Origin of the sequence: Myxococcus faecalis (genome assembly GCF_050039385.1) — a bacterium.
GTDB lineage: Bacteria > Myxococcota > Myxococcia > Myxococcales > Myxococcaceae > Myxococcus > Myxococcus fulvus.
On the sequence record NZ_CP144336.1, the window covers coordinates 6,807,889 to 6,864,553 of the forward strand.

Genomic DNA, 56,665 nt, shown 5'->3' on the forward strand with positions numbered 1-56,665 from the left:
GCCCACCGCGGTGGGGACGGCGAAGTCGTTGAGCGGCTGGACGACCCAGGTGGGGACCTTCAGCCGGGTGATCTGCTCGCGGTAGTCCGACTCGAAGATGATGCGAATCACGCCGACGGCGATGTCGGGGCGCAACGCCAGCAGGGACGAGCTGAAGTCCTTGACCATCTCCGGCGTGGCGGAGGGACCCATGGCCGCCTGCGCGAAGCCGCTGGCCCAGGCCTCGAAGTGCTGCTCGATGGTCCTGTACAGCTCGTCGATGTCCTTGCGCTCGAAGCCGCCCTTGAAGTCGGGGGAGTTGAGGTAGCGGGGCGAAGCGCCGATGAAGAGCATGCCCCGGAAGAACTCGGGTCGGACCAGCCCCGCGAGCATGCCAATCATGCCGCTCATCGAGTGGCCCACGTAGAACACGTTGCGCGCCTTGACCATTTCGAGCACCTCGAGCAGGTCCAGCGAGTAGCTCTCCAGGGCCGCGTAGCGGTGCGGGCTGTAGTCCTCCAGGTCCGTGCCGTGCGTGCCCACGTGGTCGAACAGGACGATGCGGTGCGTGTCCTCGAAGGCGCGCACCTGGTGGTGCCACGCGCTCTGGTTGGTGCCGAACCCGTGGGCGAAGACAATCACGTCGTCGCCTCGGCCAATGACCTGCACATTGTTTCGAGTGGTGACTGACTTGGACATGGCGCGAGTCTAGATGATGCGGGGTTCCCGGGACGATGCAGCCCGCATGCTCGCAAGTCGTCCACCCGACGGAACGTGGCGCCGCGCGCAGGGGCGCTCACGTTGCCGCACAAGGCGGCAGTGTACCGAGGGCCAGTTGACCCGTGGGAACCCCATAGTCGCGCGGGGCATGGCGGACAGTCGCCGCGTCGGCCCTGGCACATCGCGCGCGGAGTCTGTCCGGGGGCGCCCACTCGCGGGCCCGGAGGGTTGAGGCGCGCGAGGCGTGCGGGGACAACGGCGCGTGGGGAGGAGCGCGCATGGGACTGTCGGTGTTCCTGACGATGTGGGTGGGGCTGATGTCCGTCGCTCCAGCGGGCGGCGAGGCACGGCTGCCTGGCAGCACGGAGTGGGCACTCAGCCAGCCGGCGACGGGCGCGCAGCTGGAGGGCTACGCCAGCGCGACGAGCGTGCAGCGGGGCCAGTCCATCGACATCCACGTGCGGACCGACAGCGCGCGCGCGGTGCGCTGGGAGCTGTACCGCATGGGCCACTACGGCGGCGCGGGCTCGCGGCGCATGGCGTCCGGAGGTCCCGTCACCGTCGGCCCGCAGCCCACGCCGGTGGCGGACAGCACGACGGGGCTCGTCGAGTGTCGCTGGCCGGTGAGCTTCACCGTGGCGACGCAAGCCTCGTGGCCCAGCGGCGTGTACCTGCTCAAGCTCGTGCGCGACGACGGGCCGCAGTCCTACGTCATCTTCGTGGTGCGCGCCGACGAGCGGAAGAACACGGGCGTGGTCCTGATTCCGTTCACCACGTTCCAGGCCTACAACGCCTGGGGCGGAGAGAGCCTCTACGCCACCTCGCTGGGACTGTCCGGAGGTCACGCGAAGGTCGCGTCGTTCGACCGGCCGTACCTGGATGGCAATGGCGCGGGCGAGTACTTCTACGCCTCGCACAACTTCGTGCTGTGGGCCGAGTCCAAGGGCTACGAGCTCAACTACGTCACCAACGTGGACCTGGACCGGGACCCCTCGCTGCTCCTGGGACAGAAGCTTTTCATCTCGGTGGGGCATGACGAGTACTGGTCGCGTCCACTCAAGGATGCGGTGGACGCGGCGCTGGCGTCGGGGGTGAACCTGGCGTTCCTGGGCAGCGACACCAGCTGCTGGCTCATCCGCCTGGAGGCCGGGCCCACGGGGACGTCCAGGCGCAGGCAGGTCTGTTACAAGGACGAGGCACCCCAGGAGGACCCGAAGGCGGGGACGAACCTCATGACGGTGCGCTGGCGCAACGCGCGTCTGGGCGAGCCGGAGAACGGCCTGGTGGGCGTGATGTCCGACGCGTGGGGCATCATCCCGCAGCCCTACGTGGTGCGCACGCCGGGCGCCTGGCCCTTCGCCGGCACGGGGCTGGCGCAGGGCGACTCCATCCTCTCCGTGGTGGGCTACGAAATCGACCGCGCATGGAGCAACGGAGCCTCGCCGCCGGGGCTCGTCGCGCTCGCCGACTCGCCGGCCATCAGCAGCAGGGGCGAGCCCAACCGGCACACCTCCACCCTCTACACCGTGCCCTCCGGCGCGTTCGTCTTCGCCAGCGGCGGCATCTCCTGGTCCCACGGCCTGTCGCATCCGCACTTCGCGGACCTGCGCGTGCAGCGCATCACCGACAACGTGCTGCGCAAGGCGGGCCTCGTGCCTCCGCTGGAGGGAGACACCTTCGGCGCGGACGACCCCAAGCCCGTGGACCGCACGGGACAGTCCGCGGGCGTGTCCACCTTCGCGGGGGCCGCGTTCCAGGAGGGCTTCGTCAACGGCCCCGCGACGCAGGCGCGCTTGCGCCGGCCCGTGGGCGTGGCGGTGGACGCGCAGGGCAACGTGTTCGTCGCGGACACCGGCAACCACGCGGTGCGGCGCATCGCCAACGACGCGGCGCGCACCGTCACCACCATCGCGGGCACGGGCACGCCGGGGGTGGGCGAGGGGGCCGGCGCGACGACGGCGCTGCGCTCGCCGCAGTCCATCGCCATCGCCACCGACGGCACGCTCTACGTGGCGGACACGGGCAACCACCGCGTCGTCCGCATCGCCCGGGACGAGCGCTGGACGGTGAGCACCTTCGCGGGCTCGAGGGACGGACGACAGGGCAAGGTGGACGGCGTGGGCACCGCCGCGCGCTTCCAGACACCCTCCAGCGTGACGTTCGCCGGGACGGACCTGTATGTGGCGGACACCTTCAACCACCGGCTCGCGCGCATCTCCCCGGACGGGCGGGTGAGCACGCTGATTGGCGCGCGCGGCTCGGGCAGCACCAACGGGCCCGCCAGCCAGGCGAAGCTCCACCGGCCCACGGGCGTGGCCTTCGGCGGCGGCGCGCTGTGGGTGGTGGACACGGGCAACCGCCTCATCCGCCGCGTGGCGCTGGACGCTTCCTTCACCACCTCCACCGCCGCGGGCGCCGTCACCGGTGGCTTCTCGGACGGGGCGGGCAGCGCGGCGCTGTTCCTGCCGATGCTCGGCGCGGCCTACGTCCAGGACCGGCTGCTGGTGACGGACACGGGCAACGAGCGCATCCGCGCCGTCGCCTCCGGCCGGGCGAGGACGTACGCGGGCACGGGCGCGCATGGCGCTCGGGATGGCGCGGCGGAGCAGGCCACCTTCAGCCTGCCCGCGGGCATCGCGGGCCTGCCCAACGGGGACGTGCTGGTGGTGGACCAGGGCGCGTCCACGGTGCGCAAGCTGCTCGCGCCCGCCTCGGGGGGAGGCTCGCGACCCGTGCCGCGCATCACCGGTGGACCCTTCTCCGGGACGAGCGCGCCCTTGAACGTGTTCCTCGACGCGACGACGAGCACCGCGACGGGCGCGGGCCGCTGGATTCAGCGCTTCCGGTGGGAGCTGGGTGACGGCACCACGTCCGACGCGGCGTACCTGGAGCACCGCTACACGGGCGTGGGCCGCTACACCGTCACGCTCACCGCCACGGACGACCTGGGGGCGAGCGCCTTCGCCACGCAGGTCATCCAGGTGGGCCCGCCCTGACGACGGGCCCGTTCAGGCTCAGGACTTCAGGAAGGCGAGCAGGTCCGCGTGGAACTGCTCGCGGTGCGTCACCGTCAGGCCGTGCGGAGCGCCGGCGTAGACCTTGAGCGTGGAGCCCTTCACCAGCCGGGCCGCCGCGCGCGCCGCGCCCTCGATGGGGACGATCTGGTCGTCATCGCCGTGGATGATGAGCGTGGGGACGTCGAACTTCTTCAGGTCCTCGGTCTGGTCCGTCTCCGAGAACGCCTTGACGCAGTCGTAGGCGGGCTTGAGGCCGCACTGCATGCCGGCCAGCCAGAACGCGTCGCGCGCGCCCTGGGAGACCTTGGCGCCGGGGCGGTTGGCGCCGAAGAAGGGCGTGGTGAGGTCCTGGAAGAACTGGGAGCGGTCGGCGAGGACGCCCGCGCGGATGTTGTCGAACACCTCGATGGGCAGGCCGCCCGGGTTGCTGGCCGTCTTCGCCATGAGCGGAGGCACCGCGCCCACGAGCACCGCCTTGGCCACGCGCCGGGTGCCATGCCGGGCGATGTAGCGCGCCACCTCGCCGCCGCCGGTGGAGAAGCCCACGAGCACCGCGTTCTTGACGTCGAGCGCGTCGAGCACCGCGGCCAGGTCGTCGGCGTAGGTGTCCATGTCGTGACCGGACCACGTCTGGGTGGAGCGGCCATGGCCCCGGCGGTCGTGCGCGATGGCGCGGTAGCCGTTCGAGGCGACGAACTGGAGCTGCTCGTCCCAGCTGTCCGAGTTCAGCGGCCAGCCATGGCTGAAGACGACGGGCTGACCCGTGCCCCAGTCCTTGTAGAAGATGCGCGCTCCATCCTTCGTCGTGACGATGCTCATCGTGCCGGCTCCTTCGGGAAGTGACTTCCGCGAGAGCCACCGTAGCCAGGTGCACGGTCGCGCCCCACCCCAAGCCGAGGCGCGCCCGACTCCCCCGGATGGGGGAGGGTGTCTCAGAGCGGCGTGGGCTCCGGCCTCGCGACGAAGTGCGACAGCCCCGGCACGGGCGAGTCCTGGACCAGCTTCAGGCCGTGGCGGATGGAGGCGCGGCGCTGATGCACGGCGGCCACGCACTTCGCCACGTAGGCCATGTGGTGGTTCGTGTAGGCCCGCCTCGGGATGGCGAGCCGGAACAGCTCCAGGCGCGGGAGCTTCTTCCTGCCGGTGACCGGGTCGGTGTCCTCGAACGCCAGCGCGCCGAGCCCCACGCCACGGATGGCGCCCTCGCGATACAGCTCCACGCTGAGCACGTCCGCCGGGTAGCACCGCTGGGGGATGTGCGGCAGGAACGCGCCGGCGTCGATGAAGACCGCGTGTCCGCCCACCGGGCGCAGGATGGGCACCCCCGCCTCGGTGAGCAGGTCCCCCAGGTAGCGCACCTGGGAGACGCGGTGGGCCAGGTACTCCTCGTCGACCATCTCGCGCAGCCCTCTCGCCAGGGCCTCCAGGTCCCTCCCCGCGAGCCCGCCATAGCTGAGGTAGCCCTCGTGCAGGATGGTCCGGGGCGCCAGCTGGTAGTAGAGGGCCTCGGTTCGCATGGCCACCAGGCCGCCGATGTTCACCAGCGGGTCCTTCTTGCAGCTCACGGTGATGGCGTCCGCGCAGTCCATCATCCGGCGGAGGATTTGCGCGCACGTGAGGTTCCGACAGGACGCCTCGCGCTGCTGGATGAAGTACGCGTTCTCCGCCATGCGCGCGGCGTCCAGGAACAGGGGGATGCCGCGTGCGCGGGTCAGCCGCGCGCAGGCCCGCAGGTTCTCCAGGCTGACGGGCTGGCCACCGCCGGAGTTGTTGGTGACCGTCACCATGACGAGCGGAATGCGCCGCGAGTGCGGATGCTGCGCGAGGGCCGCCTCCAGCTTGCTCAGGTCGACGTTGCCCTTGAAGGGGGCGTCCACCTCCGGCTGGTAGGCCTCTTCCACCACGCAGCTGAGCGGCTGGGCCCGGGCCTGGAAGATGTGGGCCCGCGTGGTGTCGAACGGCATGTTCATGGGGATGAGGTCCCCTTCGCGGGCCAGCGAGCTGAAGACCACGTGCTCCGCGGCGCGCCCCTGGTGCATGGGCAGGAAGTGGTCGAAGCCGAGCAGCTCCTGGAGGGTCTTCTTCAACGTGTAGAAGCTGTCCGCGCCCGCGTAGGACTCGTCGCCGTTCATCAGCGCGGCCCACTGCGCCTTGCTCATGGCGCCGGTGCCGGAGTCCGTCAGCAGGTCCAGATACACGTCCCGGCTCTTGAGCTGGAACATGTTGTAGTGGCTGGCGCGCAGGGCCGTCTCGCGGGTGTCGCGCGAGGGCAGGGCGAGCGGCTCGACCATCTTGATGCGGAAGGGCTCGGGCAGGACCTGGGGCTTCGTCATCGGCGACGCTCCTCATCGAGGGGGCTGGGGACGACGAACTTGCGGCGCCGAGGTTCCGTTGCCCATTGAACCGACGGACAGTCCTCGAGGGCGATGCCCCGCAGGGCGAGCTGCTTGCGGGCCCCGGACAGAGCGCCTCCGCGCATGTCTGGAATCGACAGGCCCCGAGCGCGTCCCTGGAGCCTCCGGGCTTCGTCGGTTATGCGCCACTGCGTCCACCAAGCGTCCGATGACGAACGTGACGAGGGACTCCGTCCGCCGCGTGCGGGGTGGCTGGCCTAGGGTCCGACGCGTGGACCACGTGGATACTGGAGACGCGCGCGCGAGCGCGGAGGAGGGCCGGAGTCGGACGCCTCGGCTGGACGTGGGGGCCTGGAAGAGCGCGGTGGCGCGCGTGGTCTTCCTGGCGCTGACGTGGTGGGCGCTGTGTGACGGCGACCCGAGCAGCCTGACGTTCGGCCTGGTGGTGGTGGGCGTCGTGTCCGGGGTGAGCTTCGTGTTGAGTCCGCCGCGTCGCCACGCGTGGACGCTCCTGGGCGTGGCGGGCTTCGCGCTCTTCTTCCTGAAGGGCTCGGTGCACGGCGGCTTCGACGTGGCGAAGCGAGCCCTCTCGCCCAGCCTGCCCATCTCCCCCGTCTTCGTCCGCTACCCGATGCGCCTGCCCGAGGGCGCGCCCCAGACGCTGTTCCGCATCACCCTCAGCCTGATGCCCGGCACGCTGAACGCGGACGTGGAGGGCGAGGAGCTGGTGGTGCACGCGCTCGTGGACCGGGGGCAGGGCATCCATGAGGAGCTGGAGGACCTGGAGCGCCGCGTGCGCCGCCTGTTCGGCCTGGACGCGTCCGCTCCGCCGCGGGAGGGCGCCCATGCATGAGTTGCGCACGGGCCTGGCCCTCTTCCTGCTCCTGAACATCCTGGCCGGCATGGTGCGCGTCGTTCGTGGGCCCACGCTGACGGACCGCTTCATCGTGGCGCAGCTTTTCGGCACCACGGGCGTGGGCGTGCTGGTGCTGCTCGCCGGGAACGAGGGGAGCGCTCCCCTGCGGGACGTGGCCCTCATCTTCGCGTTGCTCGCGCCCGTCACGGTGGTGGCCTTCGTGCGCTTCGCGGTGGGCAGCGACGCGGAGGACGCGCGCGCTCGCGGCGAGGAGCCGCGCCGATGACCCTCCTCGACGGTGTCTCTTCGGCGTTCATGCTCGCGGGCGCGGGCTTCTGTCTGGCGGGCACGGTGGGCGTGCTGCGCTTCCCGGACGTGTACTGCCGGCTGCACGCGCTCACCAAGGTGGACAACCTGGGGCTGGGCCTGGTGGTGGTGGGCCTGGCGCTCCAGTCGGGCTCGTGGGCCACGGCGCTCAAGCTGTTCCTGGTCTGGCTGTTCGTCCTCGTCGCCAGCGCCTTCACGTGTCAGCTCATCGCCCGCGCGGCGCTGCGGCGGGGCACGCCCGCCTGGACTGGACGGCGGGAGTCATGATGGACGGGCTGCTCGACGCGAGCCTCGCCATCTGTCTGCCCCTCCTGGCCTGGCTGGTGCTGAGGACGGAGGCGCTGTCGCAGGCGGTGGTGCTCTTCGTGGCCTTCGGCCTGTTCTCCGCGCTGGGCTGGGCGCGGCTGGACGCTCCGGACATCGCGCTGGTGGAGGCCGCGGTGGGCACGGGCCTGACGGGCGCGCTGCTGATGCACACGCTGAGCTGGACGGAGGAGGACTCCTCGGACGTGCGCGCCCGCGCGCGGCGCAGGCCCTGGGCGCTGTTGTGCACGGTGGCGCTGGCGGCGCCGCTGGGCTGGGCGGTGCTCGCGCTGCCCGCCGACAGCCGGGGCCTGGGGCCGCTCATCGCCGCGCGCCAGGGGGACAGCGGCGTGGAGCACCCCGTCACCGCGGTGCTCTTGAACTTCCGGGGCTACGACACGCTGCTGGAAATCGCGGTGCTGCTGGTGGCCGCGCTGGGCGCGCGCGCGGTGAACCCGCGCAGCGAGCGGCCGGACAAGGAGGCGATGGAGGACCCGCTGACGGGGGAGCTGTTCCGGATGATGACGCCCGCGCTGCTGCTGGTGGCGGGCTACCTGGTCTGGGTGGGCGACCACGGTCCGGGCGGAGCCTTCCAGGCGGGCGCCATCCTCGCGGGCGGCGGGGTGGTGGCCATCCTCACCGCGCGCATGGGCACGCCGCGCATGTCGTCCCCCCGGGTGCGCTGGGCGCTGCTCACCGGGCCGTTGATGTTCATCCTGGTGGCGGTGGCGCCGCTCGTCTCCGGAGGGCGGCTGCTCGAGTACCCCCAGAAGTACGCGGGCACGCTCATCTTCGTCGTGGAGGCGGCGCTGACGGTCTCCATCGCCATGGTGCTGTTGATGTTCTTCCCCGGGACGCGGCCGCCCCGGGCGCTGCCGGAGGAGACGCCGTGAGCCCGTGGGTCGTCTATGCGCTTTCGGGCGTGGCGATGTTCAGCGTGGGGTTGGTGGGGCTCTTCTCCCATCAGCACGTGGTGAAGCGCATCCTCGCGGCGAACATCGCGGGCTCCGGCGTGCTGCTGGTGCTGGTGGCGCTCGCGCGGCGGGTGCCCACGGGCGTGCCGGACCCGGTGCCGCACGCGCTGGTGCTCACGGGCATCGTGGTGTCGGTGAGCGCCACGGCGCTCGCGGTGGCGCTGGCGCGGCGCATGGCGCGGCTGCAGGCCGAGCAGTCCCACACCCCGGAGCGGGAGCCCGTCTCCGATGGGGAGCTCTCATGACGGGAGCCTCGGCCTTGATGGCGTGGCCCGTCGTCATCCCTCTGCTGGGCGCGGTGCTGGCGCTGCTGGTGGGACGGCCCGCGGTGCGCCTCATCTCGGGCGTGACGTCGGTGGCCACGCTCAGCGCGTCCGCCGTGCTGGCGTGGGAGGTGGCGCACCGGGGTGTGCTGCGCCAGAGCATCGGCGGCTGGGGCGTGCCGCTGGGCATCGAGTGGCGGGCGGACGGGCTCGCCGTGCTGATGATGCTCACCATCGCCCTGGTGGGCTCGCTCACCAGCGTCCACGCGCTGGACCACCTGCCGGACCGGGAGGACCGGGAGTTCCTGCCGCTGTGGCTGCTGGTCTGGTGCGCGCTCAACGCGCTGGTGCTGTCGGCGGACGCCTTCAACCTCTACGTCACGCTGGAGCTGACCACGCTGGGCGCCGTGGCGCTCATCGCGGTGCGGCGGGATTCGCCGGGGCTGGACGGAGGGCTGCGCTACCTGCTCTTCGCGCTGCCGGGCTCGCTCTGCTACCTGCTGGGCATCGCGCTGCTGTATGGGGCCTATGCGGCGCTGGACGTGGGGCTGCTCGCCGAGCGCGTCCAGCCCGGGCCGGTGACGTGGGTGGCGGCGGCGCTGGTCACGGTGGGGCTGTGCCTCAAGACGCCGCTGTTCCCGCTGCACGTGTGGCTGCCGCCGACGTACGCGGGCGCGCCCACGCCGGTGACGGCGCTGTTGTCCGCGCTCATCTCCAAGGGCTCCTACTACGTGCTGTTCCGGCTGTGGATGGAGGTCTTCGCGCCGGTGATGGACGCCCAGGTGGCGCAGTTGCTCGGGGCCCTGGGCGCGGCCGCCGTCATCTGGGGCTCGTTGCTGGCGCTGCTCCAGTCGCAGCTCAAGCGCGTGGTCGCGTACTCGAGCGTCGCGCAGATCGGCTACCTGTTCCTCGTCTTCCCCATGGCGACGGAGGACGCGAGGGCGGGGGCCATCTACCTGGTCGTCTCGCACGCGGCGGCCAAGGCCTCCATGTTCGTGGCGGTGGGCAACATCCACCAGGCGGTGGGCATCACCACGCTGGGCGGAGTGCAGGGGCTGGCGGGGCGGATGCCGTTCACCTTCCTGGCGCTCGGCCTGGGAGGCATCAGCCTGATTGGCATTCCCCCGAGCGGGGGCTTCATCGCGAAGTGGCTGCTGCTCAACGCGTCCATCTCCACGGGCCAGTGGTGGTGGGGCGTGGTGCTGCTGGTGGGCAGCCTCCAGGCGGCGGCGTACGTCTTCCGCATCCTCCGGGGCTCGTTCCTGCCGCTGCCCGAGGGCGTCACGGTGCGCGCCATCCCGCTGGGCAACGAGCTGGCGCCGTTCGCGCTGGCGCTCATCGCGCTGGTGCTGGGGCTGGTGCCCTGGTTCCCGTTGGGGCTGCTGGCGGTGGGGGCGGCGCGATGAACACCTGGCTGCCCATGTGCGTGCTCTTGAGCTCGCTGTTGCCGGGGCTCATCATCTTCCTGCTCTCCGAGGAGGCGCGGCGCACGCGCACGGTGCTCAACCTGACGGCCGCGGCGACGAAGCTGCTGCTCACGGCGGCCATGGCCTGGGGCGTGTTCCAGGGGCGTCAGTACGAGTCGCGCGTGACCTTCTTCCCCAACGCGGACCTGGTGCTCAGGGCGGACTCGTTCAGCCTGCTCTTCATCACGCTGTCCGCGGTGCTGTGGTTCGTGACCACCATCTACGCGGTGGGCTACCTGGAGGGCACCGGGCACCGCAGCCGCTTCTTCGGCTTCTTCTCGCTGTGCGTCGCCTCGACCATGGGCATCGCCCTGGCGGGCAACCTCCTGACGTTCTTCCTCTTCTACGAGATGCTCACGCTGTCCACGTACCCGCTGGTCATCCACCGCGGGACGAAGGAGGCGCTGCGCGCGGGCAACGTGTACCTGCGCTACACGCTCAGCGGCGCCACGCTGCTCCTGGCGGGCGTGGTGCTGCTCTATACGCTGGCGGGCTCGGTGGAGTTCACCGAGCGGGGGGCGCTGTCGGCCGTGGCGGGCCACCGCGCGGAGTTGACGGTGGCCTTCGCGCTGCTCATCGGCGGGCTCGCGGTGAAGGCGGCGCTGGTGCCGTTCCATGGCTGGCTGCCGGTGGCGATGGTGGCGCCCGCCCCGGTGAGCGCGCTGCTCCACGCTGTCGCGGTGGTGAAGGCGGGGGCGTTCGGCATCACCCGCGTCATCTACGACGTGTATGGCGTCTACCTGGTGCACGACCTGGGGGTGACCCGTCCGTTGGCCGTCGTCGCGGCCATCACCATCCTCTACGGTTCGCTGAAGGCGCTCCAGCAGGGGGACTTGAAGAAGCGGCTGGCCTACTCGACGGTGAGCCAGGTGGCGTACATCGTGGCGGGCATCTCCATCTTCGGCACGGTGTCGACGATTGGAGGGCTGGTGCACCTGGTGCATCAGGGGGTGATGAAAATCACCCTGTTCTTCTGCGCGGGGAACTACGCGGAGGAGCTGCACCTGCACCGGGTGAAGGAGCTGCGTGGGGTGGGGCGGCGGATGCCGCTGACGACGGCGGCCTTCACCATCGCCGCGCTGGGGATGATTGGGATTCCGCCCGTCGCGGGCTTCATCACCAAGTGGTACCTGGGCATCGGCGCGCTGGAGGCGGACGAGTCGTGGCTGGTGGTGGTGCTGCTCTTGAGCAGCCTGCTCAACGCGGGCTACTTCCTGCCCATCGTCTACTCGGCGTGGTTCCAGGCGCCGCGTGAGGACTGGACGCCGAGCACGCGTCCCCACGGGTGGGAGATTGGCTGGGCGCTGCTGTTCCCGACGGTGGTGACGGCGGCGCTGTCGGTGGCCGCCGGGCTGTTCGCGGGCGCGGAGCTCAGTCCCCTGGGCTGGACGCGGCTCATCACGGACCGGGAGTTCCGGCCATGAGCTGCTGGGAGGAGGTACCCACGCTGCTGGTCATGGCGACGTTGGGCGTGCCGCTCTTGCTCACGGTGGCGGTGATGCTGCCGGCGACGCGCAAGGGGGGCGCCCTGCTGGCGCCGTGGGCGGCGCTGCCGACGGTGGTGCTGGGCTTGAGCGCCGGGGCGACGGTGTATTGGCCGCACGTGCTGTTGGGCATGCGGCTGTACGCGCCGGACGAGGTGACACGGACGTACCTGCTCTTCACCGGCGTGTTGTGGCTGTTCTCCGGGCTCTTCGCGCGAGGGTATCTGCGCGAGGACGGGCGGAAGGCCTCGTTCTGGGGCTTCTACCTGGCGACGCTGGTGGGGAACGTGGGCGCGGTGCTCGCGCGGGACATGGCGAGCTTCTACCTGTTCTTCGCGATGATGACCTTCTGCGCGTATGGGCTCGTGGTCCATTCGCGGGACGAGCGCGCGGCGCGGGCGGGGCGCGTGTACATCATCATGGCGTTGGTGGGCGAGGTGCTGCTGCTCGCGGCCTTCTTCCTCATCGCGGGCACGCGCATCAACCTGACGTTCGACGAGGTGCCGCGCGTGGTGGCGCAGTCGCCCGAGCGCGCGCTCATCTGCGTCCTGATTCTCGCGGGCTTCGGCGTGAAGGTGGGCGTGCTGCTCTTGCACATGTGGCTGCCCCTGGCGCATCCGGTGGCGCCCGCGCCGGGCAGCGCGGTGCTCAGCGGCACCATCATCAAGGTGGGCGTGCTGGGCTGGCTGCGCTTCCTGCCGCTGGGCGAGGCGAGCGTGCCCCAGGTGGGGCAGGTGCTCGTGGTCCTGGGCCTGGCGGCGAGCTTCTACGGCGTGCTGGTGGGGCTGACGCAGAGGGAGGCGAAGACGGTGCTCGCCTATTCGAGCATCAGCCAGATGGGGTTCTTGACGCTCGCGGTGGGGCTCGCGTTGGGCGCACCGGAGGCGGCGCCGGTGTTGGTGGGCGCGGTGCTCGTGTATGCGACGCACCACTCCCTGGCGAAGGGGTTGTTGTTCCTGGGCGCGGGGCTGGTGCACGAGACGGGGCGCCGGGGCTGGCGCGCGGTGGTGGTGTGGGTGGGGCTGGTGTGGGCCGGGCTGGAGATCGCCGGAGCGCCGCTGACGAGCGGGGCGTTGGCGAAGTTGTCGTTGAAGTCGGCGGAGGCGGTGGCGCACGCGCCGGAGGTGGTGCCGACGCTGTTGTCGCTGGCGGCGGTGGGCAGCACGCTCATCATGGCGCGCTTCCTGGTGACGGTGCTCCCCGATGCGCCCGAGCAGGGGACTCGCGCCACCGGAGGGATGTGGTTGTCATGGGTGCTGCTGCTCGTCGTGGACACGGTGCTGCTGGTAGGGCCGCCGGTGGGCTCGGAGTTCCTGCCCAAGCTCCTGGAGCCGAAGAATCTGCTGTCCGCGGCCTGGCCCGTGGCGCTGGGTGTGGCCGTGAGCGTCGTGGCGTGGCGCATGGGCCGGAGCGTGCCGGAGATACCGGCGGGGGACGTGCTGTGGCCCTTGTCGCGGCGGGTGCTCCCCGGGTGGCGACTCTTGACGCGAGGGGCGGAGCGCGAGGACTCGAAGCCGAGTGAGTTGACGGTGCGCACGCTGCGCGGGTTCGAGCGGATGCGGGACCTCTTCCTCCGCGCGGTGGGTCGCGGGGAGGAGGGGCTGAGCCGGCTGAGCCACGTGGGCTTCCTGCTGCTGGTGTTCCTGGGCGTCTTCCTGTTCCTGCTGGTGCGTTGAGGCTGCGCGGGCTCGCGAGGGCGTCGCCGGTTCACAAGGGCTTCGCGCCGGTGTCGGCCTTGCTCTCGCGCCGCGATGTGGGGCCGGCGGAGCCATGCGCGCTTCGCGCGGATGTTGCTCCTGCCCTCGCGCCAGGGCCGGGTGTCGCTGAACCCGCGAGCTTCGTGAGGGTGGGCCCGGGGCGTGCCTGGCGCCCGCGCGCTCGCGCGAAATAGCGCACCCCGGGGCGCGGCCCGCGTGTCGAGCACGCGGGCCGGTGAGGCTCAGCCGCGCTGGACGCGCAGGCGGGCCGGCAGGCCGTTGAGGCTGACCTCCTCCTCCTGCCCGGTGAAGCCCTCGGGCCCCACGTGGATGGCGGAGGCGAGCGTCTCCCGCGCAATCAACGCGCGGCCCTCGTCCGTCACGCGCTTCACGCGCGCATCACCGTCCACCCAGAGCTGGATGGTGTCCGTGTAGCCCAGCTCCAAATCCTTGCGAGCCCCCTGCACCCGCGCGAGCAGCTCGCGCACGAGCCCCTCGTCGACGAGCGCCTCGGTGAGCTGCGTGTGGAGCACCACCACGCCCGCGCCGGTGCCCGCCGCCGCGAAGCCGGGGTTGGCCTCCACGAGCGTCTCCAGCTCCTCGCCGGTGAACACCAGCTTCTCGCCGCCCAGCTCCAGCGCCACCTGCCCCGTCTGGAGCAGCTCGCGGTGCAGCGCGCGCCCGTCGCCCGTGTCGAACGCCTTGCGCACCGGCGCCAGCTTGGGCCCGAGCCGCCCGCCCACCGCGCGCAGGTTCGGCCGCACCCGGAAGCGCACCACGTCCGCGTCCGGGCTGCCCGGCTCCACGAAGCGCACCTCGTGCACGTTCAGCTCGTCCGCGAGCAAGTCCTTGTACGCGGCCAGCCGCTCCGTCAGCTCCTTGCGCGCGAGGATGATGTCCGCGCGCGCCAGCGGCTGGCGCACCTTGAGCTTGTTGTCCGTGCGCACCTTGAGGCCCGGCGACACCAGCTCGCGCACCGCCGCCATGTCCGCGGCCAGCTCCGCGTCGATGAGGCTCGCGTCCGCCTTGGGGAAGTCCGCCAGGTGCACGCTCTCCGGCTGCGTCGCGGGCCAGGGCTTGCGCACCAGGTTGCCCCACATCTCGTCGGCGAAGAACGGGATGAACGGCGCGGAGATGGCGGCGATGGTGGTCAGCGCCTCGTACAGCGTGAAGTAAGCGTCCTGCTTGTCCTGCTCCAGGCCGGCCGTCCAGTACCGGTCCCGGCTGCGGCGCAGGAACCAGTTGGACAGGCCGTCCACCAGCGCCACCAGCCGCTGGGCCGCGTCGTACACCTGATAGGTGTCCAGCGCCTTCTCCACGTCGCGCAGCGCCAGCTGCACCTCGGAGAGGATCCACCGGTCCAGGAGCGGGCGCTGCTTCACCTCGCGCCAGCCCTGGCTCTGCTTCACCGCCTCCCACGGCGCCGCCTTGGCGTCCGGGTTGCCCTTCGCCGGGTTGAAGCCGTCGATGTTCGAGTAGATGGTGAAGAACGAGTAGACGTTGCGCAGCTTGATTTGAAAGTCCTTCTGCAACAGCCGCACGTTCGCCAGCGAGTGGCGCGTGTTGGACCACGTGGGGCTCGCCGCGTAGAAGAACCAGCGGAACGCGTCCGCGCCGGGGGCCTTGGCGTTGGGGTCCTTCACGGTGACGCGCTCGGAGGCCGCGAGCCTGGGCACCTCCACCGGCATCACGCCCGCGCCCTTGGCGGACGGCGCCACGCCCAGCTTCTCGTGCTCCGCGGGCCCGAGCAGCACCACGCGGCGCTTGAGCTTCTTGTGCGCCTTCACCGTCACGGTGACAAAGACGTCCGGCCGGTCCGGGCGGAACACCTGCACCTTGGCGCCCTCCACCAGGTCCAGGCCCTCCAGGTCCTCGCGCGCGATGAGCGCCACGCCCGGCTCACCCGGCATGCCCGCCTCGGCGGCGGTGAGCACCGCGAAGTCCATGCGCACTTCGTCGAGGATGATTTCGGGCGGCGTGTAGTTGCCCTTGGACTTGGACTCCTTGCGGCCCTCCTTGTCGGAGACGTGCCCCAGCACGATGCAGCTCTTGTACGGGTGCGGCCACTCCCGCTGGGGCACGAGGCCCAGGCGCGCCTGCGTCTCCTCGTCGAAGACCAGCGTGCTCACCATGAGCAGGGAGTAGAACCACCCGCGCGTCTGGTCGATGGCCTCGGAGATGAAGTCCGCCGGGAAGGCGCGGTTGAAGAGGGCGTGCGAGCCCTCCGCATGCGGGAAGCCCCACTGCGCGAAGGGCATGCAGCCCGAGTCGAACCACACGTCCACCACCTCGGGCACGCGCACGAAGCGGCCCGGGGTGCCCGGCTTCTCGTACGTCACCTTGTCAATCCAGGGCTTGTGGACGATGAGGTGGCGCGCGTTGGCCTCGTGCGGCTTGCCCTTGAGGAACGCGGCGAGCTCCGACTCCACGGCGCCCAGGTTGCTGCCGGGCTTCTGGCGCAGCGCCTCGAGCGAGGGCACCGCCTCCACCTCGCCCGTCTCCGAGTGGACCCACAAAGGCAGCGGCGTGCCCCAGTAGCGCTCGCGCGACAGGGCCCAGTCGACGTTGTTGGCCAGGAAGTCGCCGAAGCGGCCTTCCTTGATGTGCTCGGGCACCCAGTTGACGGCGCGGTTGTTGGCGATGGCGCGGTCCTTCACCGCCGTGGTGCGGATGTACCAGGCGGGGCGGGCGAACTGGATGAGCGGGTCGTCGTCCGCGCGCCAGCAGAACGGGTACTCGTGCTTGTACTGCTCGGTGACGAGCAACAGGCCCCGCTCCTTGAGGTTGCGCTGGATGTCCTTGTCCGCGTCCTTCACGAACTTGCCGGTGACGAGCGGCACGTCCTCGGAGAACGTGCCGTCCGGCTTCACCGCGCAGAACAGCTCCATCGCGTGCGGCTGGGCGAAGCGCTCGCGGTCCTTGCGGAAGGCGTCGTAGTCGTCCTCGCCGAAGGCCGGGGCGATGTGGACGATGCCCGTGCCGCTCGACAGCGTGACGAAGTCGGCGGCCAGCACGCGCCAGGCGCGCACGTCGTCGCCGCCGTCTCGCAGCGCCAGCCGCGTGTCCCCCTCCTTGGAGAAGTACACGTCGAAGGGCGGCAGGTAGCGCTGGCCCACCAGCGCGCGGCCCGGCTGCGTGTCGAGGACAGGCAGGTCCTTCTTGAGCTTCTTGGCCAGCTCCTCGCGCAGCGCGGCGGCGACGATGAGCTTGCGGTCGCCCGCGTCCACGGTGACGTAGTCGACGCCCGCGTTGACGGCCGCGTACATGTTGGACGGCAGCGTCCAGGGCGTGGTCGTCCAGACGAGCAGCGAGGTGTCCGGCGCGTCGCGCAGCGGGAAGGCGACGTAGACGCTCGGGTCGTCCACCGTCTTGTAGCCCAGGCCCACCTCGGCCGAGCTCAGCGCGGTGCCACCCTGCGGCCACCACCAGACCACCTTGTGGCCCTGGTACAACAGGCCCTTCTGGTGCAGCTCCGCCAGCGCCCACCAGACGCTCTCCACGAAGGGGCGGTGGTAGGTGACATAGGCCTGGTTCAGGTCCACCCAGAAGCCGATGCGCTCGGTGAGCCGCTCCCACTCGGAGGTGTAGCGGAAGACGGACTCGATGCAGCGCTCGGTGAAGGGCTCCACGCCATAGCGCTCGATTTCCGCCTTGCCGTGGATGCGCAGCTCCTTCTCCACCTCCACCTCCACGGGCAGGCCGTGGGTGTCCCAGCCCGCCTTGCGAGGCACGTAGTGGCCGCGCATCGTCTGGTAGCGGGGGAACAGGTCCTTGATGACGCGGGTGAGGACGTGGCCGTTGTGGGGCAGGCCGTTGGCGGTGGGCGGGCCCTCGTAGAAGACGAAGCTCTTGGCCCCTTCGCGCGCCTCGAGCGAGCGCTCGAAGATGCGACGGTCCTTCCAGAAGGCGAGGATGCGGCGTTCCTCGGCCGGGAAGTCCATCTCCGCGGGTACGGCGTCGAACAGGGCGGGGGGCGCTGACTCAGGCATGGTGGGTGCTTGATAGCACCCGGAGCGAGGGAGGGAAGGGGGCCCGAGGAGGGATGCGCTCCTAGTTCCAGGGATAGGACGGCTCGTAGGTGCTCGTGCCGCCCAGGAGGAAGGGGAGCTTGCCTGTCAGGACGAGTCCCACCTCGCGGCCCTGTCGGACGCGGCCGGGGACGCCGTCCGGGCCGAGCGCGCCGCCCTTGTCGCTCAGGGGCAGGCTGATGCGCACGCCCAGCGAGCCGTAGATGCCCGTGAGGAAGGGGGTGAGCTGCAGGCCCGTGGTGGGCAGGTGGTCCTCGGTTCCGGTGAGGTGGTAGGCGCCCAGCTCCAGGCCCGCGAAGAGCAGGGTGCCCTGGATGCCGCCGGCGAGGCGGGCCTCCCCCTGGGTCATCCACTGGGCCTGGGCGAAGGCGCCCAGGCTCTGGACTTCATGGACCCAGTTGAGGGTGGACTCCAGCCCCAGCCCGTAGCGGGGCTTGCCCGTGAGGTCGTCGATGCTGACGAGGGGGCCGACGGTGAGCCAGGTCTCGTTCTTGGGGAAGGAGACCTGGGCCTGCGACGCGAAGGGGAGGAGGACGAGGAGGGCGCAGAGGAGGCGTGGGTTCATGGCGTGCTGGAGTTGCAACGCACGGACCTGGAGGAAGTTGCAGCGGAGGCAGGGGGTGGGACGTGTGCAGGGGACTGCACGGTGCGCAGCGGCTGGCGCACGCTCATGAAGTCGAGCGCGGGGCGCGGACGAAGAGCCGGCGCGCGGTGCGCAGCAGCAGGTCCTTGTAGCGAGGCTGGGAGTAGCCGCGCTCCAGGGTGAGGTGTTCCCAGTTGCGCACGGACAGGAGCGTCCAGAGCAGGTCGGTGGCCTCGCGCGGTGTGTAGTCGGGGGAGAGGGTGTGGTCGGTGCGCAGGGCTTCGATGGCGGCGGCGCAGCCTTCGCGCATGTCCTCCATGCGCTTCTTCCAGGCCTCGGCGGCCTCTTCGTCGGTGTCGGCCATGGCCATCAGCGCCTTGGCCACGCCGCGAATCTCGGGGATGTAGTCGGCCCAGGCGCCGACGTATGCGTCCAGGCGCTCCGCGCCGCTCTTCGCGGTGCGGCTGGGGACCAGGCGCGTGCGCACGTCCTTGAGCTCGTCCAGGTAGAGCGTGGTGGCGATGAGCAGGGCGGCCCGGGTGTTGAAGTGCAGATAGACGGCCTGACGGCTGACGCCGGCCTTCTTCGCGATGTCGCTCATCCGGACGGCCTGCCCCTGGCGTGTCTCCAACAGGTGCAGCGCGGCCGCGAGGATGCGGGTCCGGGTCTCCGGCGGTTCACTTGACATGATGTAAAGTCACGAATATCTCTCGCGGAGTCAATTGACACGGTGTCAAGCGAGGGGCGGCGATGCGAAACCGGATGACGAAGGGGGTGTTGCTGGTCGTGGGCGCAATCGGAGGGGCGATTGGCGCGGCGTTGTTGTTCACACCGCAGGCGTTCCACGGGTGGAGTGGAATCGACCATGGGGGGCAGGTGAGTCTGTTGAGCGAGGTGCGCGCGCCAGGAGGGGCATTGCTGGCGTGTGGGCTGCTCATCATGGCCGGCGGAATCTGGAGCCGGCTGACGTTCACGTCGCTGGCGGTGTCGACGACGATGTACCTGTCCTATGGCGTGTCACGGCTGTTGAGCCTGGCCGTGGATGGCACGCCCGCGCCGGAGTTGGTCGCGGCGATGGTGGCGGAGTTGGTGATTGGCGCGCTCTGCGCGGTGTTGTGGTCGAAGAGCGCGCAGATGCTGGGGCGTGCGGAGGCGCTCCCGGGGAGCTGACCGTGCGGAGACGTCGCGGCGAGTGACGGCATGCGAAGGCACGCACTTGTTCACGGCGAGGACGAACACGGCATGGCGTGCTGGTGACTCGACAGGAAGGAAGCGACACTCCTAGAGATGCCAGGGCGATACTTCAGGTGGACGGATGACGCCGAGGTGCCAGGGCGATGGCACCTCCGCAGTCCCGTGAACCTTCAAGGCCAGGAGGTGAACCCCTGGAGCTTCACGGCGGGGACACGTATCGCCGCCCCTGAGCCGTTGAGAGTCCCTGTCGCTCGCGCAGGTCGAGCGCTCGAATTCTCACTGACGGGCCTCGCGGTGCCAATCGTCCACGTCCGAGTGGCGACGCTGCTCACGGAACTGGCGCCCGAGGATGTGCAGGTCATCCCGGTGGAGATTCCGGGGTACCCCGAGCAGTACAGCATCCTCGTGGCGACGAAACTCATCGAGTGCATCGACGACGCGGCGTCCCGGGAGGTGGAGCGGTGGACCGCCGAGGACGGCCGGCCCGAGAAGGTGGGCCAGTACCGGGACGTGGACGGGCTGAGAATCGACCCCTCGAAGGTGAGTGAGGCAAAGCTCTTCCGGACGTGGGGCTGGTCCGTGGCGCTCATCATCTCCGAGGACCTCAAGCTCGCGCTGGAAGCGCTCGGTGTCACGGGGATGCGCTTCACTGAGGTCTGAGGTCCACCGTATGGTGGCGCATGGGAACGAAGGAACAGGACGCCCGGGAGCGCATCCTCCGGGCGACCATCATCTGCATCGAGCGCGACGGGCTGGATGCCACCGGCATCCGCGAGATTGCCCGCGAGGCGCAGGTGAACAGCGCCGCCATCAGCTACTACTTCCGCAGCAAGGAGAAGCTCATCACCCAGGCCCTGGACTCCACCCTGGACCAGGCCTTCACCCACGTCCTCCTCGACTTCGACAGGCTCCTCGATGAGGGGCTCTCCGTCCGTGATGCCTTCGAGACCCTGCTCGAGGACGTCGTCGGCAACGTCGGCCGCTACCCCCGCATCGCCCACGCCCACCTGCACGACGCGCTCGTGCACCAACGCTACGACGGCGCCGCCGTCCAACGCCTCAACACCTTCCTCGAAGCGCTGTCCCGAAAGCTCGCCCCCGCCACACCCCACCTGAAGGAAGCACGCCGCCGACTCGCGCTCACCCAGGTCTGGTCCTCCATCCTCCTCGTGTCCATGCTCCCCCGCGTCTTCGACCAGGTCCTCCTGCTCGACTTCCGCACCCTCGACACCCGCCGCGCCTGGGTGAAGCAATACACACGGCTGCTCTTCCCAGCCTGAGCCCCACCCCGGCGCGAAGCGTCAACTCCAGTGCAACGGCTGCTTTCCCGCCGTCTTGAACGCGTGAGACTCGAAGTCTCTGTGAGTGTTCACTCGTGGGCTGTCCAGCTCCGCGTCCCCAGAGGGGTTTCCGCAAGTCCGACAGTTCCTGAAAGTAGCGATTTTCACGCCCCGCAGATGCGGGCTCGACTGGACGCGTGCTCCCAGGGGGGAGTGTCTGTCTTTCGCGTTTCGCGGGAGGACCGCATGCGTCAATCGTCGAAGTGGGTCGCCTGTCTCGTGCTGTGTTGCAGCGCGCTGGCGTGGGCACTCCAGCCCTCACAACCGAGCCCGTTGGCGAGCCAGGCGTTCTTCAAGCCGGAGCTGTACCTGCCCGTCTCCAACGTGTCCCTGGATGAAGCCCGCTCGAAGCTGAAGGGCGCGGCGCCCGGCGCGTGGGACGACTTCTTTGCCCGCAACGGGCGCGACTTCCACGTGTACCTGGACCCGCTGACGGGCATGCCCTCCGCCGTCCAGGGCGCCATCCCCCTCATCCCCGGCAAGGGCGTGGGCAACACCGTGACGCTCGGCTCGCTCCAGCAGCAGCTGGGCCGCTCCACCGGCGAGGTCGACGAGGCCGTCGTCGCCGATGCACTCTTCAAGTTCCTGAGCGACAACGAGGCCGCGCTCGGCGTGGACCTGCGCCAGCTGGGCCAGCCCCGCGTGAAGCAAGTCACCGACGTGCTGTGGCACGTGCTCATCCCGCAGGAGGTCGACGGCATCCCCGTGCGCCACGGCAAGCTGGTCGCCACGCTCAGCCACGGCAACATGGTGCTCCTGGGGACGGAGGCGTGGAGCAACGTCACCGCGGCCACGAAGCCCACGCTGAGCCCCGAGCAGGCCCTGACGCTCGGCGGTGAGCGCTTTGGCCTCCTGGAGACGCCGAGCACGCTGTGGCAGGAGCCCACGCTGGAGCTCGCCCCCCTGGCCCGCGCCGACGCGGCCTTCGGCGAGGGCTACCGTCACCAGCTCGTCTGGACGTATGGCTTCCAGAACCCCGGTGAGGTGGAGCGCTGGAAGGTGACGGTGGACGCGCACTCTGGCGAGGTGCTCGCGCTCAAGGACGACAACCACTACCTGGACGCCACCATCAAGGGCGGCATCTATCCGTTGAGCAGCACCGGCATCTGCCCCGACAACACCACCTGCGGCACCATGCAGCTGGACACGCCCATGCCCTGGGCGAACACGGGCCTGGCCTCGCCCAACAACTTCACCGACGGCGCCGGCGTCTTCAACTACTCCTCCGGCAACGTCACCACCACGCTGGCCGGCCGCTACGTGCGAGTGAGCGACACGTGCGGCTCGCCCAGCACCAGCTCGGCCACCGGCAACCTCAACCTGGGCGGCGCCAACAACCAGCACGACTGCACCACGGGCGGCGGTGGCGCGGGCAACACGCCGGCCTCCCGCTCCGCCTTCTACGAGCTCAACCGCATCGCCGAGCTGGGCCGCGGCTGGCTGCCCAACAACACGTGGCTGCAGAACCAGCTCACCGCCAACGTGAACATCAACAGCACGTGCAACGCCTTCTGGAACGGCTCCACCGTCAACTTCTACCGCAGCGGCGGTGGTTGCCGGAACACGGGCGAAATCGCGGCCGTGTTCGACCACGAGTGGGGCCACGGCATGGATGACTTCGACTCCGGCGGCGCGCTGAGCAACTCCAGCGAGGCGTACGCGGACATCGCGTCCATCTACCGGTTGCAGGCCTCGTGCGTGGGCTATGGCTTCTTCGCCACGACGAACCTGGGCTGCGGCATGACGCCGGACGGCACGGGCTACAACCAGAACGAGGCGCAGGCGGGCGGGACGTGGTGCAACACCCGCTGCTCCGGCGTGCGCGACGCGGACTACCTGGCGCACGCGAACCAGACGCCGGCCACGCCGCAGAACTTCGTGTGCTCGCGCTGCTCCTCCGGCACCGGACCCTGCGGCCGTCAGGTGCACTGCGCCGCGGCGCCCGTGCGTCAGGCCGCGTGGGACCTGGTCGCTCGTGACTTGCAGGCCGCGCCGTTCAACTACGACTCCAACACGGCGTTCATCATCGGCAACAAGGTCTTCTACCAGGGCAGCGGCAACGTGGGCTCGTGGCACGCCTGCAACTGCTCGGCGGGCACGTCCGATGGCTGCGGCGCGAGCCACGGCTACATGCAGTGGCTGGCCGCGGACGACGACAACGGCAACCTCAACGACGGCACGCCGCACATGACGGCCATCCACGCGGCGTTCAACCGCCACGGCATCGCCTGCTCCACGCCCGCGCCCGCCAACTCCGGCTGCGCCACGGGCCCGAAGACGGCGCCCACCGCCACCGCCACGCCGAGCGACGGCCAGGTGGCGCTCGGCTGGAACAGCGTGCCCGGCGCCAGCGAGTACTGGGTGATGAAGACGGAGGGCTACGCGGGCTGTGACTTCGGCAAGGTGCGCGTCGCCACCGTCACCGGCACCACGTACACGGATGGTGAGGTCGCCAATGGCCGGCAGTACTGCTACTCCGTCGTGCCGGCCAGCTCCAGCGCCTGCTACGGCCCCGCCGCCGCGTGCACCTGCGCGACGGCCGGCGGTCCGTGCACGCCCCCGGGTGTCGCCACCCTCTCCACCCCGGCGGATGGGGCGGCCAACGTGGCGCTGTCGCCCGTGCTCGACTGGGCGGACGTGGCGGGCGCGACGTCGTACGAGGTGCAGGTGGCCACCGACGCGGCCTTTGGCACCGTGGTGCGCTCGGCGACGGCGCCCTCCAACAGCACCTGGAGCGTGACGCCCGCGCTGACGGCCAATACGCAGTACTTCTGGCGCGTGCGAGCGGTGAGCGGCTGCGGCGCCGGCAACTACAGCGCGGCCTTCCGCTTCACCACCGCGGACACCACCTGTCAGCCCGCGGCGGCCCCGGTGCTCGCCACGCCGTCCAATGGCGCGACGGGCGTCGCGCTGTCCCCCGTGCTCGACTGGGGGGATGTGACGGGCGCGACGTCCTACGAGGTGCAGGTGGCCACCGACGCGGGCTTCTCCAGCGTGGTGCGCTCGGCCTCGACGCTCCCCACCAGCACCTGGAGCGTGACGCCCGCGCTGACGGCCGGCACGCAGTACTTCTGGCGGGCGCGCGCGGTGGATGCGTGCGGCGCGGGCAACTACAGCGCGGGCTTCAGCTTCACCACCCAGACGGGCGGAGGCGGGACGTGCACGACGCCGCCCGTGGCCACGTATGACGCCACGCTCGGCACGCCGGTCTGCGGCAACGGCTGCGGCTGCGACACCGGAACGCTGGTCAACAGCCGTGGCAGCCAGTTCCTCGCGGCGGAGCCGAACGAGCCCAACACGCTGGATGGCTGCCCGGATGGTCCGTTCGGCTTCTACCACCTGGACGAGAGCATCGACCGTGTCGTGCTGCGCAGCGTGGACGGCGGGCCGATTACCCCGGGCAAGCAGGTCAAGGTGGACGTGACGGTGTGGTGCTACGACGCCACGGACAAGCTCAACCTCTACTACGCCCCCGTGTCCGGCTTCCCGCTCTGGTCCTCGCTCGTCACCGGCCTGCAGTGCACGGGCAGCGGCGCTAAGACCTTCAGCCACACCTTCACCGTGGGCAGCAGCGTGGGCCAGCACGTCCTGCGGGCCCAGTTCGTGGAGGCGTCCAGCCCGCAGCTGAGCTGCACCTTCGGCTTCTACGATGACAACGACGACGTCGTGTTCGGAGTCTCCGCCGCCGTCGCGTCCAGCCCCACCCGGCCCCAGGCCGTGCAGGGCCGCGCGAAGGTGACTCGCTGAGCTTGCTCCGGTGCCGCCAGCCCGCTCGTGTCAGGGGCTGGCGGTGCGCCAGGCGCGCCTCTTGGTGGAGTATCGCGAGACTCAGTCCACGCGGCGGCCGGTGAAGCTCACCACGTAGTTGCACGTGGGCGTGTCGAAGTTGGCATCCATGAGCTGGGTCCTGAGGTCGATGAATCCCTCGACGCGGTCTGCCTCGAGCGAATCGCTTTCGATGACGAAGCGCTGCACCACCGTCCCACTGCCGGTGTCGTCCTCGATGAAGGTCTCGAGGCCCACGAACTGGAACGGGCCTCGTTCGACCGAGGTTCCGTTGACGATGAAGGGCGTCTCATCCAGGGGGACCTTGTGGAGCTGGGTCCGGAAGTAGCCAGGGACCTCGATGCGCGTGTCGCCATGCTCTCCCGCGGTGATGGTCCATCGCTGCTTCGTAGAGACCTCCCAGGCAGCCGAGAAGCCCTTCCGGCCGTTGTCGCAGACGTAGGGCACGGCGCTCAGCTCGGCCTCGTTCAGCTCGATGTCGTAAACGCTCTTCTCGAAGCCGCACCCCGTCGACAGCATCACCACGGTGCCGATGGCTCCCAATCTCGCGAACGTCGCCTTCCGCATCCGATGCCTCCTCCGTTGGGGCCGTGAATCACCACCGCGTGCCCTGATGCAATGAGACCTCCTCCGAGGAGACAGGTTCAAGGAGGTGTCTGGATGCCACTCATCCGGCAACCATCTGCCTCCCACGGGGCGTCTCGCGTCTTCAGCACGCTCCGTGCGGCGCTGGGGCGACGGTGAAGTCGAAGCCCTCGGTGGGAAGGGTGTCCGGGAGCCGTTCCACCGGATGGAATCGCAGCCGGGCGCACGCACGGAGCCTCGTGTCAGTGAGGCACGGGCAGGGCTTCATGCTCCCGACACAACAACTGGCTGTCCTCGCGAGACAGCGGCTCGCGCGTCAGTCCGCAGCGGAAGCGCCCCGAGCCTTCGCGCTGGAAGTGCTTGCAGGTGGCGCAGGCGCCGAAGCTGCGCTGGGCGTTCGCCGCCTGCAGCGCGCTCAAGAGTCCGGTGAGCGCCTCCTCGAGTCCCTCGCCATCGCCGGGCAGCCGCGCCAGGGCCCGTTTGAAGAGCTCCGGTGGCAGGGCCGCCCTCAGCACGGCGCGGCCCTCGTCCGTCAGCAGCAGGTGGACGACGCGCCGGTCCTCCGTGTCCGCCTCCTTTCGGAGCAGCCCCTTCTCCTCCAGCAGCAGCAGCGTCTGGGACACGGTGCCCTTGGTGAGCCCCAGGTACTCCGTCAGCGCCGCGGGGGTGTTGCTGTAGCGATTGCACGCCTGCAGGTAGCGCAGCGCCTGCAGGTGCACCGGCTGCAACCCATGGGGCAGCCCCGCCGCCCGCTCCTCCGTTCGGAGCAGGTTCCCGAGTCGCTCGAGCAGCGCGTAGAGGCGGTCGCCGGCCATGGGTCAAAAGGTATCGTGTCGATACTGAGTTGACAAGCGAAGTGGACGGGCGCATTTAGTGTCGAGTCGATACCAATCGACCCGCTGAACCACCCGCAGTCCCTGGGAGCACCCCATGACGACGCCCCTGATTGCCCCTGTTGGCCCCTCGAACACGCCCGCGGCCTCCGAGCCCACGCTCGCCGCCCTGAAGACGAAGTTCGGGGGTGTGCCGAAGATGTTCTCCACCTTTGCGCACTCGCCCGCGGCGCTGGAGGCCGTGGCGGGCTACTTCAACGCCATGGGCGGCGCGAAGCTGTCCGCGCGCACGCAGGAAGCCATCGCCATCGCGGTGGCGGAGCTGAACCGCTGCACCTACTGCCTCTCCGCGCACACGGCGCTGGCGAAGGGGCAGGGGGTGAAGGCGGATGAGCTCACGGGGTTCCGCTCGGGTCGCTCGGCGGACCCGCGCGAGCAGGCCATCCTGGACCTGGCCGTGGCCATCGCCCGGACGCGGGCGGCGGACGTGGGCCCGCAGCTGGCGCAGGCGCGCAAGGTGGGGCTGAGCGACGCGGAGCTGGTGGAGGTGGTGGCCGCCGTCGCGCAGAACGTGCTCACCAACTACCTCAACGTCGTGGCGGGCACCGAGGTGGACTTCCCCCGCGTCGCCTGAGTCCTCGTGGAGGTCCCTGGCGTGTTCGCACCGTGTGAGGCCGAGCGGGAGGTCCCCGCCCGGCCCCGCGCGATAGTCGTCATCGCGCGTGCGGCGGCGCCGCGCACGGTGGACGTCGGCTCTCGGGATACCCATCCACGAGGTCGTCGCACTCGCAGCCGCGACGGCCGTCCGGGCCCAGGCTCCACATCTCCACGGCGTCTGCCTCGACCGAGTAGCCATAGGGGCGCTCCCAGGGGTCGAGCGGCACGGCCCCGATGATGAGCCCGTTCGTCACCAGGGCCTGGAACCCTTCTTCTCGCGTCGGGTATCGCCCTGTCTTCATCCGGTAGCCGACCAGCATGCGCCGGAGGTTCTTCAGGTCGTACTGGGCCCGGTCCAGCTGCGCCGCCTTGTAATTGGGGAGGATGACCGCGAACACATTGAAGCCACAGCAGGACAGCAGGCTGAGCGCCACCACCCAGGGCCACACCTTTCGTGGGCGCGGGCGGGAGTCCGGGAGGGGCGGTGGGGCGTCGGTGTCATTCATGGGCGCGGTGGCATTTCAAACCCCATGCCCGCATGGCCTCCTCGTGCGCCAAGGTCTGCTCCTGACTCCAGGCGCGTCATCCCGTCAGGGTGCTGCCCCGGGAGCGCGCCGTATTGGCAGGCAGGTGCTCGCCGATGGAGGCACCACGCGGCCCCGAGTCCCTCGCGGCGTCTGTGATTGGGTGAGACGGCCCGGAGCATTCTCCTCCGGGCCGCCCGTTGCCGCGAGGAGGACTACGGGCTCAGGGAGATGCTCCCCGCCCAGGAGCCGTAGGAGGACGAGGTGACGCCGTAGCGGCTGGTGCTCGTGTAGCTGCTCTGGCCCGGCTGGATGGTGACCGTGACATCTCCACCGGAGGCGGGAATCGCGCCCGCGTGCACGGCGGCCGCGCAGACATCCGAGTCATCGGTGTACAGGTCCGTGCCCCAGATCGACGCGCCCAGGCTCACCGTCGGGCAGCCGCAGCGGATGGCCCTCCCGGTCTGCCCGCGATAGGACGTCAAGTTGTAGGTCGAGCAGAGCGGCGTCGTCTGGGGCTGTGGAATCTGCGCCCCGATGAAGCGGTAGCTCCCGCCCCAGTAGCCGTAGGAGGACGAGGTGACGCCGTTGCGGGTGGTTCCGATGAACGTGCTCTGGGCCGGCTGCACCTCGACGGTCACCTTCCCCCCGCTGGGGGGCATCACCCCCGCGTGCACCGCGGCGCGACAGATGTCCGAGTCATCGGTGTAGTTGTTCGTCCCCCAGACCGAGCCCGAGCCCCCCGAGGAGCAGGCGCAGCGAAGCTGCTTCCCTGTCTGTCCGCGATACTCCGCGACGTTGACGCTCCCGCAGGGCTTTCCATAGAGCGCGAACAGCGCGTCGGCGTCCGAGCTGGTGAACTCGCCGCTGCTGTTGACGTGAGGGCAGGTGTTCATGACGGAGCCGTCCCACGTGGCGGCCTCCGGCGTCCCCGAGATGGGGATGGCGCCCACGCCCATGTCGCCCTCGTTGTGGCCGTAGTACTGCAGGCAGCTGATGTAGATGTTGTAGTAGTCCGAGTGGCGCAGGCCGAGCGCGTGGCCAATCTCGTGGGTGATGGTGTGCTCGGTGACGTCGAGGGAGAACTCGCCCAGCTGGGTCGTCATCGTGATGTTCGCGTAGGGCAGCCCGAGATCAGGGAAGCCCGCCCTGCTCACGTTCTCGGAGGTGGGCGCGATGGTGATGTTCGCGGTGCAGCCGTCGGTCGGACCGCGCGCGAGGGTGAAGCGCAGCCCCAGCGCGTTGTAGTTCTCGATGGCCAGGTCGAGCCCCTGGCGCAGGAAGATGTAGTCGTCGTACCCAGGCGCGGGGTTGATGCAGATCTTCGTCACGTGGGCGCCGACGAGGTTGGTCGTGCGGAACTGCTCCTGGCTCCCCTCGGTCGCCTGAAGCATCTCGCGGGACGCCTGGAGCGTCACGTGCGCGTCGCCGCCCACGAACACCGCCTCGTCGATGACCTGGATGTCCCGGGCCGGGTAGCCCGCCTCGATGAGGTTGGCGATGATCTCCTCCTGCTCCATCTGAGGCTCGACACCGCCACAACCGGCCAGCCATGCGACACCGGTCGCGGCGAGGACTGCTGCCTGCTTGAACATGGATGCTCGTCTATCTGACAACGGGGAATGCGCCGCCCGGCGTGGGCTTCGCGCCAGGTCTCATAGCGTGCCCCCACCCCAAGTCCTCAGTGACATGTCTGGATGATAAATCCCTCTCGAACCCCGAGATTCGAGACAGCTGAGCGCTGTCAGAGCTTGCTGCTGAAATGGTCTCGCACGCTGGCGAAGACCTGGTCCGCGCGCGGCGCCGGTGGCGCTGGCCGCATGGGACGTCAGGACGACCTTCCCACAGGCCGCGAGGGTGGGAGGGACGTCCGGCGCGTGCTCGAAGACACCCTGGCTGGCGTCGGCGATGCGCCCTCCTGGAGCGCGCGGATGAGCGCCGCCTCGTCGACGATGGACCCTCGCGCGATGTGGCTCAAGAACCCCCGGGGTTCTCATGCATCCAGCGCCTGTGCTGCCATCAGGCCACGAGTGCCCGCGCCCTCCTGGCAATACCAGCGCCGTCCCGCGCGGGGCGCTCCGGGAGCCACCTTGGCGAAGGGGCCTGCGGGACGCATGAAAGGGCGCCCCGGGCCGGGCACCTCGGCGCCCCCGGTGTTGGAATGGCCCCTCCCCGCGGGGCTGGCGACAACCCCTTAGTCAACGCTCCGTGACGGAGTGCGCCATGTCAGTCATTGTCATGGGATACAGCATCTGTGTTCATTTGAAGGCAGGGCGGTATGCGGGAGTGTCTGGGTCGTTCCCGGGTCCAGGTAGAATTTCAGCTTGCAGGCAATTGAAGGCCTGCCGACCAGGAGCGCACATGCAACGACTTCCCGCCCCAGCGTTCATCTTCAACCTCACCACGTCGTATCTGGCCCCGCGGTGTCTGTATGCGGTTGCACAGCTCGGCGTGGCGGACGTGCTGGGGACGACGCCGATGAGCACGGAGGAACTGGCGAAGGCGACGGGGGCGCACGCGGACTCGCTGCACCGGATGCTGCGCCTGCTGTCGGCGCAGGGGGTGTTCGAGCGGCGCGCGCAGGGCTGGGCGCACACGGACTACTCCGAGCACCTCAAGGCCAACCACCCGCACTCGCTCAAGGCGCTGGTCATGATGTTCAACGACGACATCAACTGGCGCAGCGCCCAGGCGCTGACGGTGTCCGCGCGCACGGGGCAGACGGCGTGCGACACGGTGACGCCCGGCGGCCTGTGGCCGTATCTCCAGTCCCACCCGGAGGACGCGCGCATCTTCGACGCGGCGATGACGGGCAAGTCGCACATGGCCATCGCGGCCATGCTCCAGGCGATGGAGTTCCACCGCTACGAGCACATCGCGGACATCGCGGGTGGCCGCGGCCACGTGCTGTCGGCGGTGCTCGACGCGACGCCCCGCTCGCGCGGCACGCTGTTCGACCTGCCCCACGTCGTGGAGCACGCGCAGGCGCATGCCCGCATGCAGAAGCAGGGCGGTGACTTCTTCGTCGGGCCGCTGCCGCGCGCGGACGCGTACATCGTCAGCAACATCCTCCACGACTGGGCGGACCCGCAGGCCATCTCCATCCTGCGCAACATCCGCCAGGCGGCGCCGGCCCACGCGGAACTGCTCGTGCTGGAGATGATGCTGCCGGAGGGGCCGGAGCTGCACCCCGCGCTGGTGATGGACATCGTCATGCTGTCGCTGGCGGGCGGACGCGAGCGCACCCAGGTCCAGTACGACGTGCTCTTCGCCGAGGGCGGCTTCAAGCTGGACCGCGTCGTCCCCACCCAGGGCCCGTACTCCATCATCGTGGGCAAGGTGGCGTGAGCCGTCCGCCCGACGCGGGAGGAGGTAAACCCTCCATTTCGTTGAAGATGTCACTGTGTGACAAGAACTGACCCGCGGGTCCGCGTGCAGGTCGCGCGGACTCCGCGTGGAGTCGGGCTAGGCTGGTGGCCTCCTTTCCCCTCAGGAGCCACCTCATGATTCGGAGTCTCTGGGCGCTGTGTCTCGTCGTCTGCCTCACGTCGGCCTGCTCCTCGGAGGACCCGCCCGATGAGGGCCCCGACTCGCTGGGGGACGCGGGGACGGCGGATGGTGGGCTGACGCCGGACGGTGGCAACCCTCCCGCGGACGGCGGTGCGGGCAACCCGGATGGTGGCGGCGTCACCGAGGCCGCGTGCGAGCCGTTCGGCCGCTTCGGCCCGCCGGGCAACACCCTCACGCTGCCGGGGCCCAACGCCAGCAACGGGGAGATGTACATCCCCAACGTGCAGACGCGTTACCCCGACGTGGACTGGAGCACGCTGGACCGGCTCTACATCCCGGCGGGCAACTACACGCTCATCAACCTGGGCAACCTGCCGCAGCGCCCGGCGAGCCGGCCGTTGGTCATCACCAACAAGGGCGGCCAGGTGGTCATCCGTCCCAAGGCGGGCAGCACCCAGGGCTACATCTGGTCCATGGGCGGCGGCTCGAACTGGGTGCTCACCGGCCGGTATGACCCGGACTCCGGCACCGGCCACGCGGACTTCCCGGGCCACCGCTGCGGCCAGTACGCCACGTCGCGCAACCGCTACGGCATCCTGAGCGATGGCATCTTCCTGAGCGAAGGCCACATGGGCGTGGGCATCGGGGACGCGCACAGCTTCGAGCTGGAGTACCTGGAAATCACCCGCTCGGGCTTCGCCGGCGTGCGCATCAACCGCGCGGCGAGCGGGGGCGTGGCGCCGCCGCTCAACGACATCAAGCTGCACGACCTCTACATCCACGACACCGCGAGCGAGGCCATCTACTTCGGCTCCACGCAGGGCGCGCCCACGCCGCTCGCCACGAACCTCAAGGTCTACAACAACCGGCTGGTGCGCACCGGCAGCGAGGCGCTCCAGGTCCAGAGCCTGGGCGACGGGGCGGAGGTGCACCACAACGTCTTCGCCTTCGGGGCCATCGACTGGCGCGCCGTCTTCCAGCAGTACCAGGACAACAATTCCCAGGCCACGGTGCGCTCGGGCCGCATCCGCTTCCACCACAACGTCTTCGTGGGAGGCGCGGGCGCGCTGCTCAACTTCTTCGCCCAGCCCGAGTCGGGCGACGGGCCGCTCGACGTGGACTTCACCGACAACTACTTCGCGGACACGCTGTCTTTGGGCATCTGGTTCGGTGGCACCGTGGGGACGGGCTCGAGGTTCCTCTGGGAGCGCAACGCCTTCCGCGGGCTGGAGTTCGGCTACCAGAGCGTCTATCCGACCTCCTCGGACCCGGGCGTGGTGCTCAGCAAGGCGAACACCGTCACCTCGCCCATCACCTTCAAGGACAATCGCTGGGAGGGCGGTCGCCGGCTCATCGCGGGGCTCACGGGCGGCACCGGCACCGTGGGCCCCGTGACGGCCACTGGCAACGTGAACGGCGCCGTCCCCGCGCTCACCTTCGTGAACACCGGCCTGCCGGCGGGGACCGCGACGCGCGCGCTGGAGATGTGGACGGACCGCGCCATCCGTGCCCCCAGCTCACCGGAGGTGACGTACGCCGCGGGCGCGCTGGTGATGCACGACGGCCAGCTCTACCGGGCGCGCGCGCAGCACACCAACAAGGTGCCGCCCCAGAACGCCGCCCTCTGGGAGCTGCTGCCGCCCCCCGCCGATGACCTGCGCACCGCCCCCGGCACCGAGTGGCACACGAAGGGCGTGGGGCTCCTCGACGTCGCGCCGTGAGCACGGCGTGAGCCTTCCAGACGGCGTCTCCGGGCGCGGCCTTCGAGACGGCCCTCGCGGCCAACCCCCGTCGCCCTCACGGACACGGTGGAGGGACAGGGCGAGGCCCTCGAGTACGCGCCGAACGGCTCGGGCTGCTTCACCATGAGCGAGTCGGGGACGCCGTTCCGGCTCGAGCGCGTCGCCCGTCAGTCGCGGGAGGGGTGCTCCCGGGCGCCGCCACGGGCTCCCGGGAGCACTCCGGTGGGTCAGGTGCTGGAGCCGTCACAGCCCCAGGCGGCGCCGTCGCAGCGAATCCAGTTGCTCCCGTAGTCGCACTCCCAGGTGCCGTTGCACCGGAGCACCGAGCCGTTCTCGCAGATGAGCTCCAGGAAGCACGGGCCGGGATAGGCCGAGGGGTCCTTCTGCTCGTGCTCCTGCTCCGAGGCGCCCGCGACGGCCGCCGGAGGAACCACCGCCGCCGCGAGTCCGACCACTGCGCCCAACGTCACCGCGAGCCACGTCTTCATGGGGACCGCCTTTTCGTGAAGGGGAGCCCAAAGACTAACATCATCCGGTGACATGGGTTTCAGGGTGGCGGCTGTTCCAGCCTTGTCGACAGGCGATGGCTGGGGACACGGATGTTTTCATTCGGGTAAGAATCATGGGGTCCCCGGGACTCCCTCCCTGGACACTTCGAGGACGACGTCATGGACCAGCTCACCGCGATGCGGGTGTTCGCCCGGGTGGTCGAGGCCGGCACCTTCACCCGGGCCGCGGACACCTTGAAGATGCCCAAGCCCTCCGTGACGAAGCTGGTGCAGGGGTTGGAGGCGCACCTTCAAGTGAAGCTGCTCCAGCGCACCACGCGGCGGGTGACGGTGACGCCGGAGGGCGCGGCCTACTACGCGCGGACGTCCCGGCTGCTGGCGGACCTGGAGGACATCGAGGCGGACGTGTCGAGCGCGCGGACCCGGCCCCGGGGACGTCTGCGGGTGGATGCGGGCTCGTCGGTGTCCAACTTCCTGCTCATCCCCGCGCTGCCGTCGTTCCGGGAGAAGTTCCCGGACATCCAGCTGGAGCTGGGGGTGGGGGACCGCTCGGTGGACCTGGTGGGGGATGGCGTGGACTGCGTGATTCGCGGCGGCGTGTTGCCGGACCCGGCCCTGGTCGGTCGGCGCATCGGTGAGCTGGAGTTCGTGTCCTGCGCCACGCCGGGCTACCTGAAGCGAAGGGGCACTCCGGCGCAGCCCACCGACTTGCAGGATGGCCACGACATCGTGAGCTACTTCTCCACGCGGACGGGGCGGGTGATTCCGTTGTCGTTCCTCCAGGGCGAGGAGCGGCTGGAGGTGCTGGGGCGCGCCAGCGTGGCGGTGAACGAGAGCACGGCGCATCTGACGGCGGTGCTTGCGGGGCTGGGCGTGACGCAGCTGCCGGAGTTCGTCGTGCGCCCGCATCTGGCGAGCGGCGCGCTGGTGCGGCTGTTGCCCGAGTGGCGATGCGAGCCGTTCCCGGTCTTCATCGTGTATCCGCAGAACCGGCACATGAACGCCAAGCTGCGCGCCTTCGTGGACTGGGCGGTGGAGCTGTTCGCGCCGTTCCGCGCGCGCGGTGAGGTCCGTCAGGCGGCCTCGGGACGGTGAGCGGGTGGCGTGAGGCGTAGCGGTCCGTCAGCGCGCGGCGTGGGCGAGGGCGGAGGCGTCCTCGAGGAGCTGCTCCAGCCCCTGGGGGTCCTCCGTCACGCGGTAGTAGCCGCGGAGCCGACCCGCGGCGTCCACGAGGACGAAGTGCTCGCCGTGGAAGAGGGAGAGGAAGTCGTCCTCGTCGGCTTCCTCGGCACGGCCCATCATGACGCGGAAGCCCTTCAGGACGGTGGTCTCCACCTGTTCCAGGGGGCCCGTGACGAGGCTCCAGTTGGCGGTGTCGAGGGCGTGGTCCCGGGCGTAGGCAGCGAGCCGTTCGGGCGTGTCGTAGCGCGGGTCCACGCTGAAGGACACGAAGTGCACCGGGACGTCCTGCTCGCGGGCGCGTCGCTGGAGTCGGGCCATGCGCTCGGTGAGCAGGGGGCAGACGGTGGGGCAGCGGGTGAAGAAGAAGTCCGCGACGACGACGCGGCGCTCCAGCTGGGCCTGGGTGAAGGCGCGGGCCTCCTGGTCCCGCAGCTCGAAGTGGGGCAGGGGGCCGAAGTCGGGAAGGCTTCGGGCTTTCGCTGCGAGGGTCCGTGATTGGAGCCAGGGCCACGCGCCCACGACGAGCAGGCTGAGGCTCGCGCCAATGGCGAGCACGGGGAGGAGGCGACGGCGGGGCCTGGTGTTCATGGGCGGGGTGCTCAGTGCTGGAGCCCGCAGGTGTCGAGGCATCGAGCGTCCTCTTCCACCTGACGAGCGGTTTCGGGGTGGGTGAGGGCGTTCGTGTAGATGCCGCGCACGGAGCCCAGGGGGTCGACCAGGAGCAGCAGTGACGTGGCGTCCTCGGCGGGATGTCCCCGCGTCACCGCGCGCATCGCCTGCTCCAGGGCGTCTCCCCGCCACAGCCTGCGCCAGCCGCGGGGCAGGGGACTGGGGAGGGGGACGGGTGGTTCGTCCCGCGTGACGAGGAGGACGTCCACGCCGAGCCCGGAGGCCTCCAGGCTCGTGTGCACCGCGAGCAGGCCAGCGGGCTGGAGTTCGGACTCGGAGAGGAAGTGGAGCAGGGTGACGCGGCCTCGGAGGTGTTTGTTCTCGAGCGGGCGGCCCGCGTCGTCGCTCAGTGAGAAGGCGGGCAGGGGGCCGTAGTCGGGGAGCACGGGCGAATGGGTCGTCGCCGGACGTCCTTCGTGCAGCGTCTTCCCGATGACGCCGACGAGCGCGGCGCACGTCAGCACGAAGAGGAGGATGCCCAGCCACTCCAGCAGCGTGAGGAACCAGAGCATCGCCGAGGACGGGCGACGATGCGTCGGCGGATGAGCGGGCGCGGACATCGTGCTGACGACATTGACTCAAGCTCTGTCGTGGCGAACGCGGTGAATTGTCGCAGGGCGCGGGACGCATGCCTGGTTGCGGCAACATGTCGCAAGGGGACGGAGGATTTGTCTGGCTACAGTCACCGTGGGGCGTGATGAAGACACGCGTCCATGGAGCGTCGACGTGAGGACATGGGTCGTGTGGATGATGTTGTCGGGAGCGCCGGCGTTCGCGACGCCGCGCTCGCAGGCCGAGGCGAGCACCGCGGAGTCCGTGGTGGGGATGACGCAGAGTGCCTCGGGACGGTGGCACGTGAAGGTGCTGTCCACGGCGACGCCGCTGAAACGCGGGCCACAGCGCTTCACCGTTCGCGTCTCGGATGCGGCGAACGGGAAGCTCGCTCAGGGACTGGAGTTGCGCGTGCAGCCGTGGATGCCGTCCATGGGACATGGCATCGATGAGGCCCCTCGCGTCACGTCGCGCTCGGATGGCGTGTTCGAGGTCTCGGAGCTCGACCTGTTCATGCCGGGGACGTGGGAGCTGCGCTTCACGCTCGCGGGGCGGGAGCAGGACACCGCGAGCGTGACGCTCAAGCTGGGCAGATGAGGTGCGCGTGAGGACCGTGCCCGGGTCGGGCGAGGACTGAGACGTCCGCGAGGGAAGCGGCTCAGGTGCTCGCCTTCTTCTTCGCCGGGGTCTTCCTGGCGCCTGCCTTCTGTTTCGAGGTCGCCTTGGTGCCGGTCTTCTTCGACGCCACTTTGCGCGCGCTGGCCTTCTTCGCCGGGGCCTTCCTGACGCCTGTCTTCTGCTTCGAGGCCGCCTTGGCGCCAGTCTTCTTCGACGCCGACTTCTTCGCGGGCGTCGTCTCCAGGCCGCTCAGCGCCTTCTTCCACTGTTGGATGTACTCGGCGCGCGACGCCGCGTCGGGGAGCCCTTCCATGTGCAGCGCGACGGTGTGCCCTCGCGCGGCCGGGAGGACGCGGAGCTGCGCGGTCCTCGGTCGCGGCCAGTCCGCGCGCGTCAGGCGGATGCGCAGCAGGGCCGGCGCACGCACCCGGACCGCCAGGACCTCCGTCCCATCCTTCAGCGTCGTCCGCTCACCCTCCTTCAACGCCGCGCGCGGCGAGGAGAGCCACCGCCCCAGGCCCGAGCCCTCGGCCCAGTTCCTCCAAGCGTCCTCGGCGCTCATGTCCATCGTGTGGCGAGCCCCTGCCGCATACGTTCCATCCGCCGCGAGACCTGCGAGCATTCTCCATCTCCTTTGCCGCCCACGATGGACAGGCGCGCACGTCCGGGCAACCGGGAAGTGACGCTGCGGACCCCCGCGGCCTTGGTGTAGAGGAGCCTGGTGACCCCACCCCCGTCCATCGCCGTCGACTTCATCGAGGAGGAGACCCGCCGCTATGTGCGGAGCTACCGCTCGGCATCGCTGTGCGCCGGCGTCACCTGGCGCGGTGAGTGGCATGTCCAGACCTACCGGAAGCAGGGCAACGCTCCCGCCTACGAGGCGCTCTTCGGCCTGGGCGGCCTCACGCAGGTCTTCACCGGCGCGCTGCTCGCCCTGCTCGTGGACAAGGGCCAGGCGCGGCTGGACATGACGCTCGGCGAGGTGATTCCCCGCGCGCTGCTTCCCGACGCCGACGCGGGGCGCATCACCCTGGAGCAGCTGGCCACCCACACCGCCGGGATGCCCCACCTGCCGCCCAACCTGGACGCGCCCGAGTCGCGACCGGAGGACCCGTTCGGTCACTACTCCGCCCAGCGCTTCGGCGACTTCCTGCGCGGCTACCACCCGACCGCTCCACCCCCGCGCCCCTTCTCCGAGTCCCTGCTCGGCATGGGCGTGCTGGGACATGCGCTCTCACGCCGCGCGGGCGTCAACTACGGGCACGCGCTCCGCGACTGGCTCTTCAAGCCGCTGACGATGAACGACACCTCGACGCGCGTGACGGAGGAGCTGGCGCCCAGGCTCCTGCCGGGCCACACCGCGCGAGGCCGCCCCGTGCCCGGATGGACCTTCCCCGCGCTCCCCGGCGCCGGCGCGCTCCACTCCACGACGCTCGACCTGCTGAAGTTTCTCGACGCGTGCCTCGGCCGCGAGGACGCGGGCCTGGCGCGTGCGCTCTCGATGACCTGGGTTCCCCGCGCGGAAGCGGGCAAGGTGCGCATGGGGCTGGGCTGGTCGCTCTCCCAGGTGAGGGGCCACACCGTGGCGTGGTGCTCGTCGGTCATGGGGGGCTATGTGGGCTTCATCGGCCTGGCGCCCACGGCGGATACGGGCGTGGTGCTGCTGGCGGACCACGGGTGGTCGCTGTTCGCCGCACTCCGGGGGCGCGTGCCCCTGGAGGGGCCGGGGTTCGCGCTCCTCTCCCGCCTCATCGCACAGCCGCCGGAGTAGTTGGCGCGACACCCCTTCCGAAAAAGGTTGCGGCCTCATGACGAGGGCGTGGCAGGTTACGCCCACCGACACCATGGTTGAGTACGACCCGCATCGTTGGTGGAGTTACTTCCACTACCTCAAGGGCTCGATGGTCCGCGAAATCGTGGCCCGAGTCATGGTCTGCGTCCTGTGGTCCCTGGGCGTCGCCCTCTTCCACACCCACGTCCGCTCGGTGGCCATCCCCGCCACGGTGCACACCCTGGCCGGAATCTCGCTGAGCCTCCTGCTCGTCTTCCGCACCAACTCCTCCTACGACCGCTTCTGGGAGGGCCGGAAGCTCTGGGGCGGCATCGTCAACGAGACGCGCAACCTGGCGCGCGCCTCGGGCGTCTTCCTCCAGTCCCAGCCCGTCCTCTACACCGCGATTCTGAGGTGGACCGCGGCCTTCCCCTTCGCCTCCGCGTCGTCGCTGCGAGGCAAGGCGTCGCTGGGCCCGCTGGCGCAGGAGCTGCCCGCGGACGAGGTGGCCCAGGTGATGGGCGCCCAGCACGTGCCCTTCGCGGTGACACGCAAGCTGAGTTCGCTGCTCGACGCCGGCCGCCGCGAGGGACGCTATTCCGAGTACGTGCAGATGCAGCTGGACCAGAACGTCCAGCTCCTCCTCGACTACCTCGGCGGCTGTGAGCGCATCCGCAAGACGCCCATCCCCTTCGCGTACGTGATGCACCTGCGCCGCGCGCTGCTCGTGTATTGCTACACGCTGCCCTTCGCCTTGCTGGACGCGCTGGGCGGGCTGACGGTGCTGGCCACGTTCTGCGTCGCGTACGTGTTCTTCGGCATCGAGGAGATTGGCGTCGAGATCGAGGACCCCTTCGGCCACGACGACAACGACCTGCCGCTGGACCTCATCTGCTCCACCATCTACGCCAACCTGACGGCCATCATCCCCGCGCAGCCGCAGCCGACGCAGCCGCCCCCGACGACGTGAGCCCTCAGCGGCCCGTCACGGGCGCCGCGTCCGAGGGCGCGTCGCGGACACACAGCCAGAGGCCATCCTCGGGCGTACAGCGTGTGCCCGGGATTCGCTGGAGCTGGGCCACGCGCGCGGGGATGGACAGGTAGACGGTGCGCGAGTCCAACCGGCCCGCCGCGATGTCCGCGTCCAGGCCCAGGCAGTACTCCTGGGCGCGAGCGTCGTCGAGCCGTGTCACGTAGCCGCTGTTGAAGGTGAGGCCCAGCAGGTACGCGCGGTAGGCCCAGCGGTGGTAGTCCATGGGGCCCGCGCGGCAGCCACGGCCGGAGCTGTCATGCATCTGCGGTGGGTAGAGGACCAGGTGCTCGCGTCCCTTCGACGCCGCGGTGAGCTCGGGAGAGGGGGGCGTGCCCCAGCGGCCCGCGCCCTGGTTCGCCTGTCGGCCCTCGCCCAGGTTGAGGTCCATCACCTGGAGGCCGAGCAGCAGGCCCGCGAGCAGGGGAGCACGCGCGGGGCTCAGCCTCCTGGCGAGGACCAGCGCTCCGCCCAGGAGCACCAGGTAGTAGAGCGGCCAGATGAAGCGCCCCGAGGAGCGGAACGCCTCGACCCACGGCAGCACGGGCCGATAGAGCGCGGACAGGTCGGCGACGTCCTTGCCCAGGAAGGTCACCCGCGAGGACAGGGCGAAGAAGGCGAGCCCCACGGACAAGACGCTCACGGGGAGCCAGCGTCGCCACAGCGCGAGGTGCGGCGTGGGCTGGCGCGCGAGCAGGACGGCCGCGAGCAGGGCCCCGAGCAGCCCTCCGGCGCCGAGGTAGCCGAACCCCTCGTATTGGCCTCCGAGTCGAGGCAGCAAGGGCAGCAGGCGCGACCAGTTGTAGTGGTGGCCGTGCGGGTTGAAGAGCGTGTTGAGGTCCGCGGAGAACTCGCCGAAGCCGCCCGCGCCCACGGGGGTGCGGGTGCCCAGGTAGCCGAACACGAAGAAGAGCCCCAGCATGGCCGCGACACATGCCACGGCCGCGAGCAGCGGCACCTTCACGGGAAGCTGTCGCTCCAGCGCGGTGCGCGCGCAGAGGGAGATGGCGAGCGGCAGCGTCATCACCGCGATGACGGGGTGGATGCCCGCGGTGAACACGCAGAGCGCCAGCGCGAGCCAGAGGGCCTGGCGTGCCGCGCGCGCGTCTGGCTGGGGGATGAGGTGCAACCCCACGAGCAGGACCAGGGGCCAGTGGGTGCAGAGCGCGACGTGCGACAGGGCCATCCGCGACAGCAGCGTGGGGGACAGCACCAGCAGCGCGCCGACACACGCCTGCTGTTGCTTGGAGGCGCCCAGGCGCTGGGCGACCCAGGCCGCGGCCGCGCCCTGCAGCATGAGACACAGGCACAGCCACGGGCCGACGTACTGGAAGGTCGTGGGCAGCAGCGGGGAGAGGGGCCGCAGCAGCAGGCCCACCCAGGGCATCGAGTCCGTGTACCCGAGTGAGGTCCCCAGCGGATGGATGTAATGGGGGGTCGACCCCAGCGGGAAGCCCAGCGGGGCCTGCCGGAAGTAGAGCCACCCCATCAGGTGCTGGCTGAAGTCGTCGCGGATGAGCCAGCCGATTTTCCCAGGCTGGAGCGCTCCGGCGCCGAGGGTCGCCAGGAACGTGAGCAGCCCCGCGAGCGCTGCCAGGAGTGGTCCCTGCTGCTCGTCGCACCACCGGACGAAGGGGGGGCGGCGCGACGTCTCCGGGGGAGGGGACGCCGGGGCTGCGGGGGACAGGGCGGTGCTGGAGTCACTCGCGTCCGACATGGGCGGTGCTTGAGCACGGGACTTCCCGCCCCGTCAAGGCGGGGCGGGCAGCGGAGCGCTCCACCTCGGGCGCTGTCGTCGTGACGAGGCTTGAAGGCCCGTCGTCCGGCGCGGGTGACGGAGGCGTGAGCGCCCGGCCTCTACAGTCCCGCGAGCCGTCCCAGCACACGCGTGGTGTCCTGCTCGAGGAAGTCGACCAGCGCCGCCGCGCGCGTGTGCCGGATGAGGGGCGCGTTCTGTCCCGCCCACAGCGACAGCAGGTCCTCGCGTCCCTGCCGGGCCGCCGCCTGGCGCAGCGGCTGGGTGAGCCAGTTCTGGATGGGGTAGGGCGGCACCTCCCGCTCGTGCGGCGTCATCTCCCGCAGGAAGCGGTTCTTGATGCCGCGCGCGTAGCGTCCGGAGAACACGCGCGTGAGCACCGTGCCCCGAGCGGACTCCTGGCGCAGCGCCTGCCGGTAGACGTCGCTCGCGTTGGACTCCTCGCACGCGAGGAAGGCCGTGCCCACCTGCACGCCCTCGGCCCCCAGCGCCAGCGCCGTGGCCACCGTGCGCCCATCCGCGATGCCACCCGAGGCGATGAGCGGCGTCTTCACCCGGTCCGCCAGCTGGGGCACCAGCGCCGTCGTCGCCGGGGACTCCTCCGCCGGCCGGAGGAACGAGGCCCGGTGGCCTCCCGCCTCACTGCCCGAGGCGACGATGAGGTCCACCCCCGCGGCCTCCAGCGCCAGCCCCTCGTCCACGTTCGTCGCCGTGCCCGCCGTGAGGATGCCCGCCGCCCGGCACGCCTCCAGCACCCGCGCCGAGGGGATGCCGAAGATGAAGCTGAACACCGGCGGCTTGAGCGCGAGCACCGCCTCCACCTGCGCCTCGTAGTCCTGGGAGAACGCGCTCGGGTACGTGGGCTGCGCCAGCCCCAGCTCGTCGTACCAGGGCTTCAGCCGGTCGACGGCCGCCTGGAACTCCGCGGGCGTCGGGCGCAGCGCCTTCTCACCCTCCAGCGGCACCCACAGGTTGATGGCGAACGGGCGCGAGGTGAGCCCCCGCAGCTCGCGGACGGTGGCCTCGATGTTCTCGGCGCTCAGGTGATGGGCACCGAACGAGCCGAGCCCCCCCGCCTCGGACACGGCCGCCGCCAGCCGCGTCGAGGACATCCCTCCGCCAAACGGCCCCTGCACCAGGGGGAGCCGGGTCCCCAGCTTCCGTGCCACGCGCGTGTCGGTCCACATGGAAAAGCCCTCGTCGTCGTTCCAGGTGCCCTGTCGTAGCGAGGCGCCCCCGCCCTGTCCGGGTAGACGGCCCGCCATGCCCCCTTTCCAATAAAGGCGCGAAGAAGCCCGCCTTGTGGGAGCAGGCCGCCACGGCGCTTGCCCCGGTGGGGGGCGGGTGCCACCCTCCCGCGCCTTGGCTCTTCGCGAGGGACACCATGCAAGCACCCGGACCGAGGATTGAAACCGCGCGCCTCATCCTGCGCCCCACGGCGCTGGAGGACTTCGAGGGCTTCGTCGCCCTGATGTCCGACCCGGACTCGGCGCGGCACATCGGCGGGGTGCAGCCGCGCTCCGTCGTCTGGCGCGGCATGTGCGGGATGGCCGGAGGCTGGGCCCTCCAGGGCTTCTCCATGTTCTCCGTCCTGGAGCGCTCCACGGGCCGGTGGATTGGCCGGGTGGGGCCCTGGTGCCCGGAGGGCTGGCCCGGCACCGAGGTCGGCTGGTCCCTGCTGAAGGAGACGTGGGGCCGTGGCTACGCCACCGAGGCCGCCAGCGCCGCCATGGACTGGGCGGTGGACCACCTGGGCTGGACGGACATCATCCACTCCATCGCCCCGGAGAACGCCCCCTCCCAACAGGTGGCGCTCCGGCTGGGCTCGCGCCTGAGGGGGCCCGGCAGACTCCCCGCCCCCTTCGAGGCCGCCACGGTGGAGCTGTGGGGGCAGACCCGCGAGGAGTGGCGGGCCCGCCGCGCGGCTCCGTCCATTGGCTGACCCCACGCGTGGGATTCCAGGGCACGACGGGGGCCCTGGTGTTATGTCCGCCGGTGGGCTAGTCCTCGCCCCGGGGGCGTGTTCACCCCGCCAGCTCCCTTTCTCACCGGGCAAGGGAGCGATTAGATTCGAGGTTCGGTTCACCCGAGCCATGCCGTAACTTCGCGACCTGCCACACCCTTGGGTAGCAGGTCCTACACCCCTTCGAAGGAGCGCAACATTCTTCGTGATCAGAGAAGCAGCCGCGGCCAGAGCCGCGACCAGAGGACCAACCGCCGCATCCGCGCCCGCGAAGTCCGCGTCATCGGCTCGGGCGGCGAGCAGCTCGGCGTCATGCCGCTCGAGGCCGCGCTCGAGAAGTCGCGCTCCGAGGGGCTGGACCTCGTCGAGATCAGCCCGATGGCTTCGCCGCCAGTCTGCAAGATCATGGACTACGGCAAGTTCAAGTACGAGGAGAAGAAGAAGGCCTCGGAAGCCAAGCGCGCCCAGGTCGTGGTCCACCTGAAGGAAGTGAAGCTCCGTCCGAAGACGGAGGACCACGACTACGACTTCAAGGTCCGCAACACGCGCCGTTTCATCGAAGAGGGCGACAAGGCGAAGGTCGTCATCCAGTTCCGCGGGCGTGAAATCACGCACAAGGAGCAGGGCACCGCCATCCTCGACGACGTGGCGAAGGACCTGAAGGATGTCGCCGTGGTGGAGCAGCCGCCGCGGATGGAAGGGCGCTTGATGTTCATGATTCTGGCGCCCAACCCGAAGGTGGCCCAGCGCGCCCGCGAGCAGGTCCGCGCCGCCGCGGCCGAGGCCAAGCGCGGCCCGCCGCCCGGCGAGAAGGCCGCCGCGGAGAAGCCTTCCGCCGAGAAGCCCGCCGCCGAGAAGCCCGCCGCGCCCGCCGCGGCGAGCACCAGCACCACCACCGAGGAGAACGCGTCCGCACCCGCGTCCACCCCGGCGGGCACCACCCCCTGAAGAAGACGCCCCGCACGCGGTGGATGACCTCCACCGCGTAGGGGAGACGCTCCCGGGCCGCGCCGGTCCTCTTCCAGTCTCCCTGGAATGAGGTGGCGCGGCGGGAGGCATGAGGCGGACAGGCGCCGGGTTGTCCGGTGAAAGCGGTCCAGGCGAACAACCCCTGTCGAGCCGGTGTAGGCTGATAGGTTGGAAGCGCCTGTAAACCGAACTCAGCCCCATGCAGCAGAAGCTCGCCGCCGACATGTCGACGACCGCCGTGCAGACGAAAGGCCCACCCGCGACGGCCCCGCGGAGTGTGCCAGCGCTGACTGTCGTGTCTCATCCCCACCCCCAGCGCATCGGAGAGCAGCTCCTCTTGGAGGTGCTCGCCAGCGTGGGCCGGACGGCGGCCTTGTCGCGCAACGCCCCGGACTTCTCGCGGCCCGGGGGGCTGCTGGCGCTGCCGTTGGGAGACCCCTTCCTCAGCCGGACGCCGGTGCTCTTCGAGCCCGCGGCCCAGGGGGGGCTGCGCCTGCGGGTGCCGGAGGATGGCACCCAGGTGTGCGTGGCCGGCGAGTCGGTGGCCGGGGGCCGGGAGTTCACCCAGGAGGAGCTGGTGGCCGGGGTGCCGCTGGTGCTCGCCGAGCGCGTGGTGCTGCTGCTGCACCTGGCGTCCACGGCCGCCCCGTCGGTCCACCGGGATTTGGGGCTGGTGGGGCAGAGCCAGTCCATCCAGCAGCTTCGCGACGACATCCTGCGGGTGGCGGATCTGGCGGTGCCGGTGCTCATCCGCGGCGAGACGGGCACGGGCAAGGAGCTGGTGGCGCGCGCCATCCACGAGCAGGGGCCGCGCCGCTCGGGGCCGTTCGTCAGCGTGAACCTGGGCGCGCTCTCCAAGGAGCTGGTGGCCGCGGAGCTGTTCGGCGCGCAGCGCGGCGCGTACACGGGCGCCAGCCGCGACCGGGACGGCTTCTTCCGCGCGGCGCACGGCGGCACGCTGTTCCTGGACGAGGTGGGCGAGGCGCCCGCCGAGGTGCAGGCCGCGCTCCTGCGCGTGCTGGAGACGGGCGAGGTGTACCCGGTGGGCGGGCACACGCCGGTGCCGGTGGACGTGCGGCTGGTGGCCGCCACGGACTCCAACCTGGAGGCGCGCATCGAGGAGCGGCTGTTCAAGGCGCCGCTGCTCCACCGGCTGGCGGGCTTCGAGCTGCGCGTGCCTGCCCTGCGCGAGCGGCGCGAGGACATCGGCCCGCTGTTCCTCCACTTCGCCCGGCAGGAGCTGGAGACGACGGGCGAGGGCTGGCGGCTGTCGCCCACGGACCCGCGCGCGGCGCCCTGGCTGCCCGCGTCCGTCGCGGTGCGGCTCTTGCGCTACGCGTGGCCCGGCAACGTGCGGCAATTGCGCAACATCACCCGGCAGCTCGTCATCGGCAGCCGCGGCCTGCCCGGCCTGCGCGTGGACTCGCGGCTGGAGCAGACGCTGGACGCCGAGTCGCTGCCGGTGCCCGGGCGGGTGCTGGCCCCGGCCGGCGCGGGTGTCCCCGAGGCGGCGGGGGATGCGAAGTCCTCGCGCCGCAAGCCCTCGGAGGTGGGGGAGGACGAGCTGCTCGAGGCGCTGCGCGCGTGCTCGTGGGACCTCAAGGCCACCGCGGACTTCCTCGGCATCCCCCGCCCGTCCGTCTACGTGCTCATCGACAAGAGCTCGCTCATCCGCACCGCGCGGGACTTGAGCCCGGAGGAGATCACCCGCTGCTTCCAGGAGTGCGCGGGAGACCTGGACACGATGGTGCAGCGGCTGGAGGTCTCCCGCCGCGCGCTCCAGCGCCGCGTGCGCGAGCTGGGCCTGTCGGACGCGTGAGCGCGCCGGACACGTCAGTCCCCGGGGGTGACACGTCGTTGACGTGTCCGCGTGCGCGCGCCGTGAGCACGTGAAGCACCCGCTCCGAGGGACGGACACGTCGGTCGCCTCTGGTACGGTGCCTGCAACCCACACCGCGCATCTGCGGTTCCAACCCGGAAGGAGTCACGGCCCATGACTGTCACCGTCACCATCACGTCCGACGACATCATCTACAGCCCTTCGAACATCGTGAAGCACGGCGAGGAGGTGGAGTTCAAGCTGCAAGGCATCTCCTCCGCCCTGGTGGTCTTCAAGGACGGGACCACCTGCCTCTCGGGGCCGGGCTCCTTCACCCTGGACACGTCCAATCCGCTGGCGCAGGAGAGCGACCAGCAGGTGACGCAGACGTGCCTCAAGCGCCTCTACCCGTTCGACGTCGTGGTTCCCGCGCCCCCGCCGTCCCAGGCCGCGAGCTTCATCGGCTCCAACGCGGAGACGAAGAAGGGCGGCCTGGACGTGACGACGGACCCGCCCGAGGACCCGAAGAAGTAATCGGGCGTGGGGCTCAGGGCGCGGCGGGCCGGACGGAGAGCTCCAGGTCCGGTGCCAGCCGCGCCTTCCACGTCGAGGCCAGGTGCGGGTTGCTCGCCAGCGCCTGCTCCGCGTCCTCGCGGGCGCGCGCCGTCCACGCCTGACGCTGCTCCGGGACGGCGGTGCCCTCCGCCAGCGCCCACAGGAGCCCGGCGCGCAGCAGCCGTGCCCGGGCCCACTTCGGCCGGGCGGCGAGGATTCGCTCGACGCCCTCCAGGGCGCGCGTCAGCTTCCCGGTCGCGTCCCCGCCCTGGCGCGACTTCCAGCGCCCCCAGGCCAGCGCCAGCTCGCTCGACGCCAGCACGTACTCCTGGCGCCGGGGGGACAGCTCCACCGCCTGGGCGAGCGCGTCCTCGGTCCGTCGGAAGTCCTCCTCCTTCGCGGTGCCCAGGCGCACCCGCTCGCGCGCGTGCACGTCGAGGAGGGCGCCCTGGTAGCGCCACGCGTAGCCCAGGCGCGGATTGAGCTGCCGGGCGCGGTCCAGCGCCTCCTGCGCGCGGGTGAGCCGGGGCGCCACGTCGCGCCGCTCCTGCAGCGCGTGCGTGGCCGCGAGCACGTGCACGCGGGCCAGGTTGGTCCAGATGTCCGCGTCGCCGGGCATCATCTCCAGCGTCTTGCGGTAGGCGGCCTCCGCCGTCTTCAGGCCGAAGGACGGGTCCTGCCCGCGCGCCAGGAGGAAGCCCGCGCGCACCGCCTCCACCTCGCCCAGGTTGTTGTAGGCGTAGCTCTGCTGGGGGGCCGCCTCGCGCGCCTGCTCGAAGGCCTCGCGCGCCTCCGTCAGGAGCGCCTCCACGTCCTCGCCCTCCTCCCAGCGCTGCTCGGCCCACCACAGCAGGGCCGCGCCCAGGCCGTTGGCGAGCTGGGGCAGCTTGGGGTTGATGTCGCGGCCCTGACGGTAGAGCGCGAGCGCCCGCTCCAGGTCGGGCCTCGGGTCCTGGCCGTGCTCCTGGCGCCAGCGCGCCAGCTGCTCGGACACGTCCGCGCCCTGGTAGCAGGCGATGACGTTGCGCGGGTTGAGGGCGAGCGCGCGCTGGATGGCCTCCAGCGCGCGGGTGAGGTCCCCCTGCGCGTCCGGCGCCCGGGTGAGGCCCGCCCTCGCGCGGTAGGCGTTGCCCAGGTTGATCCACGCGTCGGCCTGGGTGTCGCGCAGGCGGATGGCGGCCAGGTAGGCGTCGATGGCCTTGCCCTGGTGCTCCAGCGAGTCCAGCCCGAGCCCGCTCTCGTAGTCGGCCCACACCTGATGCGTCACGCCCAGGTTGGCGTGGAAGGCGTAGTCGCGCTCCTCGGGCCCCAGCTGCTCGAAGGCCTCGATGGAGTGGCCCAGCTGCTCGCGCGGGTCCTGGGAGAGCCGCTGCAGGTGGCGCGCCCACAGCCGGTGGATGATGGCCAGGTCCAGCGTGACGCGCTCGGCGGGGGGCGCGAGCTTCAGCGCGGCCCTGGCCGCGTCGATGGCCTTGCCGAAGAGCGCCTCCACGTCCGTCGCGTTCTGGTTGGCGTGCTGCTCTCCCAGCCGGCGGTGCAGCCGCGACAGCACGATGAGCGAGCGGTGGTGTCCGGGCGCGGCCTGGAGCGCGCGTCCCAGGGCGGCGAGGCCCCGCTCGTACGGGGGCTGCACGTCGCCGGAGCCGTACAGCTCCATCACGAGCGCCGCCAGCTCCAGGCGCCCCAGGGCGTAGTGCGTGTCCGGCTGGCTCTCCGCGGTGGAGATGGCCTGGGCATACGCGCGCCGCCCCGCCTCCAGGTCCGCCTGGGAGCCCGCGCTGTCGCCCTGGTGCCAGCGCGCGGTGGCGCGGGCCAGGTGCACGTCGCCGCGCAACAGGGGCGCCTCGTAGAACCAGGGCCAGGTGTTGCCCATGGCGTCCAGGTGCGCCAGGGCCTCCTCGTGGCGCCCTTCATGGAAGGCGAACAGGGCCTTCACGTACAAGGGCGGCGCGGGCACGTCCGGCCCCTCGGCCTGGCGCAGGTAGGCCAGCGCCGGGTCGCGGTAGCGCTGCTCCAGCTCGCGCCGGCGCGCCTCGCGCTGCTCCTGGCTCCTCCGCTCGACGTCCAACAGCAGCTTCTCCCGGTACTGGTCTCCCAGCACCAGCGCCAGCGCCCAGGCCGCGCGGGGCTCGCGGTAGCCGTGGCGCCACGCCGACTCCAGCCGCGCCCGGGCGCCCTCCACGTCGCCCAGGGCCAGGAGCGCGCGGCCCAGCGCGTAGTGCCCGGGGCCCACCGCGTGCTCGCCCGCCTCGCGCACCTCGACCTCCAGCGCGTCCATGCTGGCGCGCAGGGCCTGCTGGTCCTCGCGCGTGTCGTGCAGGCGCGACAGGAAGGAGTAGCGCGCGGCCGCCTCGATGCGCTCCACCCGCTCGGTGAAGCTGCGCGTGAGCCGCTCGCGCTCGGCCACCTCCTTGCGCGCCACCACCGCCTGCCCCAGCGCCAGCGCCACCACCGTCAGCGCCGCCACCACCAGGCTCAAGGCCACGCGGTGCTTGCGCGCCTTCTTGCGCAGCCGGTAGCCCACGCCCCGCCGCGCCTGCACCGGCTCCCCGCCCAGGAAGCGCTCCAGGTCATCCGCCAGCGCGCGCGCCGAGTCGTACCGGGCCGAGCGCTCCTTCTCCAGGCACTTGAGGACCACCGCCTCCAGGTCCTCGGGGATGTCCCGGTCCACCGCGCGCGGCGGCAGCGGCTCCTGCGTCTGCAGGCGGGTGATGACGTCCTGTCCGCTCCCCGCGAAGGGCGTCTGGCCGGTGAGCAGCACGTACAGCGTGGCGCCCAGCCCGTAGACGTCCACGCGCCGGTCCAGCCGGGACGTGTCCCCGCGGGCCTGCTCGGGGGCCATGTAGTGCGGCGTGCCCATCACCACGCCGCTCTGGCCCGCCTCCTCGCGCCAGTCGCGCGCCAGGCCGAAGTCCATGACGAAGGGCGCGTAACCCCCGTCCTCGGTGCGCTCCACCAGGATGTTGCCGGGCTTGATGTCCCGGTGCACCAGGCCCGCGCGGTGGGCGGCGTGCACGCCCTCGGCGGCCTGCCGCAGCACGAGCACCTTCTGCTCCGGCGTGAGCGTGGCGGCGAGCTGCCCGAGCGGCTGGCCGTCCACGTAGCGCATGGCGATGTAGCCGCGCCCCTGCACCTCGCCGACCTCGTACACCTCGCACACCCGCTCGTGGCGCACCCGGGCCTGGGCCCGCGCCTCCGACAGGAAGCGCCTGGCCAGCTCCGGGTCTCCGCCCTTCACGAACTTGAGCGCGACGTTGCGGCGCAACAGCGGGTCATACGCCAGGAACACCTGCCCCATGCCTCCCTGACCCAGGAAGCGCACCGGCTGGTAGCGGTTCCAGTCCGGCACCGGGAAGACGGGGGCCTCGCTCGCGTCATCCTCCAGGGCGGCGACAGGGGGCGCCACCGGGGGCGTGCGCGGGTCCAGCGTGGTGGCCTCCAGCGGGGCGCCCCCACTGGCCGTGTCCTCCAACGGGGGGCCGAGCTCCTCGCGCAGGGTGCTCAGCGTGTGCTCGCTCACCCCGCCGCGAGCGCGCAGCAGCTCCAGCGGGCTTCTGCCCAGGCCGAGCGCCTCCTCGCGCAGGGCGGTCGCCTCCTGGGCGGAGACGAGCCCGTAGTCCAGCGCGAGGAGCAGCTCCTCCTCGTACCTCTCCTGCGTCTTCCCCGCCTTGTCCACGGCCCCCAGCATACGGGGTTGCGCGACGGGGCGGGGAGACCCGCCGGGAGGTCCACGAGTCCCCGGGGCAGGGGACTGGGGGAAGGGATGTGGACCCCCCGGCGGTGGAAGACGGACTACCGACGCGCCTTGCGGCGGCGCAGGCCCAGCAGGGCCAGCAGGGCCAGGCCCGCCGATGAGGCCGGCGCCGCGCTGCAACCGCCGCCCGCGAAGGCGCGCGAGTTGAGCACCGTCCACCGGTGCTCGGCGGGCGTCGGGTCCACGTTGCCCGCGCTGTCGATGGCGCGCACGCGCAGGACGTGCTCACCCTCGCGGACGTCGTAGGTGTCCTGGCAGGCGACGTAGGGCCCGTTGTCCAGGCTGCACTCGAACGTCACGCCCTCCTCGTTGGAGGCGTAGGCGAACGGGGACTCGGTGTTCCCGGAGCTTGCGCCCGGCGTGCGGCTGAAGGACGTGTCCGGCGCCTGCGTGTCGATGCGGAACGTGTCGACGTTGGAGGGCCCGCTCTCGTTGCCCGAGGTCGGGTCCGTGGCCGTGGCGGTGACGGCGTGCGAGCCATCCGCCAGCGGCGTCGTCGGCGTGCAGCTCCAGTTGCCGCTGGCGTCGGCGGTGGCCGTGCACACCACGGTGGTGCCCTCGCGCACCGTCACCGTGGCGCCCGGCGTGGCGGTGCCGGAGATGGCGGGCGTGGCGTCGGCCAGCACCGAGCCGTTGGCGGGCCCCGTGATGACGGGCGCGCCGGGCACGGTGGTGCTGACGGTGAACGTCACCGGCGCCGAGGGCGGGCTGGTGTTGCCCGCGCCGTCGGTGGCCGTGGCGGTGAGGGTGTGCGGACCCTCGGACAGCGGCGTCGTCGGCGTGCAACTCCAGTTGCCGCTGGCGTCGGCGGTGGCCGTGCACACCACGGTGCCACCCTCGCGCACCGTCACCGTGGCGCCGGGCTCCGAGGTGCCGCTGATGGGCGGCGTGCCGGTGGACACCGTGGAGCCACCCGCGGGGCCCGAGATGACCGGCGCGCCCGGGGCGGTGGTGTCCACGATGAACGTCGTCGGAGCGGAGGTCTCGCTGGTGCTGCCCTCCGGGGTGACGGCCGTAGCGGTGAGGGTGTGCGAGCCGTCCGGCAGCGGCGTCGTCGGCGTGCAGCTCCAGTTGCCGCTGGCGTCGGTGGTGGCCGTGCACACCACGGTGGTGCCCTCGCGCACCGTGACGGTGGTGCCCGGGTCGGACGTGCCGCTGATGGGCGGCGTGCCGGTGGACACCGTGGAGCCATTGGCCGGACCCGTGATGACGGGCGTCGTCGGCGGGGTCAGCTCGACGATGATGGTGGCCGGCGGAGCCGTCTCCGTGGCGCCCACCTCCGTGGAGGTGAGGACCACCGAGTGCGTGCCCTCGGGGATGTTGCCTAGATCGCACGTCCAGCGGCCGGCGGCGTCCACCACCACGGTGCACACCGGCGTGGTGCCACCGTCGACGTAGACGTCGATGGTGGAGCCCGGCGAGCCGGTGCCGCCGATGACCGGGTCCGTCACACCGCCCGGCGCCGGGTCCGTCAGCACGGGGATGAGCTGGCAGATGGACAGCGAGTCCACCCGGTAGGCCACCTGCGTCTCCGTGTTGTTGTTGTCGGCGCAGTCGGTGTCGACGAGCGCCAGGCGCACCTCGCCCGAGAGCGCGTCGAAGTCCTGGTGATGCCCGAAGCCCAGGCCCATCGCCGCGTCGCGGGTGGCGGAGGCCGGGCCCGACAGCGGCAGGCGGCCCAGCGTGAAGCGCTGGGTCCCCGCGCCCGTGACGTGGTTGAAGCCGAACAGGCCCGGGTACCAGTTGTCGGTGCCCGAGTAGCTCACCGCGCCGGAGACATAGGCCGCGCGGTAGCGGCCCGGCACGGTGAGCGCCGCCTCGGCGGCGAGCGCCGCCAGGTCCGGCTGGGCGATGTCCGACACGTTGGTGCACTGCGAGCGACCCAGCCGCGTGTAGAGGGCGTGCACGTCGGTGTTCTTGCAGCCGTGGCCCGCCTCGATGGTGCAGGTGGCCGAGCAGCCGTCGCCCGCGGTGGTGTTGCCGTCGTCGCACGCCTCGGCGGCGGCCTTGATGCCGTCGCCGCACGTCACCGCGCACGCGGAGGGCTGGCCCGCGCAGCTGTAGCCCGTCTCGACGGTGCAGGTGGCCGAGCAGCCGTCGTTGGCGGTGGTGTCACCGTCGTCGCACTGCTCACCCTCGTCCAACAGCCCGTTGCCGCAGACGTTGGCGCTGATGCAGACGTTCGAGTAGGGGTTGCACAGGCCGCTGTCGCAGACGCCGGACGCGGCGCAGGGCTGGCCGTTGGACCACAGGCAGCGCGGCGAGCAGGTGTCACCGGACTCCAGATTGCCGTCGTCGCACACCTCGCCGCCGGCCACCGTGCCGTCGCCGCAGGTGGTGGCGCAGGTGCTGGGCTGACCGCTGCACGTGTAGCCCGGCTCCTGGGCGCACGTGTTGGAGCAGCCGTCGCCGGAGGTGGTGTTGTTGTCGTCGCACGTCTCGCCGGGGTTCACGACGCCGTTGCCGCACGTCTGGCTGCACACGTTGCCCGGGGGCGGGCAGCTGTAGCCCGGCTCCACGGCGCAGGTGGCCGAGCAGCCGTCACCCGCGACGGTGTTGCCGTCATCGCACGTCTCCGCGCCGGCGCGGATGCCGTCGCCGCAGACGGTGGTGCACGTGGAGGGCGCGCCGGAGCACTGGTAGCCCGACTCCACCGCGCAGCCCTGGCTGCAGCCGTCGCCGTTGGAGGTGTTGTTGTCATCGCACTCCTCGTTGGCGTCCACCGCGCCGTTGCCGCAGGTGGCGACACAGACGGACGGGCCGCTCGCGGGGCGGCTGCACGAGTAGCCCGGCTCCGGCTTGCACTCGGTGGCGCAGCCGTCACCCGGGTTCAGGTTGCCGTCGTCGCACGTCTCGCCCGGGTCCACGGTGCCGTTGCCGCACGTCTTCACGCACGGCTGGCCCACGGTGGGGCAGGTGTAGCCCAGCTCCAGGGTGCAGGCGTTGGAGCAGCCGTCGCCCAGGTTCGTGTTGCCGTCGTCGCACAGCTCGCCCGGGTTGAGCACGCCGTTGCCGCACGTGGGCGCGCAGTTGGAGGGCGCGCCCGAGCACTCGTAGCCGTTCTCGACGCGGCACGCGTTGGAGCAGCCGTCGCCGGACATGTTGTTGCCGTCGTCGCACAGCTCGCCCGGGTCCACCGCGCCGTTGCCGCACGTGGTGACGCAGGCCTGGCCGGGGGTGGGGCACGCGTAGCCGGACTCCACGCGGCAGGACGCGTTGCAGCCGTCGTTCGGCGTGAGGTTGCCGTCGTCGCACTGCTCGCCGGAGTTGAGCAGGCCGTTGCCGCACGTGGCCGCGCAGGAGCTGGGCTGGCCGCTGCAGCCGTAGCCGGGCTCGATGCCGCACGTGGCGCTGCAGCCGTCGCCGCTGGACGTGTCGCCGTCGTCGCACTCCTCGCGGGGGGACACCACGCCGTCGCCGCAGCGGTCGTCGTAGGCGTCCACGAAGAGGTAGCGGAAGGCGTTGGGGGGCGACGCCTCGTTCTCGTTGCACAGCTCCAGCCGGTTGAGGCCCGTCTTCCAGGCCGCCGTGGTGCCGAACTCACGGATGATGCTCTTCTGCCACGGCGAGCCCGGGGGCTCGCTCACGGTGACGGGCGTGAAGGCCTGCCCGTTGACGGTGGCGCCGTCGAACGAGTTGTCGTTGAACGTGGCGATGCGCATGCGGAACTGCGCCACGTTCGTCGTCGAGGGGATGATGAAGTCCTGGTAGACGCAGGTGGGGGCACCCAGCGGGGCCACCATGAAGGTGGCGGTCTGGATCTCCTGCGGCCAGTCCTGGGCGCTGCGCGCGCCGATGGCCGCGCCCGTCGTGGTGCCGGAATAGAACCAGTGCGGGTCCGCGCCGGACTCCAGGCGGCGGTTGTTCTGGTCCACGCCCGTGTTGAAGAAGGCGATGCCCGCCCTCACGCAGCGGCTGGGCGTGCCGGAGCAGGCGAAGCCGGGCTCCACCTCGCACATCCGGTTGCAGCCGTCGCCCTCGGTGCGGTTGCCGTCGTCGCAGACCTCCTGGTCGAAGTTGGGCCACTGGCGGTTGTTGAACGCGCCGTTGCCGCACAGGGACAAATCACACGTCGTCGAGCAGCCGTTGTCCTCCTGCGTCGTGTTGCCGTCGTCGCAGGCCTCGCCCGGGTTGACCTCGTTGTTGCCGCACAGCGACGCGAGCGAACAGGCCCGTCCGGGGACGTGACACAGGTAGCCTGCCTCGATGGTGCCGGTGGCGGAACAGCCGTCGCCGCTCACCGTGTTGCCGTCGTCGCACTCCTCTCCGGGCTGGATGCGCCCGTCACCGACGACGGGGGCGGCCAGCTCGGAGCGCTGCGCGCGGGGCGCCTCGGTCGAGACGAGCGCGGTGGGCTGCTGCTCCTGGCAGCCGGTGAGGGTGGTGATGAGCGCCAGGGCGAGCGCGGCCACGGACGGGCCCGTCCGGGCCCGCTTCATGGCGATGGGATGCGTGTCTGATGATGGCATGGAAGGTCTTTCCTCACTTCTCGAGGGTGTCGGTGGGCTCGCCGCTCTTCGTCTCGACGCCATCGGCGTCACCGACGATGCGGAACTCCACGCGGCGGTTCTTGGCGCGGCCGGCCTTGGTGGTGTTCTCCGCGATGGGCTTCTGGGGACCGAAGCCGCGCGGCTCCAGCCGCTCGCGCTTGACGCCCTTGCCCTCCAGGTACTTCACCACCGCCTCGGCGCGGCGCTGCGACAGGTCCAGGTTGTAGTCGGCCTTGCCCGTGTTGTCGGTGTGGCCCTCGACGCGCACCTTCTCGATTTCGGGGTGCGACACGAGGATGGCGGCCACGCCGTCGAGCAGCTTGAAGCTGCGCGGGCTGATGAGGTCCTTGTTGTTCTCGAAGAAGACGGCCTCGAGGATGCGAATCTGGCCCTCGCCAATCTGCGCGAGCTGCTTCTGCTTGCAGCCGTGGTTCTTCACCGGTCCCGGCTCGTCCGGGCAGTTGTCCAGCCGGTCCACCAGACCGTCGTTGTCGCGGTCCTTGTCCGGGCAGCCGCGGTTCTCCTTCGGGCCCGCCTCGTTCATGCAGGCGTCCTTGGCGTCGAGCACGCCGTCGTTGTCGTTGTCCGGGTCCGGGCAGCCGTCCTCGTCCTGGAAGCCGTCCTTGTCCTCGGGCTCCTTCGGGCACGCGTCCTTGGAGTCGGTGACGCCGTCGTTGTCGGAGTCCGGGTCATCCGGGCAGCCGTCCTCGTCCTGGAAGCCGTTGATGTTCTCCGGCTGGGCGGGGCACTTGTCGGCCAGGTTGGGGATGCCGTCCTTGTCGTCGTCCCCGTCCGGGCAGCCGTTGAGCTCGGCGAGGCCGGGCGTGGTGGGGCAGCGGTCCTGCGCGTTCGTCACGCCGTCGCCGTCCGCGTCCAGGTCGGGACAGCGCGCGGGCTCGTGGGGCTGGCCCGCGACACATGCGGGCGCATCGTCGCGGGGGCCGAAGTTGACGCCCGCCAGCACGCGGAACTCGGGCGTTCCGGGCGTCCGGCCGAAGCCCGGGCCGCCCATGACGTAGAACTCGGTGCCCGCCTTGACCGGCGAGCGCAGGCCCAGCAGCACCTCCATCGACTCGGGCGCGTCCGCGAACGGCAGGGTGCCGCGCACCACCAGCTCCTCACGCAGGCCGAACAGGTGGGCCGTCACGTTGACGCCGCCGTTCATCTCCACGCCCAGCTCGTCCTGCAGCGGGTCCGCGTTGGGCGTCAGCGCGTACTTCTTGGTGCGCACCAGCGCGCCCACGTCCGCGCCCACGCGCCAGCCGTCGCCCACCTTCTTGCCCAGGCCCAGGCGGGGGGTGAAGACGAAGCCCTGGTCCCGCGTGAGCGTGTCCTTGCTGCCCAAAGGCAGCGCCGCGCCCAGGTGCAGGCCCACGTCCAGCGGGCCACCGCGCGCCTCGGACAACAGCCCCGCGCGCGCCTGCGCCCACGGCGTGCCCAGCGCGAGCGTGGACGGCGTCTGGAAGCCGAGCGCCGTCGTGTCCGGGCCCCACTGCGAGACGATGGGAACTTGAAGACCCAACTCCAACCAGTCCGTCACGGCGTAGGCGCCGCTCAGGTGCACCGTCACGCGGTCCGAGATGATGGTGCCCACTTCATCGTCGTTGCGCAGCAGCACCAGCGGCTTGCGCTCGTAGTGGGCCGTGAGCCCCAGCCGGAAGGTGCCGTCCGGGAGCAAGTCACCGGTGGACAGCACCAGGCTGTCCTTGGCGCCGGGGTTGAGCTGCAACCGCTCCAGCTCCAGGTTGGGAATCCGCTGGACCTGCGCTTGAGCGGAGAGGGCCCAGAGAACGGCCAGCCCTCCGAGCAGGGAATGATGACTTCGAGAATTCAAGGGTTCCTCCACGTCCGGGCGTCGCACTGAGCGCGCGCACGGCCTTCTGCCACGACTGTGTGGGTATGGACAGCTGCATGGCACGGGCCATCGCGTCACCGAATGGGACGTGAGGACCTGCGAGGCTTTGCTGACGTGTCAGGAGGTCCATTGGCCCGCACCGACGCGACATTGACGTGTCAGCGAAAGGGGGCGGGTGCTGGCATACCCTCCCGGAGTCTCCCCCTCCGAGAGGGTGGGAACACCTCACGCTAGCGCAGCGGCAAATCCAACCAGGAGGGTCCGCCCACGGTCAGCGTGGCGTTGAGGGTGTTGGCGCCGAGGTAGAGCGGGTCCTCGGTGTCGACCACGAGCGCGAGCTGATGCCAGGCCGGGACGTCATACGCGGTGGCGGGGAACACCAGGTCCAGGTCGAGCGGCGTGCCTGGCGTGGCGCCGTGCCAGCTCAGCGGCACGTGGGTGACGAGGCCGCCGAAGTCCCCCACGGCGTCATAGAGATAGGCGACCACGGTACCGGAGGCCGTCGTCGGGGTGATGCGCAGCCGCAGCGTGGCGGTGCCGCGCAGGGACAGCTCGCGCGAGGACGGCGGCGAGGTCCACACGCCCGCGCGCAGCCGGTTGACGCCCGGCAGCCACACGATGGGAGGGATTCCCGTCAGCGCCTGCAGACCGTTGGTCAGCAGCGGCACCCCCGCGTCGGCGATGGTATCGACGCCGCCCCAGAGGGTCCGCGCGCCGCTCGTGGATGGGGCGCCTCCGAGCGTGCCGGTGCCATCGAGCAGCCGGATGGCGCCCAGGCCGAGGCGCTGGGTGCTGGAGGAGACAGCGGCCCAGGTGGAATAACCCTCCACGTCGCCGTCGTAGGTGCGCAGGACGAGCGGCGGCTCGTTGGCGATGCCCGTGTCGATGCCGGCGACGTGCTGGTCCAGCCACCGCGTCACGCTGGTCCACACGGGGTTGGGCAGGCCGACC

Annotated in this window: 44 protein-coding genes (2 of these 44 running past the window's edge); 24 read left to right on the forward strand and 20 right to left on the reverse strand. The window is 70.9% G+C overall.

The features are described 5' to 3' along the window. Positions 1-621, reverse strand: partial view of an alpha/beta fold hydrolase gene (locus tag VZQ01_RS27355; protein ID WP_426745108.1) — the 5' portion only. Its footprint begins 141 nt before the window's first position; 621 of the gene's 762 nt are visible here — the first part of the coding sequence; the start codon lies at positions 619-621; the stop codon falls past the left edge of the window. A gap of 356 nt (positions 622-977) precedes the next feature. On the opposite strand from VZQ01_RS27355, the gene VZQ01_RS27360 reads away from it, so the two are divergent. Next, complete coding sequence (locus VZQ01_RS27360) at positions 978-3,695, forward strand: N,N-dimethylformamidase beta subunit family domain-containing protein (protein WP_426745109.1); 2,718 nt, start codon at positions 978-980, stop codon at positions 3,693-3,695. A gap of 18 nt (positions 3,696-3,713) precedes the next feature. On the opposite strand, the gene VZQ01_RS27365 is transcribed toward VZQ01_RS27360, so the two are convergent. Both VZQ01_RS27365 and VZQ01_RS27370 read right to left on the reverse strand, forming a co-directional pair. Then, positions 3,714-4,535 (reverse strand): alpha/beta fold hydrolase, encoded by an 822-nt coding sequence (locus VZQ01_RS27365; protein ID WP_223751362.1) that lies wholly within the window; start codon positions 4,533-4,535, stop codon positions 3,714-3,716. A gap of 113 nt (positions 4,536-4,648) precedes the next feature. After that, positions 4,649-6,049, reverse strand: coding sequence for a tryptophanase (locus tag VZQ01_RS27370; RefSeq protein ID WP_426745110.1), 1,401 nt, complete (start codon positions 6,047-6,049; stop codon positions 4,649-4,651). A gap of 301 nt (positions 6,050-6,350) precedes the next feature. Here VZQ01_RS27370 and VZQ01_RS27375 point away from each other — a divergent pair, with 301 nt between their 5' ends. Genes VZQ01_RS27375 through VZQ01_RS27410 form a run of 8 tightly spaced genes read left to right on the forward strand, consistent with a single transcriptional unit; the run spans position 6,351 to position 13,419 of the window. Beyond that, positions 6,351-6,923 (forward strand): Na+/H+ antiporter subunit E, encoded by a 573-nt coding sequence (locus VZQ01_RS27375; RefSeq protein ID WP_194869425.1) that lies wholly within the window; start codon positions 6,351-6,353, stop codon positions 6,921-6,923. Further along, complete coding sequence (locus VZQ01_RS27380; RefSeq protein ID WP_223751364.1) at positions 6,916-7,212, forward strand: MrpF/PhaF family protein; 297 nt, start codon at positions 6,916-6,918, stop codon at positions 7,210-7,212. The genes VZQ01_RS27375 and VZQ01_RS27380 overlap by 8 nt, the downstream gene beginning before the upstream one ends. Next, positions 7,209-7,520, forward strand: a complete 312-nt coding sequence (gene mnhG / locus VZQ01_RS27385; protein WP_223751365.1) for a monovalent cation/H(+) antiporter subunit G — start codon at positions 7,209-7,211, stop codon at positions 7,518-7,520. Before VZQ01_RS27380 ends, mnhG begins: the two co-directional genes overlap by 4 nt. Next, positions 7,517-8,449, forward strand: a complete 933-nt coding sequence (mbhE, locus tag VZQ01_RS27390) for a hydrogen gas-evolving membrane-bound hydrogenase subunit E (protein ID WP_223751366.1) — start codon at positions 7,517-7,519, stop codon at positions 8,447-8,449. The genes mnhG and mbhE overlap by 4 nt, the downstream gene beginning before the upstream one ends. Continuing rightward, the gene (locus VZQ01_RS27395; protein WP_426745111.1) at positions 8,446-8,775 is read left to right on the forward strand and encodes an NADH-quinone oxidoreductase subunit K; all 330 of its coding nucleotides are present in this window, start codon (positions 8,446-8,448) and stop codon (positions 8,773-8,775) included. The genes mbhE and VZQ01_RS27395 overlap by 4 nt, the downstream gene beginning before the upstream one ends. Further along, the gene (locus tag VZQ01_RS27400) at positions 8,772-10,199 is read left to right on the forward strand and encodes a complex I subunit 5 family protein (RefSeq protein WP_426745112.1); all 1,428 of its coding nucleotides are present in this window, start codon (positions 8,772-8,774) and stop codon (positions 10,197-10,199) included. Before VZQ01_RS27395 ends, VZQ01_RS27400 begins: the two co-directional genes overlap by 4 nt. Next, the gene (locus VZQ01_RS27405) at positions 10,196-11,683 is read left to right on the forward strand and encodes a proton-conducting transporter transmembrane domain-containing protein (protein WP_408889238.1); all 1,488 of its coding nucleotides are present in this window, start codon (positions 10,196-10,198) and stop codon (positions 11,681-11,683) included. Before VZQ01_RS27400 ends, VZQ01_RS27405 begins: the two co-directional genes overlap by 4 nt. After that, the gene (locus tag VZQ01_RS27410) at positions 11,680-13,419 is read left to right on the forward strand and encodes a complex I subunit 5 family protein (RefSeq protein WP_426745113.1); all 1,740 of its coding nucleotides are present in this window, start codon (positions 11,680-11,682) and stop codon (positions 13,417-13,419) included. Before VZQ01_RS27405 ends, VZQ01_RS27410 begins: the two co-directional genes overlap by 4 nt. 263 nt (positions 13,420-13,682) lie before the next feature. Here the strand turns inward: VZQ01_RS27410 and ileS are convergent, their stop codons facing one another. The 3 genes from ileS to VZQ01_RS27425 all read right to left on the reverse strand — a co-directional run bounded on the left by ileS (position 13,683) and on the right by VZQ01_RS27425 (position 18,739). After that, on the reverse strand, positions 13,683-17,429 hold the full coding sequence (gene ileS, locus VZQ01_RS27415; RefSeq protein ID WP_426745114.1) for an isoleucine--tRNA ligase: 3,747 nt from the start codon (positions 17,427-17,429) through the stop codon (positions 13,683-13,685). Between the two features lie 61 nt (positions 17,430-17,490). Beyond that, the gene (locus tag VZQ01_RS27420; protein ID WP_223751372.1) at positions 17,491-18,033 is read right to left on the reverse strand and encodes a hypothetical protein; all 543 of its coding nucleotides are present in this window, start codon (positions 18,031-18,033) and stop codon (positions 17,491-17,493) included. A gap of 103 nt (positions 18,034-18,136) precedes the next feature. After that, positions 18,137-18,739, reverse strand: coding sequence for a TetR/AcrR family transcriptional regulator (locus tag VZQ01_RS27425; RefSeq protein WP_267699575.1), 603 nt, complete (start codon positions 18,737-18,739; stop codon positions 18,137-18,139). Positions 18,740-18,801: 62 nt separating this feature from the next. Here VZQ01_RS27425 and VZQ01_RS27430 point away from each other — a divergent pair, with 62 nt between their 5' ends. The 4 genes from VZQ01_RS27430 to VZQ01_RS27445 all read left to right on the forward strand — a co-directional run bounded on the left by VZQ01_RS27430 (position 18,802) and on the right by VZQ01_RS27445 (position 24,332). After that, on the forward strand, positions 18,802-19,221 hold the full coding sequence (locus VZQ01_RS27430; RefSeq protein WP_426745115.1) for a DUF4345 domain-containing protein: 420 nt from the start codon (positions 18,802-18,804) through the stop codon (positions 19,219-19,221). 117 nt (positions 19,222-19,338) lie between these two features. Beyond that, entirely contained in the window at positions 19,339-19,905 is a 567-nt protein-coding gene (locus tag VZQ01_RS27435; protein ID WP_426745116.1) for an imm11 family protein, read from the forward strand. Positions 19,906-19,925: 20 nt separating this feature from the next. Beyond that, positions 19,926-20,525, forward strand: a complete 600-nt coding sequence (locus VZQ01_RS27440) for a TetR/AcrR family transcriptional regulator (RefSeq protein WP_426745117.1) — start codon at positions 19,926-19,928, stop codon at positions 20,523-20,525. A gap of 246 nt (positions 20,526-20,771) precedes the next feature. Beyond that, positions 20,772-24,332 (forward strand): endopeptidase, encoded by a 3,561-nt coding sequence (locus VZQ01_RS27445; RefSeq protein WP_426745118.1) that lies wholly within the window; start codon positions 20,772-20,774, stop codon positions 24,330-24,332. Positions 24,333-24,413: 81 nt separating this feature from the next. Here the strand turns inward: VZQ01_RS27445 and VZQ01_RS27450 are convergent, their stop codons facing one another. Together VZQ01_RS27450 and VZQ01_RS27455 are read right to left on the reverse strand one after the other, a co-directional pair. Beyond that, complete coding sequence (locus VZQ01_RS27450) at positions 24,414-24,938, reverse strand: hypothetical protein (RefSeq protein ID WP_223751378.1); 525 nt, start codon at positions 24,936-24,938, stop codon at positions 24,414-24,416. Positions 24,939-25,198: 260 nt separating this feature from the next. Then, positions 25,199-25,771 carry a MarR family winged helix-turn-helix transcriptional regulator gene (locus tag VZQ01_RS27455; protein WP_223751379.1) on the reverse strand — a complete coding sequence of 191 codons (573 nt, stop codon included), beginning with the start codon at positions 25,769-25,771 and terminating at the stop codon, positions 25,199-25,201. A 115-nt stretch (positions 25,772-25,886) separates the two neighbouring features. Here VZQ01_RS27455 and VZQ01_RS27460 point away from each other — a divergent pair, with 115 nt between their 5' ends. After that, positions 25,887-26,423, forward strand: coding sequence for a carboxymuconolactone decarboxylase family protein (locus VZQ01_RS27460; protein ID WP_223751380.1), 537 nt, complete (start codon positions 25,887-25,889; stop codon positions 26,421-26,423). 79 nt (positions 26,424-26,502) lie between these two features. On the opposite strand, the gene VZQ01_RS27465 is transcribed toward VZQ01_RS27460, so the two are convergent. After that, entirely contained in the window at positions 26,503-26,883 is a 381-nt protein-coding gene (locus tag VZQ01_RS27465; protein WP_426745119.1) for a type II secretion system protein GspG, read from the reverse strand. A 302-nt stretch (positions 26,884-27,185) separates the two neighbouring features. Then, the gene (locus VZQ01_RS27470) at positions 27,186-28,565 is read right to left on the reverse strand and encodes a M57 family metalloprotease (RefSeq protein ID WP_305070844.1); all 1,380 of its coding nucleotides are present in this window, start codon (positions 28,563-28,565) and stop codon (positions 27,186-27,188) included. 766 nt (positions 28,566-29,331) lie between these two features. Here VZQ01_RS27470 and VZQ01_RS27475 point away from each other — a divergent pair. Next, positions 29,332-30,318, forward strand: a complete 987-nt coding sequence (locus tag VZQ01_RS27475; RefSeq protein WP_223751383.1) for a methyltransferase — start codon at positions 29,332-29,334, stop codon at positions 30,316-30,318. A 155-nt stretch (positions 30,319-30,473) separates the two neighbouring features. Further along, positions 30,474-32,201 carry a carbohydrate-binding protein gene (locus VZQ01_RS27480; RefSeq protein WP_426745120.1) on the forward strand — a complete coding sequence of 576 codons (1,728 nt, stop codon included), beginning with the start codon at positions 30,474-30,476 and terminating at the stop codon, positions 32,199-32,201. A gap of 248 nt (positions 32,202-32,449) precedes the next feature. On the opposite strand, the gene VZQ01_RS27485 is transcribed toward VZQ01_RS27480, so the two are convergent. Continuing rightward, positions 32,450-32,710: a hypothetical protein gene (locus VZQ01_RS27485; protein ID WP_223751385.1), complete on the reverse strand. Its 261-nt coding sequence runs from the start codon at positions 32,708-32,710 to the stop codon at positions 32,450-32,452. 180 nt (positions 32,711-32,890) lie between these two features. On the opposite strand from VZQ01_RS27485, the gene VZQ01_RS27490 reads away from it, so the two are divergent. Next, positions 32,891-33,826 carry a LysR family transcriptional regulator gene (locus VZQ01_RS27490; protein ID WP_223751386.1) on the forward strand — a complete coding sequence of 312 codons (936 nt, stop codon included), beginning with the start codon at positions 32,891-32,893 and terminating at the stop codon, positions 33,824-33,826. A 27-nt stretch (positions 33,827-33,853) separates the two neighbouring features. Here the strand turns inward: VZQ01_RS27490 and VZQ01_RS27495 are convergent, their stop codons facing one another. Beyond that, the gene (locus VZQ01_RS27495) at positions 33,854-34,501 is read right to left on the reverse strand and encodes an SCO family protein (protein ID WP_408889249.1); all 648 of its coding nucleotides are present in this window, start codon (positions 34,499-34,501) and stop codon (positions 33,854-33,856) included. An 11-nt stretch (positions 34,502-34,512) separates the two neighbouring features. Further along, positions 34,513-35,142: a hypothetical protein gene (locus tag VZQ01_RS27500; RefSeq protein WP_426745121.1), complete on the reverse strand. Its 630-nt coding sequence runs from the start codon at positions 35,140-35,142 to the stop codon at positions 34,513-34,515. Positions 35,143-35,308: 166 nt separating this feature from the next. On the opposite strand from VZQ01_RS27500, the gene VZQ01_RS27505 reads away from it, so the two are divergent. Next, positions 35,309-35,731: a FixH family protein gene (locus tag VZQ01_RS27505; RefSeq protein ID WP_426745122.1), complete on the forward strand. Its 423-nt coding sequence runs from the start codon at positions 35,309-35,311 to the stop codon at positions 35,729-35,731. A gap of 61 nt (positions 35,732-35,792) precedes the next feature. Here VZQ01_RS27505 and VZQ01_RS27510 read toward each other — a convergent pair whose 3' ends face one another. After that, positions 35,793-36,374 (reverse strand): hypothetical protein, encoded by a 582-nt coding sequence (locus VZQ01_RS27510; RefSeq protein ID WP_426745123.1) that lies wholly within the window; start codon positions 36,372-36,374, stop codon positions 35,793-35,795. Between the two features lie 99 nt (positions 36,375-36,473). Between VZQ01_RS27510 and VZQ01_RS27515 the strand changes: the two genes are divergently transcribed. Together VZQ01_RS27515 and VZQ01_RS27520 are read left to right on the forward strand one after the other, a co-directional pair. Then, entirely contained in the window at positions 36,474-37,523 is a 1,050-nt protein-coding gene (locus VZQ01_RS27515) for a serine hydrolase domain-containing protein (protein ID WP_426745124.1), read from the forward strand. 73 nt (positions 37,524-37,596) lie between these two features. Beyond that, a complete protein-coding gene (locus tag VZQ01_RS27520; protein ID WP_223781536.1) occupies positions 37,597-38,493 on the forward strand; it encodes a bestrophin family protein in 897 nt (298 codons plus the stop codon). A gap of 4 nt (positions 38,494-38,497) precedes the next feature. Here VZQ01_RS27520 and VZQ01_RS27525 read toward each other — a convergent pair whose 3' ends face one another. Both VZQ01_RS27525 and VZQ01_RS27530 read right to left on the reverse strand, forming a co-directional pair. After that, positions 38,498-40,270 (reverse strand): DUF6311 domain-containing protein, encoded by a 1,773-nt coding sequence (locus tag VZQ01_RS27525; RefSeq protein WP_426745125.1) that lies wholly within the window; start codon positions 40,268-40,270, stop codon positions 38,498-38,500. Positions 40,271-40,410: 140 nt separating this feature from the next. Then, positions 40,411-41,496, reverse strand: coding sequence for an NAD(P)H-dependent flavin oxidoreductase (locus tag VZQ01_RS27530; RefSeq protein WP_426745126.1), 1,086 nt, complete (start codon positions 41,494-41,496; stop codon positions 40,411-40,413). A 197-nt stretch (positions 41,497-41,693) separates the two neighbouring features. Here VZQ01_RS27530 and VZQ01_RS27535 point away from each other — a divergent pair, with 197 nt between their 5' ends. From VZQ01_RS27535 to VZQ01_RS27550, 4 genes are all read left to right on the forward strand, one after another. Then, the gene (locus VZQ01_RS27535; protein ID WP_223751395.1) at positions 41,694-42,251 is read left to right on the forward strand and encodes a GNAT family N-acetyltransferase; all 558 of its coding nucleotides are present in this window, start codon (positions 41,694-41,696) and stop codon (positions 42,249-42,251) included. A 219-nt stretch (positions 42,252-42,470) separates the two neighbouring features. Continuing rightward, the gene (gene infC / locus VZQ01_RS27540) at positions 42,471-43,220 is read left to right on the forward strand and encodes a translation initiation factor IF-3 (RefSeq protein ID WP_426748995.1); all 750 of its coding nucleotides are present in this window, start codon (positions 42,471-42,473) and stop codon (positions 43,218-43,220) included. 220 nt (positions 43,221-43,440) lie between these two features. Continuing rightward, a complete protein-coding gene (locus tag VZQ01_RS27545; protein WP_426745127.1) occupies positions 43,441-45,060 on the forward strand; it encodes a sigma 54-interacting transcriptional regulator in 1,620 nt (539 codons plus the stop codon). A gap of 174 nt (positions 45,061-45,234) precedes the next feature. Continuing rightward, on the forward strand, positions 45,235-45,594 hold the full coding sequence (locus VZQ01_RS27550; protein ID WP_223751397.1) for a hypothetical protein: 360 nt from the start codon (positions 45,235-45,237) through the stop codon (positions 45,592-45,594). 13 nt (positions 45,595-45,607) lie between these two features. Here the strand turns inward: VZQ01_RS27550 and VZQ01_RS27555 are convergent, their stop codons facing one another. The 4 genes from VZQ01_RS27555 to VZQ01_RS27570 form a co-directional block, all read right to left on the reverse strand. Then, the gene (locus VZQ01_RS27555) at positions 45,608-49,303 is read right to left on the reverse strand and encodes a serine/threonine-protein kinase (protein ID WP_426745128.1); all 3,696 of its coding nucleotides are present in this window, start codon (positions 49,301-49,303) and stop codon (positions 45,608-45,610) included. Between the two features lie 104 nt (positions 49,304-49,407). Further along, positions 49,408-53,838: a DUF4215 domain-containing protein gene (locus VZQ01_RS27560; RefSeq protein WP_426745129.1), complete on the reverse strand. Its 4,431-nt coding sequence runs from the start codon at positions 53,836-53,838 to the stop codon at positions 49,408-49,410. 13 nt (positions 53,839-53,851) lie between these two features. Beyond that, entirely contained in the window at positions 53,852-55,693 is a 1,842-nt protein-coding gene (locus tag VZQ01_RS27565; protein WP_223781540.1) for an OmpA family protein, read from the reverse strand. Between the two features lie 251 nt (positions 55,694-55,944). Next, positions 55,945-56,665: the 3' portion of a CocE/NonD family hydrolase gene (locus tag VZQ01_RS27570; RefSeq protein WP_426745130.1), read on the reverse strand. The gene runs 890 nt beyond the window's last position; 721 of the gene's 1,611 nt are visible here — the last part of the coding sequence; its start codon lies off the right edge, out of view — the gene reads right to left on this strand; it ends in the stop codon at positions 55,945-55,947.

What these genes read in the sequence shown, in the direction of transcription:
- VZQ01_RS27360 (WP_426745109.1), top strand. Translation starts at nt 978, where the DNA reads ATGGGACTGTCGGTGTTCCTGACGATGTGGGTGGGGCTGATGTCCGTC.
- VZQ01_RS27365 (WP_223751362.1), bottom strand. Translation starts at nt 4,535, where the DNA reads ATGAGCATCGTCACGACGAAGGATGGAGCGCGCATCTTCTACAAGGAC.
- VZQ01_RS27370 (WP_426745110.1), bottom strand. Translation starts at nt 6,049, where the DNA reads ATGACGAAGCCCCAGGTCCTGCCCGAGCCCTTCCGCATCAAGATGGTC.
- VZQ01_RS27380 (WP_223751364.1), top strand. Translation starts at nt 6,916, where the DNA reads ATGCATGAGTTGCGCACGGGCCTGGCCCTCTTCCTGCTCCTGAACATC.
- mnhG (WP_223751365.1), top strand. Translation starts at nt 7,209, where the DNA reads ATGACCCTCCTCGACGGTGTCTCTTCGGCGTTCATGCTCGCGGGCGCG.
- mbhE (WP_223751366.1), top strand. Translation starts at nt 7,517, where the DNA reads ATGATGGACGGGCTGCTCGACGCGAGCCTCGCCATCTGTCTGCCCCTC.
- VZQ01_RS27400 (WP_426745112.1), top strand. Translation starts at nt 8,772, where the DNA reads ATGACGGGAGCCTCGGCCTTGATGGCGTGGCCCGTCGTCATCCCTCTG.
- VZQ01_RS27405 (WP_408889238.1), top strand. Translation starts at nt 10,196, where the DNA reads ATGAACACCTGGCTGCCCATGTGCGTGCTCTTGAGCTCGCTGTTGCCG.
- VZQ01_RS27410 (WP_426745113.1), top strand. Translation starts at nt 11,680, where the DNA reads ATGAGCTGCTGGGAGGAGGTACCCACGCTGCTGGTCATGGCGACGTTG.
- ileS (WP_426745114.1), bottom strand. Translation starts at nt 17,429, where the DNA reads ATGCCTGAGTCAGCGCCCCCCGCCCTGTTCGACGCCGTACCCGCGGAG.
- VZQ01_RS27420 (WP_223751372.1), bottom strand. Translation starts at nt 18,033, where the DNA reads ATGAACCCACGCCTCCTCTGCGCCCTCCTCGTCCTCCTCCCCTTCGCG.
- VZQ01_RS27425 (WP_267699575.1), bottom strand. Translation starts at nt 18,739, where the DNA reads ATGTCAAGTGAACCGCCGGAGACCCGGACCCGCATCCTCGCGGCCGCG.
- VZQ01_RS27430 (WP_426745115.1), top strand. Translation starts at nt 18,802, where the DNA reads ATGCGAAACCGGATGACGAAGGGGGTGTTGCTGGTCGTGGGCGCAATC.
- VZQ01_RS27435 (WP_426745116.1), top strand. Translation starts at nt 19,339, where the DNA reads ATGCCAGGGCGATACTTCAGGTGGACGGATGACGCCGAGGTGCCAGGG.
- VZQ01_RS27440 (WP_426745117.1), top strand. Translation starts at nt 19,926, where the DNA reads ATGGGAACGAAGGAACAGGACGCCCGGGAGCGCATCCTCCGGGCGACC.
- VZQ01_RS27445 (WP_426745118.1), top strand. Translation starts at nt 20,772, where the DNA reads ATGCGTCAATCGTCGAAGTGGGTCGCCTGTCTCGTGCTGTGTTGCAGC.
- VZQ01_RS27450 (WP_223751378.1), bottom strand. Translation starts at nt 24,938, where the DNA reads ATGCGGAAGGCGACGTTCGCGAGATTGGGAGCCATCGGCACCGTGGTG.
- VZQ01_RS27455 (WP_223751379.1), bottom strand. Translation starts at nt 25,771, where the DNA reads ATGGCCGGCGACCGCCTCTACGCGCTGCTCGAGCGACTCGGGAACCTG.
- VZQ01_RS27460 (WP_223751380.1), top strand. Translation starts at nt 25,887, where the DNA reads ATGACGACGCCCCTGATTGCCCCTGTTGGCCCCTCGAACACGCCCGCG.
- VZQ01_RS27470 (WP_305070844.1), bottom strand. Translation starts at nt 28,565, where the DNA reads ATGTTCAAGCAGGCAGCAGTCCTCGCCGCGACCGGTGTCGCATGGCTG.
- VZQ01_RS27475 (WP_223751383.1), top strand. Translation starts at nt 29,332, where the DNA reads ATGCAACGACTTCCCGCCCCAGCGTTCATCTTCAACCTCACCACGTCG.
- VZQ01_RS27480 (WP_426745120.1), top strand. Translation starts at nt 30,474, where the DNA reads ATGATTCGGAGTCTCTGGGCGCTGTGTCTCGTCGTCTGCCTCACGTCG.
- VZQ01_RS27485 (WP_223751385.1), bottom strand. Translation starts at nt 32,710, where the DNA reads ATGAAGACGTGGCTCGCGGTGACGTTGGGCGCAGTGGTCGGACTCGCG.
- VZQ01_RS27490 (WP_223751386.1), top strand. Translation starts at nt 32,891, where the DNA reads ATGGACCAGCTCACCGCGATGCGGGTGTTCGCCCGGGTGGTCGAGGCC.
- VZQ01_RS27495 (WP_408889249.1), bottom strand. Translation starts at nt 34,501, where the DNA reads ATGAACACCAGGCCCCGCCGTCGCCTCCTCCCCGTGCTCGCCATTGGC.
- VZQ01_RS27500 (WP_426745121.1), bottom strand. Translation starts at nt 35,142, where the DNA reads ATGTCCGCGCCCGCTCATCCGCCGACGCATCGTCGCCCGTCCTCGGCG.
- VZQ01_RS27510 (WP_426745123.1), bottom strand. Translation starts at nt 36,374, where the DNA reads ATGCTCGCAGGTCTCGCGGCGGATGGAACGTATGCGGCAGGGGCTCGC.
- VZQ01_RS27520 (WP_223781536.1), top strand. Translation starts at nt 37,597, where the DNA reads ATGGTTGAGTACGACCCGCATCGTTGGTGGAGTTACTTCCACTACCTC.
- VZQ01_RS27525 (WP_426745125.1), bottom strand. Translation starts at nt 40,270, where the DNA reads ATGTCGGACGCGAGTGACTCCAGCACCGCCCTGTCCCCCGCAGCCCCG.
- VZQ01_RS27530 (WP_426745126.1), bottom strand. Translation starts at nt 41,496, where the DNA reads ATGTGGACCGACACGCGCGTGGCACGGAAGCTGGGGACCCGGCTCCCC.
- VZQ01_RS27535 (WP_223751395.1), top strand. Translation starts at nt 41,694, where the DNA reads ATGCAAGCACCCGGACCGAGGATTGAAACCGCGCGCCTCATCCTGCGC.
- VZQ01_RS27545 (WP_426745127.1), top strand. Translation starts at nt 43,441, where the DNA reads ATGCAGCAGAAGCTCGCCGCCGACATGTCGACGACCGCCGTGCAGACG.
- VZQ01_RS27550 (WP_223751397.1), top strand. Translation starts at nt 45,235, where the DNA reads ATGACTGTCACCGTCACCATCACGTCCGACGACATCATCTACAGCCCT.
- VZQ01_RS27555 (WP_426745128.1), bottom strand. Translation starts at nt 49,303, where the DNA reads ATGCTGGGGGCCGTGGACAAGGCGGGGAAGACGCAGGAGAGGTACGAG.
- VZQ01_RS27560 (WP_426745129.1), bottom strand. Translation starts at nt 53,838, where the DNA reads ATGCCATCATCAGACACGCATCCCATCGCCATGAAGCGGGCCCGGACG.